General features: G+C 36.9%; 65 protein-coding genes, 1 riboswitch and 1 other annotated feature (2 of these 67 running past the window's edge). Of the genes, 11 read left to right on the top strand and 54 right to left on the bottom strand.

Translation table 11 applies throughout. The features are described 5' to 3' along the window. From HCH28_RS01175 to HCH28_RS01130, 10 genes are all read right to left on the bottom strand, one after another. Positions 1-67 carry the start of a hypothetical protein gene (locus tag HCH28_RS01175; RefSeq protein ID WP_221679261.1) on the bottom strand. Its footprint begins 137 nt before the window's first position, so the window shows 67 of its 204 coding nt (coding positions 1-67); it begins with the start codon at positions 65-67; its stop codon lies beyond the left edge, outside the window. A 269-nt stretch (positions 68-336) separates the two neighbouring features. Continuing rightward, positions 337-858, bottom strand: a complete 522-nt coding sequence (locus HCH28_RS01170) for a hypothetical protein (protein WP_221679260.1) — start codon at positions 856-858, stop codon at positions 337-339. 52 nt (positions 859-910) lie between these two features. Beyond that, positions 911-1,105 (bottom strand): hypothetical protein, encoded by a 195-nt coding sequence (locus tag HCH28_RS01165; protein WP_221679259.1) that lies wholly within the window; start codon positions 1,103-1,105, stop codon positions 911-913. 55 nt (positions 1,106-1,160) lie between these two features. Continuing rightward, complete coding sequence (locus tag HCH28_RS01160) at positions 1,161-1,370, bottom strand: hypothetical protein (RefSeq protein ID WP_221679258.1); 210 nt, start codon at positions 1,368-1,370, stop codon at positions 1,161-1,163. A gap of 2 nt (positions 1,371-1,372) precedes the next feature. Beyond that, the gene (locus tag HCH28_RS01155) at positions 1,373-2,227 is read right to left on the bottom strand and encodes a DUF3102 domain-containing protein (protein ID WP_221679257.1); all 855 of its coding nucleotides are present in this window, start codon (positions 2,225-2,227) and stop codon (positions 1,373-1,375) included. Beyond that, positions 2,224-3,789 carry a PcfJ domain-containing protein gene (locus tag HCH28_RS01150; RefSeq protein ID WP_221679256.1) on the bottom strand — a complete coding sequence of 522 codons (1,566 nt, stop codon included), beginning with the start codon at positions 3,787-3,789 and terminating at the stop codon, positions 2,224-2,226. Before HCH28_RS01150 ends, HCH28_RS01155 begins: the two co-directional genes overlap by 4 nt. Further along, a complete protein-coding gene (locus HCH28_RS01145; RefSeq protein ID WP_221679255.1) occupies positions 3,776-4,267 on the bottom strand; it encodes a hypothetical protein in 492 nt (163 codons plus the stop codon). The genes HCH28_RS01150 and HCH28_RS01145 overlap by 14 nt, the downstream gene beginning before the upstream one ends. Further along, the gene (locus HCH28_RS01140) at positions 4,260-5,174 is read right to left on the bottom strand and encodes a rolling circle replication-associated protein (RefSeq protein WP_221679254.1); all 915 of its coding nucleotides are present in this window, start codon (positions 5,172-5,174) and stop codon (positions 4,260-4,262) included. The genes HCH28_RS01145 and HCH28_RS01140 overlap by 8 nt, the downstream gene beginning before the upstream one ends. Positions 5,175-5,458: 284 nt before the next feature. Further along, positions 5,459-5,818: a hypothetical protein gene (locus HCH28_RS01135; protein WP_221679253.1), complete on the bottom strand. Its 360-nt coding sequence runs from the start codon at positions 5,816-5,818 to the stop codon at positions 5,459-5,461. Positions 5,819-5,857: 39 nt separating this feature from the next. Next, positions 5,858-6,187, bottom strand: coding sequence for a DUF771 domain-containing protein (locus HCH28_RS01130; protein ID WP_221679251.1), 330 nt, complete (start codon positions 6,185-6,187; stop codon positions 5,858-5,860). Positions 6,188-6,324: 137 nt separating this feature from the next. On the opposite strand from HCH28_RS01130, the gene HCH28_RS01125 reads away from it, so the two are divergent. Next, on the top strand, positions 6,325-6,753 hold the full coding sequence (locus HCH28_RS01125; RefSeq protein WP_221679250.1) for a hypothetical protein: 429 nt from the start codon (positions 6,325-6,327) through the stop codon (positions 6,751-6,753). 19 nt (positions 6,754-6,772) lie between these two features. On the opposite strand, the gene HCH28_RS01120 is transcribed toward HCH28_RS01125, so the two are convergent. Together HCH28_RS01120 and HCH28_RS01115 are read right to left on the bottom strand one after the other, a co-directional pair. Further along, positions 6,773-7,000, bottom strand: a complete 228-nt coding sequence (locus tag HCH28_RS01120) for a hypothetical protein (RefSeq protein WP_221679249.1) — start codon at positions 6,998-7,000, stop codon at positions 6,773-6,775. 111 nt (positions 7,001-7,111) lie between these two features. Further along, positions 7,112-7,327, bottom strand: coding sequence for an XRE family transcriptional regulator (locus HCH28_RS01115; RefSeq protein WP_221679248.1), 216 nt, complete (start codon positions 7,325-7,327; stop codon positions 7,112-7,114). A 185-nt stretch (positions 7,328-7,512) separates the two neighbouring features. On the opposite strand from HCH28_RS01115, the gene HCH28_RS01110 reads away from it, so the two are divergent. From HCH28_RS01110 to trpB, 4 genes are all read left to right on the top strand, one after another. Beyond that, positions 7,513-8,145: a LexA family protein gene (locus HCH28_RS01110; protein WP_221679247.1), complete on the top strand. Its 633-nt coding sequence runs from the start codon at positions 7,513-7,515 to the stop codon at positions 8,143-8,145. 84 nt (positions 8,146-8,229) lie between these two features. Beyond that, complete coding sequence (locus HCH28_RS01105; protein WP_221679246.1) at positions 8,230-9,336, top strand: site-specific integrase; 1,107 nt, start codon at positions 8,230-8,232, stop codon at positions 9,334-9,336. Positions 9,337-9,400: 64 nt separating this feature from the next. Next, positions 9,401-9,445, top strand: a riboswitch (PreQ1 riboswitch). Positions 9,446-9,451: 6 nt separating this feature from the next. Then, positions 9,452-9,934, top strand: a complete 483-nt coding sequence (locus tag HCH28_RS01100) for a QueT transporter family protein (protein WP_048393417.1) — start codon at positions 9,452-9,454, stop codon at positions 9,932-9,934. 68 nt (positions 9,935-10,002) lie between these two features. Next, positions 10,003-10,202: a binding site (T-box leader), on the top strand. Between the two features lie 58 nt (positions 10,203-10,260). Then, positions 10,261-11,424, top strand: a complete 1,164-nt coding sequence (gene trpB / locus HCH28_RS01095) for a tryptophan synthase subunit beta (protein WP_221679245.1) — start codon at positions 10,261-10,263, stop codon at positions 11,422-11,424. A 43-nt stretch (positions 11,425-11,467) separates the two neighbouring features. On the opposite strand, the gene HCH28_RS01090 is transcribed toward trpB, so the two are convergent. From HCH28_RS01090 to HCH28_RS01080, 3 genes are all read right to left on the bottom strand, one after another. Further along, complete coding sequence (locus HCH28_RS01090) at positions 11,468-13,087, bottom strand: long-chain fatty acid--CoA ligase (RefSeq protein ID WP_221679244.1); 1,620 nt, start codon at positions 13,085-13,087, stop codon at positions 11,468-11,470. Between the two features lie 190 nt (positions 13,088-13,277). Then, entirely contained in the window at positions 13,278-14,231 is a 954-nt protein-coding gene (locus tag HCH28_RS01085) for an L-threonine 3-dehydrogenase (protein WP_004225462.1), read from the bottom strand. 351 nt (positions 14,232-14,582) lie between these two features. Next, positions 14,583-16,253, bottom strand: coding sequence for a methyl-accepting chemotaxis protein (locus HCH28_RS01080; RefSeq protein ID WP_221679242.1), 1,671 nt, complete (start codon positions 16,251-16,253; stop codon positions 14,583-14,585). 243 nt (positions 16,254-16,496) lie between these two features. Between HCH28_RS01080 and HCH28_RS01075 the strand changes: the two genes are divergently transcribed. Further along, a complete protein-coding gene (locus HCH28_RS01075; RefSeq protein WP_255600385.1) occupies positions 16,497-17,663 on the top strand; it encodes an FtsW/RodA/SpoVE family cell cycle protein in 1,167 nt (388 codons plus the stop codon). A gap of 58 nt (positions 17,664-17,721) precedes the next feature. Here HCH28_RS01075 and HCH28_RS01070 read toward each other — a convergent pair whose 3' ends face one another. The 14 genes from HCH28_RS01070 to HCH28_RS01005 form a co-directional block, all read right to left on the bottom strand. Next, a complete protein-coding gene (locus HCH28_RS01070) occupies positions 17,722-18,702 on the bottom strand; it encodes an N-acetylglucosamine kinase (RefSeq protein WP_221679238.1) in 981 nt (326 codons plus the stop codon). Positions 18,703-18,714: 12 nt separating this feature from the next. After that, entirely contained in the window at positions 18,715-19,716 is a 1,002-nt protein-coding gene (locus HCH28_RS01065) for an asparaginase (protein ID WP_221679236.1), read from the bottom strand. A gap of 18 nt (positions 19,717-19,734) precedes the next feature. Continuing rightward, on the bottom strand, positions 19,735-20,886 hold the full coding sequence (locus HCH28_RS01060; RefSeq protein WP_221679234.1) for an ROK family transcriptional regulator: 1,152 nt from the start codon (positions 20,884-20,886) through the stop codon (positions 19,735-19,737). A 14-nt stretch (positions 20,887-20,900) separates the two neighbouring features. After that, complete coding sequence (locus HCH28_RS01055; protein ID WP_221679232.1) at positions 20,901-21,782, bottom strand: sugar phosphate isomerase/epimerase family protein; 882 nt, start codon at positions 21,780-21,782, stop codon at positions 20,901-20,903. Position 21,783: 1 nt separating this feature from the next. After that, on the bottom strand, positions 21,784-22,842 hold the full coding sequence (locus HCH28_RS01050; RefSeq protein ID WP_004225482.1) for a Gfo/Idh/MocA family protein: 1,059 nt from the start codon (positions 22,840-22,842) through the stop codon (positions 21,784-21,786). Positions 22,843-22,855: 13 nt separating this feature from the next. Next, positions 22,856-23,734, bottom strand: a complete 879-nt coding sequence (locus HCH28_RS01045) for a sugar phosphate isomerase/epimerase family protein (protein ID WP_221679230.1) — start codon at positions 23,732-23,734, stop codon at positions 22,856-22,858. 18 nt (positions 23,735-23,752) lie between these two features. Beyond that, positions 23,753-24,718, bottom strand: a complete 966-nt coding sequence (locus HCH28_RS01040) for an ABC transporter ATP-binding protein (RefSeq protein ID WP_221679228.1) — start codon at positions 24,716-24,718, stop codon at positions 23,753-23,755. Beyond that, positions 24,711-25,703 carry an ABC transporter ATP-binding protein gene (locus tag HCH28_RS01035; RefSeq protein ID WP_221679226.1) on the bottom strand — a complete coding sequence of 331 codons (993 nt, stop codon included), beginning with the start codon at positions 25,701-25,703 and terminating at the stop codon, positions 24,711-24,713. The genes HCH28_RS01040 and HCH28_RS01035 overlap by 8 nt, the downstream gene beginning before the upstream one ends. Before the next feature lie 11 nt (positions 25,704-25,714). Further along, positions 25,715-26,611: an ABC transporter permease gene (locus HCH28_RS01030; RefSeq protein WP_221679224.1), complete on the bottom strand. Its 897-nt coding sequence runs from the start codon at positions 26,609-26,611 to the stop codon at positions 25,715-25,717. A 13-nt stretch (positions 26,612-26,624) separates the two neighbouring features. Beyond that, complete coding sequence (nikB, locus tag HCH28_RS01025; RefSeq protein WP_221679222.1) at positions 26,625-27,548, bottom strand: nickel ABC transporter permease; 924 nt, start codon at positions 27,546-27,548, stop codon at positions 26,625-26,627. A 66-nt stretch (positions 27,549-27,614) separates the two neighbouring features. After that, positions 27,615-29,198: a glutathione ABC transporter substrate-binding protein gene (locus HCH28_RS01020; RefSeq protein WP_221679220.1), complete on the bottom strand. Its 1,584-nt coding sequence runs from the start codon at positions 29,196-29,198 to the stop codon at positions 27,615-27,617. A gap of 482 nt (positions 29,199-29,680) precedes the next feature. Next, positions 29,681-31,033: an aspartate aminotransferase family protein gene (locus HCH28_RS01015; protein WP_221679218.1), complete on the bottom strand. Its 1,353-nt coding sequence runs from the start codon at positions 31,031-31,033 to the stop codon at positions 29,681-29,683. A gap of 24 nt (positions 31,034-31,057) precedes the next feature. Continuing rightward, positions 31,058-32,587 (bottom strand): CoA-acylating methylmalonate-semialdehyde dehydrogenase, encoded by a 1,530-nt coding sequence (locus HCH28_RS01010; protein ID WP_221679216.1) that lies wholly within the window; start codon positions 32,585-32,587, stop codon positions 31,058-31,060. Positions 32,588-32,609: 22 nt separating this feature from the next. Further along, positions 32,610-34,022, bottom strand: a complete 1,413-nt coding sequence (locus HCH28_RS01005) for an amino acid permease (protein ID WP_221679214.1) — start codon at positions 34,020-34,022, stop codon at positions 32,610-32,612. 233 nt (positions 34,023-34,255) lie between these two features. On the opposite strand from HCH28_RS01005, the gene HCH28_RS01000 reads away from it, so the two are divergent. After that, positions 34,256-35,824, top strand: a complete 1,569-nt coding sequence (locus tag HCH28_RS01000; RefSeq protein ID WP_221679212.1) for a PucR family transcriptional regulator — start codon at positions 34,256-34,258, stop codon at positions 35,822-35,824. Positions 35,825-35,877: 53 nt separating this feature from the next. Here HCH28_RS01000 and HCH28_RS00995 read toward each other — a convergent pair whose 3' ends face one another. The 6 genes from HCH28_RS00995 to HCH28_RS00970 all read right to left on the bottom strand — a co-directional run bounded on the left by HCH28_RS00995 (position 35,878) and on the right by HCH28_RS00970 (position 40,748). Next, positions 35,878-36,672 (bottom strand): carbon-nitrogen family hydrolase, encoded by a 795-nt coding sequence (locus HCH28_RS00995; protein ID WP_221679210.1) that lies wholly within the window; start codon positions 36,670-36,672, stop codon positions 35,878-35,880. 448 nt (positions 36,673-37,120) lie between these two features. Next, positions 37,121-37,654, bottom strand: coding sequence for a hypothetical protein (locus tag HCH28_RS00990; RefSeq protein ID WP_221679208.1), 534 nt, complete (start codon positions 37,652-37,654; stop codon positions 37,121-37,123). Further along, positions 37,655-38,191, bottom strand: coding sequence for a replication-relaxation family protein (locus HCH28_RS00985; protein ID WP_255600373.1), 537 nt, complete (start codon positions 38,189-38,191; stop codon positions 37,655-37,657). A gap of 4 nt (positions 38,192-38,195) precedes the next feature. Beyond that, positions 38,196-39,494: an FtsK/SpoIIIE domain-containing protein gene (locus HCH28_RS00980; RefSeq protein ID WP_370635275.1), complete on the bottom strand. Its 1,299-nt coding sequence runs from the start codon at positions 39,492-39,494 to the stop codon at positions 38,196-38,198. Positions 39,495-39,678: 184 nt separating this feature from the next. Continuing rightward, complete coding sequence (locus HCH28_RS00975) at positions 39,679-39,843, bottom strand: hypothetical protein (RefSeq protein ID WP_221679205.1); 165 nt, start codon at positions 39,841-39,843, stop codon at positions 39,679-39,681. A gap of 14 nt (positions 39,844-39,857) precedes the next feature. After that, positions 39,858-40,748 (bottom strand): helix-turn-helix domain-containing protein, encoded by an 891-nt coding sequence (locus HCH28_RS00970; RefSeq protein ID WP_221679203.1) that lies wholly within the window; start codon positions 40,746-40,748, stop codon positions 39,858-39,860. Positions 40,749-40,921: 173 nt separating this feature from the next. Here HCH28_RS00970 and HCH28_RS00965 point away from each other — a divergent pair, with 173 nt between their 5' ends. The 4 genes from HCH28_RS00965 to HCH28_RS00950 all read left to right on the top strand — a co-directional run bounded on the left by HCH28_RS00965 (position 40,922) and on the right by HCH28_RS00950 (position 42,710). Beyond that, complete coding sequence (locus HCH28_RS00965) at positions 40,922-41,119, top strand: helix-turn-helix domain-containing protein (RefSeq protein WP_112117285.1); 198 nt, start codon at positions 40,922-40,924, stop codon at positions 41,117-41,119. 86 nt (positions 41,120-41,205) lie between these two features. Next, positions 41,206-41,973 (top strand): hypothetical protein, encoded by a 768-nt coding sequence (locus HCH28_RS00960; protein ID WP_221679202.1) that lies wholly within the window; start codon positions 41,206-41,208, stop codon positions 41,971-41,973. Positions 41,974-42,101: 128 nt separating this feature from the next. Further along, positions 42,102-42,242, top strand: a complete 141-nt coding sequence (locus HCH28_RS00955) for a hypothetical protein (RefSeq protein WP_221679201.1) — start codon at positions 42,102-42,104, stop codon at positions 42,240-42,242. Positions 42,243-42,458: 216 nt separating this feature from the next. Beyond that, the gene (locus HCH28_RS00950; RefSeq protein ID WP_221679199.1) at positions 42,459-42,710 is read left to right on the top strand and encodes a helix-turn-helix transcriptional regulator; all 252 of its coding nucleotides are present in this window, start codon (positions 42,459-42,461) and stop codon (positions 42,708-42,710) included. 38 nt (positions 42,711-42,748) lie between these two features. Here HCH28_RS00950 and HCH28_RS00945 read toward each other — a convergent pair whose 3' ends face one another. The 19 genes from HCH28_RS00945 to HCH28_RS00855 form a co-directional block, all read right to left on the bottom strand. Then, positions 42,749-43,090 (bottom strand): DUF31 family protein, encoded by a 342-nt coding sequence (locus HCH28_RS00945; protein WP_221679198.1) that lies wholly within the window; start codon positions 43,088-43,090, stop codon positions 42,749-42,751. Then, positions 43,087-43,308, bottom strand: coding sequence for a transcriptional regulator (locus HCH28_RS00940; RefSeq protein ID WP_221679197.1), 222 nt, complete (start codon positions 43,306-43,308; stop codon positions 43,087-43,089). The genes HCH28_RS00945 and HCH28_RS00940 overlap by 4 nt, the downstream gene beginning before the upstream one ends. Positions 43,309-43,430: 122 nt before the next feature. Next, positions 43,431-44,129 (bottom strand): peptidoglycan recognition protein family protein, encoded by a 699-nt coding sequence (locus HCH28_RS00935; protein ID WP_221679195.1) that lies wholly within the window; start codon positions 44,127-44,129, stop codon positions 43,431-43,433. Beyond that, positions 44,129-44,386, bottom strand: coding sequence for a phage holin (locus HCH28_RS00930; protein WP_221679193.1), 258 nt, complete (start codon positions 44,384-44,386; stop codon positions 44,129-44,131). Before HCH28_RS00930 ends, HCH28_RS00935 begins: the two co-directional genes overlap by 1 nt. Next, positions 44,376-44,675, bottom strand: coding sequence for a hypothetical protein (locus tag HCH28_RS00925; RefSeq protein WP_221679191.1), 300 nt, complete (start codon positions 44,673-44,675; stop codon positions 44,376-44,378). The genes HCH28_RS00930 and HCH28_RS00925 overlap by 11 nt, the downstream gene beginning before the upstream one ends. Positions 44,676-44,929: 254 nt before the next feature. Then, a complete protein-coding gene (locus HCH28_RS00920) occupies positions 44,930-45,091 on the bottom strand; it encodes a hypothetical protein (protein ID WP_221679190.1) in 162 nt (53 codons plus the stop codon). Between the two features lies 1 nt (position 45,092). After that, on the bottom strand, positions 45,093-45,392 hold the full coding sequence (locus HCH28_RS00915; RefSeq protein WP_221679189.1) for a hypothetical protein: 300 nt from the start codon (positions 45,390-45,392) through the stop codon (positions 45,093-45,095). Positions 45,393-45,394: 2 nt separating this feature from the next. Beyond that, positions 45,395-46,738 (bottom strand): hypothetical protein, encoded by a 1,344-nt coding sequence (locus tag HCH28_RS00910; protein WP_221679188.1) that lies wholly within the window; start codon positions 46,736-46,738, stop codon positions 45,395-45,397. Beyond that, a complete protein-coding gene (locus HCH28_RS00905; protein ID WP_221679187.1) occupies positions 46,735-47,631 on the bottom strand; it encodes a hypothetical protein in 897 nt (298 codons plus the stop codon). The genes HCH28_RS00910 and HCH28_RS00905 overlap by 4 nt, the downstream gene beginning before the upstream one ends. Then, positions 47,632-48,729, bottom strand: a complete 1,098-nt coding sequence (locus HCH28_RS00900; RefSeq protein WP_221679186.1) for a siphovirus ReqiPepy6 Gp37-like family protein — start codon at positions 48,727-48,729, stop codon at positions 47,632-47,634. It lies immediately after the preceding gene. Between the two features lie 2 nt (positions 48,730-48,731). Next, complete coding sequence (locus HCH28_RS00895) at positions 48,732-49,610, bottom strand: phage tail domain-containing protein (protein ID WP_221679185.1); 879 nt, start codon at positions 49,608-49,610, stop codon at positions 48,732-48,734. A 15-nt stretch (positions 49,611-49,625) separates the two neighbouring features. Next, positions 49,626-54,599: a phage tail tape measure protein gene (locus HCH28_RS00890; RefSeq protein ID WP_221679184.1), complete on the bottom strand. Its 4,974-nt coding sequence runs from the start codon at positions 54,597-54,599 to the stop codon at positions 49,626-49,628. A gap of 203 nt (positions 54,600-54,802) precedes the next feature. Then, positions 54,803-55,114: a phage tail assembly chaperone G gene (gene gpG, locus HCH28_RS00885; protein WP_221679182.1), complete on the bottom strand. Its 312-nt coding sequence runs from the start codon at positions 55,112-55,114 to the stop codon at positions 54,803-54,805. Positions 55,115-55,187: 73 nt separating this feature from the next. After that, positions 55,188-55,772: a major tail protein gene (locus tag HCH28_RS00880; RefSeq protein WP_221679180.1), complete on the bottom strand. Its 585-nt coding sequence runs from the start codon at positions 55,770-55,772 to the stop codon at positions 55,188-55,190. A 19-nt stretch (positions 55,773-55,791) separates the two neighbouring features. Further along, entirely contained in the window at positions 55,792-56,136 is a 345-nt protein-coding gene (locus HCH28_RS00875; RefSeq protein ID WP_221679178.1) for a hypothetical protein, read from the bottom strand. After that, entirely contained in the window at positions 56,133-56,537 is a 405-nt protein-coding gene (locus HCH28_RS00870; RefSeq protein WP_221679176.1) for an HK97-gp10 family putative phage morphogenesis protein, read from the bottom strand. Before HCH28_RS00870 ends, HCH28_RS00875 begins: the two co-directional genes overlap by 4 nt. Further along, positions 56,538-56,873, bottom strand: coding sequence for a phage head closure protein (locus HCH28_RS00865; protein WP_221679175.1), 336 nt, complete (start codon positions 56,871-56,873; stop codon positions 56,538-56,540). Next, positions 56,851-57,183: a head-tail connector protein gene (locus tag HCH28_RS00860; protein ID WP_221679174.1), complete on the bottom strand. Its 333-nt coding sequence runs from the start codon at positions 57,181-57,183 to the stop codon at positions 56,851-56,853. The genes HCH28_RS00865 and HCH28_RS00860 overlap by 23 nt, the downstream gene beginning before the upstream one ends. Continuing rightward, positions 57,183-57,293, bottom strand: partial view of a hypothetical protein gene (locus HCH28_RS00855; RefSeq protein ID WP_221679173.1) — the final stretch only. Its footprint extends 123 nt past the window's final position; the window shows 111 of its 234 coding nt (coding positions 124-234); its start codon lies off the right edge, out of view; the stop codon is at positions 57,183-57,185. Before HCH28_RS00855 ends, HCH28_RS00860 begins: the two co-directional genes overlap by 1 nt.

The raw sequence follows: 57,293 nt of genomic DNA, 5'->3' as shown, positions 1-57,293 counted from the left end.
AAATATACTCTTTTACTACTTTCATAAAATTCGTTAGTTCATATTTATCCATCTCATTTACTATCATTCTCTGTCCCTCCCATCAAAAAAATAATATATTGAGCATAGCATAAACAGAACAAACATTCTGTTTTTGTTGAAAATAAAAAGTCACACCTCATTAGTGTGACTCTAGTGTTGACGTTCCAGCAAACGTCTATTATGTTGTTTGCCTGTTTAAGAAACAGGACTTCACGTGTGAGTTGGAAGACTCTTGATGTAAAGTAAATCCAATTACTCTACATTTACACTATATAATATTTACAAAGCATTTAAAACGACATCTTTACGACACAGTTATAACTGTAACCGCAATCCATCTGTGCCGAAAAAAAGGACTGACATCGCATGAACTGCCTCTTTCAGATCCCGTTGAGCAGTACGTTCATGTACATTATGCAGTTTTGCTATTTCTGCGTAAGTCTTTCTTTCATCGTTTATATAAAAGTGTAAAAGTGTTTCATATCTTCGCACCGCTTCTGTACCCAAGTGTTTACAGTCCATTTTGTATACCCTAATCATATTGTCGATAAATCTCATCATTGCAAGCGTACGAGCTTCGCTTCTTTTTATAGATTCTAATGTAAGATATTCTTTATCAGGTGAAATTATTTCTTCTTGCTCCTCACCCTCTAAATCCATGTTTTCTTTCATTTCATCGCAATACACTTTTAAGTGACGGTAATTCTTCAACAATATTCTTGTGTTAAAAAGTCGTCTATCCAATCTTTTAGTTTTTTCTTCTTGTTGAAGCTCGTTGAATTTGGCTATAGCAACTTCTGCTATAGCAGCTATTTGTTCTTGTGCGATGCTACTCATCGGCACACCTCCAATTATTATTTATCCTTCTAACATTCTTTTTAGTAATTACTCAATGATGATAAATATGCACCTTTGTAATTGGCACAGGTGAAAATACTATAATAGCCATTAATATTCCAGTAAAAATAAACATTGTTGCTATTACTGATCTTGGGGGCATATAAACCTTAAATACAATTAATAGTCCAAGCATAATCCAATACATAATAAATAATATTTGTAACAAAAATATCACTGTCTGCATTTTTCACCTCTCTTTTCATGTTTGCTTCTGTACAATGTATTTAACCAGTCCTCAACTACGTTAGATACGTATCCCTCTCAATTGTTCTTGTTTTCCGCTTCGAAACGTTTTTAGGTTGACCATATTTCTCTTTTACTTCCTCTCGAGTCATACCGTGTTCAATTCGGCAGTGAGCTGCAGTAATGACGATGCCTATATGCTTACAACCTTCCACAGGACACTTAATATATTCACCTTGAGCAGCACTCCAATATAGTCCCGACATTACTACACCCCTCCCTCCAAAGTCGCACGCATTTTATCCATTAACTTATGGACAGCATTTGTATACTTGGTCTTCGTACCTTCGTCAACAATCTCTTCAAGGACCACCAATGTCGAATTAAATTCATCCACTAATGACTCGAAACGCAATTTGAATTTTATCTCAGCAGGATCCGTTGACTCATTCACTTTGCTACGAAGTTGATCTAGCTCTTTTTGCACATCATCTGGAATAACCTCAACAGTGGTCGCTTCTATTGGTTTGGCTTTTAAGCTCTCTTCTAATTTTTTCGCCCTAGACTCAGCAACAGCCAACTCTTGCGTTAACCTATTAATCTCTTTTTCCGAAACCTCATTCTGAACAGATTGTTCTTGAGCAGTTTCTAACTGCTGTTTAAGATCCTGAATATCCTTTTCTAATAAACTCTTTTCTTTTGTGGCATCCGCTTCACGCTTGGCCATTTCCTTTTCAAGTTTCTGTTTCTCCTTAACAATCTTTTGAAGCTCTCGAGTAGACATTTCATCTACATCGTTTTCTTGCAAAAACGCCTCTCGATTTTCCGCCTCTATGCCCAATAAAGCCACTGCTTTTGAATAACTCAAATTCCCAAACGCTTGGGAATTTGAACTATACTCTACATGGATTTGCATTAAGTTATTTGCTGTTGATTGACTGTACTCTACATTCTCCTTCAGCCATTTTCCCCACTCACCGTGAGGTAATTGCTCTTTTGCCTCAATAAGTCTTTTTCCTATTTCGGATGAAGCCTGTAACATCATTGTTTGTGTTTGAAATTTAATCGCATTGATTTCAGCTGCAATAACATCTGTAGACCTCTCTGTAATTAATTGCGTCATACTGCTTTCCTCGCTTTCTTAGTCAGTTTTTGTTTTTTAAATGTATCTATGAAAGCCTGCACATCTTTTGTAGATGGTTTATTATTTCGACCTCGCACTTGGGCGACTTCGCTCCCCCTCAATTCCACCGTATAAAATGGAACGGACGGTGCATCTTTTTTTCGTACAAACAACAAAGTACATTCTCCTTTGCTGTAACGATCCGCATAAGTTCCTACACAGTGTTTTAACTTTTTACCTTCATCCACAATTTCTTTAAATGTCTCAGGCGGCCTGATTATCAAACCATTCGACTCAAATACAAAGTGCTTTAAGGCCTCATAACGTTTTTGGATTTTTAAATTAGCAATCTCATCATTTTTTATTTTGATTAATTTAATCGTCTTTTCATGAGCTTTTTTCAAATTCTTGGGATACAAAATAACTTCATCATCCAAATTCAACTCAAGCTTCATACAATCGTTGATATAATCAGACCAGGTAACTAAAACCTGCGAAGGCAACATGTAATGTTTACTACTTAGTTCAAATTGCTTTTGTGCATAATTGAAAATACGATGAATTGTGCAATACCTTTTTATCTTTTTAAACTGGCTAAAGTATGCATGCACATTAAACGTGTTACACCCTTTTACAATTTTTTCGTATGACATTTTCGACTTCTCTTTTCTCGCTTGCTGCCACATCCACAAACCTATCGCAAAATCAGGAGCATGCATGACATGAATACCTGTTGCATCCGTCCGCTTCATCATTAAATAGTCCTGTTTAGATATTTTGAAAAAATCATGTAGCTTAAAAGCTTTCCAGTTAATTGTTCTATGAAGTGAGTTGCCATGAATTTTTGCTTCTACAACATTTTTAAAACCATTCTTGCTCAAAATCTCGATATTCGGCATCTCAGAAAATAAAGCAAGATATTTCAATAAAGTGTAGTGACTATATTTCTCCCAACCCGAATACTCGAATGGTGTACCTGGTATTGCATCTATTAAGCTTTGAATAGAAACCTTAACTAGTAGGCTGCTAGTGTTATAGTTATATATAGAACCACGCTTTTCTAACTTGTCATTGTGCCATGTATAAACTTCATACATTTCACTTTTCCCTAACTCAAATGTATAAAGAGCCATTCTTTTACATACTGTCTTAACATCTTTGTAAGCCCCACTATAATTTCTACTGCAATACACCCAACTTGCCACAATTGCTTTTGGATTTACTAAGGACTTTTCAAACCACAAAAAATACGCTGAATCCGTTAAATATTTACGGCCTAACCAATCCTTTTTGTAAGTACATTTCGAATCACACTTAGGACAAGTAGCCGAAGCATTTTGCTTCACAGCCTCTTCTACATAAAATGATGCGTGGCAATGCGTACAGTATCCCTTTTTCATCTTCCCACTGGATACAAAAATGTACTTACTCCCTTTGAGCGCTTCATTCGTTGCATAATCAATCATTTTTTCATCAATCATCGGAAAGTGATTCCATACTTGTTGTTCTTCTGCTTTAGTTAAACTCGCCACTTTAATACACCCCAAATCACAGGAATTCATCTAGCGAAGCTTCAAAACGCGGTGTGGCTCCACTCGATAGAACTGTTGGCTTAGTCGGTTTAGATACATCCATTTGACTATCTGATGATAAAATCTTATTCGGCTTGGCACCTGTCTTTTTAATACCAAAATATTTCAACACAATATCAAATCCTTGATCACTAGTTAGAACTGCGCAATTATCCTTCTTTACTTTTTCAGCTTCTTTGCGCATTTCTTTCATACTTCCGATGATCGTTTTACCTTCAGCCATGATTTTTTCTGCAGCTGATGGGTTGTCCTTTAAAAAATCCAACAGGAAATTACCTATTGCCGAAATGTAAGGATGCACCCCTTCCATTCTGAGTTCTGTCATTAATTTTGCTGTCGCTTGTTCTACCATCTTTAAAGCCTCCTGTTCTTTCGCTTGGTATTCCGCTTCAAAAATATTCATTTGCCCTTCTTGTATCATTTCAATGTGATGGTCCATCTTATCCATCCCTATCGCCTCCACGATTTGTATTTCTTTTGACAAAATTGTCAATACGCTTCATACGCACGTACAAATAAGCTCCTGAAACAAAATCAGAAAACTTCACTTGCATGTCTTTGAATTGATAATCCTTGTACCACTTTTCAAAAATTTCATGTGCCGATACTTCATCCTTAGCGATCTTCTCTGCACGTCTACGAGTTAGCTTTGTATCCGCCACTGTAACTGTTGGTTGCTTTAAATTGCGAGAAGGTGTATAACGCTTCATCGTTTTGCTACCTTTTTCTTTTGTGATATAACGAGCCATTCCCTCAAAGCCAAAATCATCACTTTGCAGTCGTCTTGATTGAGTACGTCCTCCACAATTCCACAACTTTTCAGCAACATCACGATTTGGAAAATTTGTAACCATATGATGGTGAGCTCTCACTTTACTGCCGTCCTTTGTATGCTCTGTCACATAGATATACTTCAACTCAAAATCCTTGTACTGCTCCTGTTTTTTAAGCCAATTTTTCATTCGTCTGATAAGATTTGTCATATCCTTTTTGGCCTGCTCAAAATCTACTGGCATTTTCCCTTGTGGGTAAGTGTACGTAAGCCAAATATCCACATAGTTTCTGAAATTTGCGTTAATAAGTCGTGTAACATGTTTCTTAGTGTTTTTATCATTCAGATTCTTTTGTGCTTGGCTACTCTCACTTTTCTTTTTACGTAAACCCTGTGGTACTTCCCAAAAAGGGTAGGCTTCAACTTCCAATATTTCTCCACTCTTAATCGTTTTCACACGATACCCAGCTAAAGAATTGGCACGTAAACTCTCAATATGTTCTTCTCTACTATCCTTTTTCTCTATCGCAAACGAATCCTCATATGCTGCTAATACATGCTTAATGTTGCGTTTTCTCTTCATGAAACTCTCTCCCCATGCTGTTAATAATCTATTATCCTTGTCATTTTCAGGGCATCGTCGTAAACCTAATATCTATTACAAGGACGCTAATTGACTAATTACCATGAGGGTTGCTATACTAGCGTTAAGGTATTTGGCAATAGTCAAATAAAGCCGTACCTCTCATAAGTACGGCAAAGGTTGTAAGGTTTCTAACTATGTCCAGTAGTTAGTAATTGAGATCAAATTTTCAAGATTTACATGCTGTTTAATCGCTCCAACGATTAAGCAGTTTTTTTATGCCCTCAACAGCTAGGGTTGACATCATATCTCACCACTTTTACTGATTTTCCCTGCTTACATAAATGACTAGCAATCTCGAATAATTTGTTACGACGCTGTTCTTTTAAATAACCTTCAAGCGAATTTATATAATCGACTCTATCTGTCAGAACGTCTATCCGTTCCTTCACTAAATCGAAATCTCCTTCGCGAAAATGTAAATTAATAGCCGTTATGATGTCTCTGCAACAAGCACTTTCTTTCGAATACTCCATTTCTAATGCATTTAATCCTCCCACACTTATCACTTTTCTATTAGCAAAATCTACGAATACTAGATTTTTTAAAGCTTGTCCGTATGCTGTTTTCAATTGCTCTAACATCACTGTTCCTCCAATACAAATTTTTATTCTCACCATATCTCACTTGCCCTCATAACCAAAAATCGAGCTATAATTTTCATCTATAAAGTTTGCCATCTTCATTGCATGAAACGACCACTTTTCCCCTATTCCTTTTGGATAATAAACAAATCCACCGTTTTCGGTATCAAGTATTTCTCTAAACTTTGAAGGGAAAAGGACATTATCTTTAATCCAGTCACGCTTTTTCTTAATACGGCTTTCTAAATCCTGCATAGTCCAGCAAATACCACTTAAACTCTCCTGTTTAAGTTCTTCTAGTTCCACTTTTTTTACCATCACATAACCTTCTGGAACTGGAATTGTTAAATTGACTTGAAGTTGTTGCATCTATCTTCACCTCACTTTCATTTCGATTAACGTTGCTACGGTCTTATCAGCTATAAGGATTTATATACCGTCATCGGCTCGGTATCACAGCGCATTACTTATTTGGTATAATTCACCTAGAAAGGTAGGTGATACATATGGATAAAAATTATGAATTTAGTTACAAGAAAAAGTACTTAAGTACTTTGATTCTCGATGGTTTTATCTCGGCAATGCACAGCCACAAAACCCTTTTTAAAACTCTTTATACAGAAAACAGTACGCATGGAATGGCTATTGCTCTGGCATACCTTACAGAGGCTCACAATTACTATGTGAATGCTCAAACATTACTAATAGATAATGTTGAATTGCTAGGTGAACGTAACGAATTTGATGAATTATTCCACCGTTTTTCTGTTTACAACAAAGAATTCTTAACAAATGCCCGTACAGACCACAGTCATCAATGGTCAGATATTGAATTTAGAGATTTTGTTGAATCCTTTAAACCTGTTGCTGAATTACTTAACATTGATGAAGATTCATTTTGGATCAATAAAGCTTTATCCTCTGATAAGGAATAATAAATTTACCTGTTCAGTTTTACTGAGCAGGTATTTTAATATTAGAAATAAAGTACTCAATTTCATGCTTCACCCTGTCAGCAATTACTTCTGGCACTTTATTTTCACGAATAAGTCGAAGCGTTGCCCTACGCAAATCATTTGTTGTTTTACCAACATTCAACTGAATTAAATCATCCACAATACGCAACACTTTAGTTTGAATAAGTTCATCTAATTTCTTTTGTTTAGCAAAATATTCTTGCACACCCCTCACCTCACTTTCATTTTGATTTACGTTGCTACCGTCACATCAGCTATAAGGACTTATATACCGTCATCGGCTCGGTATCACAGCGCTCCACTTATAAAGTCGCATTTATGCGACATAATCACCAAAAAAAATTACCATTGCTTCTACCTTAGAAAGAGATAACCGTTTGCAGATGAGGTTCACTTCTTTAACTGTAAATGTTTCACCCCGATTACGCATCTTTCTATAAAATGTACTTTTGTTCATTCCAATAGCTAAGGACATCATTTCAATATTCATTCCGTTTTCAATAATTTTTCTCTTCAATTCATTAACATTCATCTATTATCCTCCTTCCCTAAGAAAGATGTCGCATATATGCGATTAATCATATCTTAATTGGTAAAATTCTCTTTGTCAATCATTTTTCGCACATATGCAATATAATTATCTAACAGAATACTAAAAGTTGCATATATGCGAAAAAATATTTAGAATAATAGATACAGATGGGAGGTGAAAATACCATGAACATGGGAGACAAAATTAAATCTAGGCGGAAACAGTTAAAAATCACTGCTGATCAACTAGGGGATATGATAGGGAAAAACCGAGCCACCATATATAGATACGAAAAAAACGAAATAGAAGATATGCCTTATACCATAGTAACTAAACTAAGTAAGGCATTAAATCTCTCCCCCTCATATCTAATGGGTTGGGATGAAAAAGAGGCCTTCCAAGCTGTTTCTGAATACGATTATATCCCTACACCAGTTTCAGCAGGAGAACCAATCACCATTGATGGAATTTCTGAGAAAGACACCATCACAATTCCAGACGAATTACTAGGTAGATATGCAGGAGATAATGAAATATTTATCATGCGAGTTAACGGAGACTCTATGAATAAAGTTATTCCTCATAAATCTCTTATAGCTGTAAAACCAATCAACATCGCAGATCTAGATAATAACGACATCATTGTTTATAGCAACGGTTATAGTTTCTCAGTTAAGAGATTTTATAGAGATGGTGAACGATTAATTTTCAGACCCGAATCATATGATACTAGCTTTACAGATTACATAGTTAGTGAAGCATATGACGATCTACGTCTACATGGTAAAGTAGTAACTTACATTGTGAACCTTGATTAATTATTAGCGCTAAAAATTAATTAAACAAAAAGAGCAGGCTCATTCGTCTAGCTCTTTTCTTATATCACTGGAAGGAGAATGTGTATGGCGAGTTTCACAAAACGCGGAAAGACTTGGCAGTATATTGTCAGCCGTATGGTCAATGGTGAATCAAAACCTATACGCAAGGGCGGTTTCAAAACGAAGAAAGAGGCACAGATCGCAGCTGCTGAGGTCGAGTCTAAATTAAATAAGGGTTTTAATCCTGTTACGAAATTAGAGCCGATTGATGAGTATTTTGAACAGTGGGTATCTATTTACAAATCTAATACTGCACCACCTACAAAAGTACATTACAAAAATACATTGAAGATAATTAAAAAGCACTTTTCTAATACCCCTTTACAGCATATCAAAAAGAGTAATTATCAATCTTTTCTCAATGAGTATGGAAAGACCAAATCTAAAGAAACGGTTAAAAAAATCAATGCTCATATTAGGGCCTGTGTACGAGAAGCTGTTGATGAGGGTATAATTCCTTCAGATTTTACTCGCAATGCAACAATTTCTGGCCAAGACTCCAAAAAGAGTGATGAAAAGCATATTAACTACACTGAAAGTAAGTTGTTATCTAGTTATCTAATTGCATCACTAAAAGAAGATAACAGGCCTGTGTATTATATTATTTTGCTGGCTTTGAAATCAGGGATGCGCTTTGCCGAAATAATCGCACTCACTAGAAATGATTTTAATTTCAAAGATAATACAATCAATATTAACAAGACATGGGGATATACAAATTCCTATGATGAAGGTATTAAAAAGACAAAAACGGAAAGTTCAAACCGCATTATTAAAATGGACAAAGTAACGATGCGTCTGTTCAATCATTTTTTTGAAGTTACTCCAGAAAACATTCATAAATTGGTGTTTTATAATCCCGCTTCTAAATACAAAGTTTTCAGCAATACAGGTGTTAATAAAGCATTGAAAAAAATACTACGTGATTTAAAGATAGAAGAAATTTCAATTCATGGTTTACGTCATTCTCACGCTAGTATTTTATTCTATAAAGGAATTTCAGTTCAGTATATTTCTGAAAGACTTGGACATGCAGATGTAGATACAACAATTCGAATTTACACACACCTCATCAAAGAGCTTCGTGAAGAAGATGAAAATAATACAGTAAATATTTTAGCTGCATTATGATTTTACACATTATTTACACATAGGTATTTACAAAGCCGTATGAATATTGATATGATTGCTCTTGCTCTACGTGGTTCGTAACCATCCCACGAAAAAAAACTAAGGAGAAATGAATATGAAGATAAAATTTTTAGCAGCAAGTGGTATCATTGCGGCTCTCTATATAGCTGTAACCATGCTTGTTGCACCATTTGGTTTTACAGAGGTTCAGTTCCGAGTATCTGAGATGTTTAACCATTTAGTGGCCTTTAATCCACGCTTTGCCGTAGGGATTATTATTGGAGTATTGATCTCTAATCTCTTTTCACCACTTGGCATTTACGATTTAGTGTTTGGTGTAGGTCATTCAATGATTACACTCGGCCTGTTTATTTTAATCTGTAAATTTGTCAAAAATATTTGGGCACGTTTAATTATTAATACATTGCTCTTTACATGTACTATGTTTATCATTGCCTTTGAGCTGAACTTGGCTTTAGAGTTGCCATTTTTCTGGACTTGGCTAACAGTCGCGGCGGGTGAATTTGTTGTATTAGCTGTAGGTGCACCGATTATGTATGTATTAAACAAACGCCTTCACTTTAAAAATTTGATTTAACTGACGGATCTTTTTAGATTCGTCTTTTTTCTTGACACTATTTTGAAAATACTCTACAATTCTTTCTAATAAATGCAAGGAAGAAGAGTAGTAGCAAGCATTGTTACTTTAAGAGAGCTGGTGGTTGGTGCAAACCAGTAGTACAGACTTGTGAATGGACTTCAGAGCAGCCTTATCAAATGTAAGGCCGATTCGCTCCCCGTTACCGGAGCAGGAAAGCGCGCAAAAATTGCGAATGAAGGTGGCACCACGGTTACTCGTCCTTTTTATGAGGGATTGGAGTGGCTTTTTTTTTGGAAAAATTAGCATAGAGGAGTCGAGTTAAGATGAGTACAGTAGTAGAAAAAAAGGGATATTTCGGTGAATTTGGTGGAAGCTTTGTTCCAAAGGAGCTTCAAAATGTTTTAAATAGACTAGATGAGAATTTTCAAAAGTATAAAGAGGATGATGATTTTAAGCAAGAATTAGATTACTATTTCCGTGAATATGTCGGGCGTAAATCCCCTCTTTATTTTGCAGAAAATTTAACACAGCAATTAGGTGGCGCAAAAATCTATTTAAAACGTGAAGACCTTAACCATACAGGCTCACATAAAATCAATAATGTATTAGGACAAATTTTACTAGCTAAACGTATGGGAGCAAATCGCGTGATTGCCGAAACAGGTGCAGGACAACATGGAGTAGCAACAGCTACAGCGTGTGCCATGTTTGGAATGGATTGCACGATTTATATGGGCTTGGAAGATACAAAACGTCAGGCATTGAACGTATTTCGCATGGAACTTCTCGGAGCGAAAGTTGTTGCTGTCGATAAAGGGCAAGGCCGCTTAAAGGATGCTGTAGATGAAGCATTCGCTGACTTAGTAGAAAACTATGAAACAACCTTCTATTTATTAGGCTCAGCAGTTGGACCACACCCCTTCCCATCAATGGTTAAACATTTTCAATCAGTGATTAGCCGTGAAAGTCGTGAACAGATTTTAAAAAAGGAAGGAAAGCTGCCAACAGCTGTTCTTGCCTGCGTAGGAGGCGGTAGTAATGCTATTGGGGCATTTGCTGACTATATTGCAGACGAGGATGTTCGTCTTATTGGAATAGAGCCAGACAAAGCTGCTACCTTAAACGAAGGAACACCAGGAGAGCTACACGGCTTCAAATGTTTAGTACTTCAGGACGCAGAAGGTAACCCACTCCCTACCTATTCAATAGCAGCTGGTTTAGATTATCCAGGTGCAGGGCCTGAGCATAGCCATTTGAAAACAATCGGTCGTGCTGAGTATGTGACCGTGACAAATGAAGAAGTTTTAGATGCCTTCCAAGTACTTTCTAAGGTCGAAGGTATTATTCCTGCTCTTGAAAGCTCACATGCAGTCGCACATGCTCTAAAATTAGCACCAACTTTATCACCTGAGGAAAGCATTATTATTAATATATCAGGTCGTGGCGATAAAGACGTTGAACAAGTCTTCCACATGTTAACTAAATAACTCAAAAAAGAGCGACTTCCGTTTATAGAAGTCGCTCTTTTACCTATACCAATGATTTAGGATAAATTTCTGCTACATTATCTCGCAGCTTCGCTTTCAGGAATTTTCCGACAGATGTCTTTGGAATTTCTTCTAGAAAGACGACTGCATCTGGTACCCACCACTTGGCAAATTGATTTTCTAAAAAAGCAAGAAGCTCTGGTTCAGTTACTGATTGTCCCTCTTTCAATACAACACAAGCTAATGGACGCTCCTGCCATTTTGCATGGGGCATGGCAATGACAGCCGCTTCTAAAACGGCATCATGCGTCATCAGTGCATTTTCCAAATCAACAGAGGAAATCCACTCCCCACCTGATTTAATAAGATCCTTCGTACGGTCTGTTATTTTAATAAAGCCATCTGCTGTTCGTACAGCAATATCACCAGTATATAACCAACCATCTCGATAGGCATCTGCTGTTCGCTCATCACGATAGTATTCGTTGGAAATCCATGGGCCTTTTAAACGTAATTCCCCCATTGTTTCGCCATCCCAAGGTACCTCACCCGCCTCATTAATAATACTAGATTCGATACCTGCCATTGTCATCCCTTGCATCGCTCGAGCTTCAATACGTTTTTCAATCGGCCAATCTTCCATCCATGACATATAGTTGGACAATGCCACGATTGGTGTAGTTTCCGTCATGCCGTAGACAACAATATAAGGAATACCATACTTTTCTTCAAATGTCCGAATGAGTCGAGTTGGTGAAGCCGATCCACCACAGCATATCGCTCTTAAAGAGCTAATATCTCGCTCTTTCTTTTCCTGCTCCTGTAAGGCGCCTATCCAAATGGTTGGTACACCAGCAGTTAATGTAACTTTTTCTTGCTCGATTAAATCCATTATTAATGCTGAAGTAAATTGCGGACCTGGTAGAACTTGTGTAGCACCCACATTGACACTAGCAAAAGGTAAGCCCCATGCATTTGCATGAAACATGGGTACAATCGGCATCACCACATCCCTTTCCGCAATCCCCATAGAGTCAGACATACTCAGCATGATACTGTGTAAAACTAAACCCCGATGGGAATAGACAACCCCCTTTGGATTCCCTGTCGTAGCACTTGTATAGCACATACCAGCAGGTGCTTCTTCGTCAATATCCTCTGGAAATTGAAAATTTTCATCAGCCGAAGCTAATATGTCCTCATAGGATAAAACATTTTGTAGTGTAGTCTTCGGCAAAGCTGGTTCATCCGTCATAATGATATAGTGTTTCACTGTCTTAAGTTTTGGCGCAATATTTTCAATGATCGGCAATAAATCTACATCGACCATTAAAATCTCATCTTCTGCATGATTAATAATATAGATTAAGTGTTCTTCTGATAACCGAATATTTACCATGTGCAAGATTGCCCCTGAGCAAGGCACAGCAAAATAAGCTTCTAAATGCCGATGCTGATTCCACGCAAAGGAGCCGACTTTTGTTCCTCTTGTCATCCCTAGCTTTGTAAGGGCATCTGCTAAACGACGCGTTCTTTTTGCCCACTCCCCATATGTTAAACGATGTATTTTGTGTGGGCTTGTCCGTGAAATAATTGATTTTCTTGCAAAATAGCTCTCTGCTCGCTTGAAAAAACTAGTTAAAACTAATGGTGCTTGCATCATAAAACCCATCATCCCTTCATTTGTGAATTTCCCCTTGTGAAATTGTTATAGCATTAATTAAACTGAATACTATTAATATTCCGAATATTATTATATTTTAATTTCATAATTTAATCTATATATTCCAATAATTTTCTTTTATATATAAAAAAAACGGATGAAGTTTAGATCTTCACCCGTTGCCCATCTTTTATGAAATGGCTTTTTTATGCAGTTTGATTTTCAATTTTTCTAACATATCTACTGTCATTTTAGCTAAATCATATTCTGCTTTGAAGCCCCACTCTTTTTGAGCCGCTTCAATATTTAAAGAGTTTGGCCAGCTATCTGCAATGGCCTGACGAACTGGATCTACCTGATAGCTCATTGTGAAATTTGGTAAGTGTTTCTTGATTTCAGCCGCGATTTGCGAAGGTTCGAAGCTCATGGCTGTAATATTAAAAGCATTGCGATGAACAAGCTTACTACCGTCTGCTTCCATTAAATCCACAATAGCTTGTAAGGCATCTGGCATGTACATCATATCCATAAATGTACCTTCCTGAATATACGATGTATATTTGCCTTGTTCGATGGCTTCATAGAAAATTTCTACTGCATAATCTGTTGTACCACCACCTGGAGGTGTTACATAAGAAATTAGCCCTGGGAAGCGTACGCCACGTGTATCAACACCAAAACGATTGAAGTAATAATCGCATAATAACTCACCCGCTACCTTATTTACCCCATACATAGTTGTTGGTCTTTGCAAAGTATCCTGTGGTGTATCTTCCTTAGGTGTAGACGGACCAAACGCACCAATTGAGCTTGGCGTGAAAAATTGCATATTTAACTCACGTGAAACCTCCAACGCATTCATTAATCCACCCATATTTAAATTCCAAGCTAACAATGGATTTCTTTCTGCTGTAGCTGATAATAATGCTGCTAAATGCATCATTGTATCTGCACCGAAGTCCTTTGCTAAATCATGCATTCTTTGTCCATCTGTCACGTCCAATATTTCAAATGGGCCCTTAGTATGTTCAAGCTTTCTAATGTCTGTAGCAAGTATATTGTCCTCTCCATAAATACCACGAAGTTTTTCTACAAGCTCAGAACCAATTTGACCAAGTGCTCCAGTAACAATAATCTTTTTCATTTCCCAAAACCTCCACATGTGAACAATTGTACTTTCCGAAAGTACAAAAATACATTAATAAACATTGATTTAATAACACTTTCAATGGAATTCATTATAATGTGTTCGTTTTGAAAATACAACAATTATATTAATAATATTCCTTACAAAGAACATACAATCCCTTATTAACAGTATATGAGAACATGAAAAATATTGTGCTACAAAAATATATAAAACACATTTGTACATCTCAAAAACACAAAAAATTTATACTTTCATAAGCTAGTTTTGTAACCATGCAAAAAAAGAATCTTCTTTGCTATTTTTTGCAAAGAAGACCCTTTTCGAATATTATTCTTTAATATTAAATTATATCGAAAAACGTTTGACAGCTATTTGCAAAACTTTTGATACTTTGCGCAATTCCTTTATATAATTATGGAACTGTTGCTGAGCTGTTAATTGATCAGCTGTTAACGTAGCAACATGCTTAGTAGACACGGCATTCGTATCGGATAAGGCTGTCAGCATACCTGCATCCTCACTTACCTTCTTCGTGTGATTGGCAATCTCTTGAACCGTAGCAGATACTTCCATCATATAAGGCTTAATAGTATGTACTTTTTCTAAAATTTGATCAAAACTTGATGCAGTTTGTCCTGTAACAGCTACACCTTTTTCAGTCGCCACTAAAACGCCTTCCATCATTTGTACCGCATAACTCGAATCTAAATGGATGTTCTGTACAATGGATGTAATCGTTTGTGTCGATTGAACAGTTTGCTCTGCAAGCTTACGAACCTCATTAGCCACTACTGCAAAACCTTTACCATGCTCTCCTGCTCTTGCGGCTTCAATTGACGCATTTAAAGCCAGTAAATTAGTTTGTGCTGTTATTCTTTCTATTACTTCAATCATTTGATCGATCGATGCAGCCCGCTCTACTAAATTAAAGATAGCTGTATTAGATTTTTCAACCGCCTGCTTAATAGCTTGCATTTGCGTTAAATTAGCCTGCACAATTTCAGTTCCACTTTCTGCATCTCTGGCCGTTTTTTGCGCAAAACTTTCTACAACCTGAACCTTTTCTAAAATAACCTGTACATCATTTAAAACCTCCTCTAAGGAAGCCGTATTCGAAGCTAATTTACTAGAAGAAGCAGACGTTGACTCTGAGATAGATTGTACATCCTTCGCTATTTTTAATGTCGTTGTTGATGATTGCTCAGAGGAGTTCTGCAATTTCCCTGTCATTTCTTCTACTTCATAGGCACTGTCTGTCACAGTATGGAGTAGTCGTTTCACCTCTGTTACCATTTGATTGTATGACAGTACTACTTCACCAAGCTCATCATGAGCTACATAACTTGCATTGGCAGTGAAATCACCTTGTTCTGCACGTTTTAATAATGACTTTAGTTGACGGGTTGGTACATTGACTGCCTTCGTTGCGATAAAACCGATAAGGATAACAAGCAAGACAACCGCTAAGCATACACCACCTAGTAACCAGTAGCCGAATTGTACATCTTTCAGATAAGCATGCTGTTGGTCTTTTGCTCGTTGAACCAAATAATTTTGCGTGTCTTCTAATAATGCATGACTCTCCTGACTAATTGGTAAAAATGTTTGCACATAAAACTGATCTAGCTCACCATGGTTCAATTGCTTAAAGTTCTCGATGGCTTCTTCCTGCTTCTTAAGCAATGACTTATACTTCTTAATTTGATGACTCATCTTTTTATCAATTTCTTGGCTATCTAGATGCTCTAAAGGCTGCGCCATATTTTGTAAAATGGCTGTCATTTCTTTATCGTTGCCTTTCGAATCTACTATTAAATCTAATCGACGCTGTGATTCTTCTAGCTCATTTAGCCATCCAATTGGGACAAGTCCCTGTGTATAACTCTCACTTGCATGCCACGACATTTTCCTTAAATAATCTACACTGAATATACCTAGCAATACATTCGATAATACACAAACAATCATGAGTACAAGTAACTTGTCCTTCACCTTAATGAAACGGAAAAAATGCATGATCCCTGGCTCCTCCTCCAACTCTTACCAATAATGATAGTATAGAGATATAAAGCCAGTGTTATATTTTTGTAAATTTTAATCGAAACATTAAGAATTTATACCCATCATTTAGTTTTATCTAGGTAATTTAACTCGCTAAATTAGCCGGATGATTGCTTCTTATTCATACTATTTTCAGAAAAACATCCGCAACCTTCCATACATTGTCAGCGTTCATAATAGAGAATGGAGGTGTTACATTTGACGCAATTCAAGAAGTTAGATTGGAGTTTAGTAATAAGTCTTCTTTTACTCGGCGCTATTAGTTGCCTTTTTGTCCAATCTAGTAGTGTAAATTTTGAACAGTATTCAAGCTCCTTTATTATCAAACAGTTTTTATTTTATATCATCGGATTAACCATCATGCTTGGAATATCTTTGCTTGATATTGAACAGTTGAAGATGATTGGATGGCCATTTTACTTCCTAATAGTTGCTTTAACGGCTGGTCTTATTGTTGCACCTGAAAGCATTGCTCGAACGATCAATCAGGCAAAATCCTGGTATCAAATCCCGTTTTTAGGCTCCCTCCAACCATCGGAATTTTTAAAATTCGCTTTTTTAATAGTTGTGAGTAAGGTCATTATTGCTCATCAAGAGAAAAATGTCCGCCCCTCTTATCTAGCAGATTTTTGGTTACTTATAAAAATCGGGCTAATTGTCATTCCTCCTACGCTACTTGTTTATAGACAACCCGATACAGGTATGGTCATGTTGTATATGGCAATGATTTTACCGATGATTTTCTTTTCAGGTATTCATAGAAAGCTTCTTGTTGTATTTACGGCCGTTCCTCTAGTTATCGTCAGTACGATGGTAGTGCTCTATGTCAGATTTAATGAATTTTTTACAGAGAAGGTTTTGGGCGCTCTATCAGGACATCAGATTTCTAGAATTTATGGATGGCTTCAGCCTTATGAATATACAGATTCTTCTTTTCAAGTACGCCAGGGCTTTATGGCTATCGGATCAGGAGAATTTGTGGGCAAGGGCTATCTACATAATAATGTCTATGTACCAGAAAAACATACCGATTTTATATTCTCTGCTATTGCAGAAGAGTTAGGTTTTATTGGAGGAGCATTTGTAATAGCGCTACTATTTTTTGTTATCTATCGTATTGTCGTTATCACAGTAGTAGCGCGAGACCCCTTTATGACTTTAATGGGGGCAGGTATTTCAAGCTTACTAGCCTTTCAAATTACTCAAAATATCGGTATGACCATTGGGCTTTTACCTGTCACAGGTGTCACCCTACCCTTTTTAAGCTATGGCGGAAGTTCATTATTATCCAATTTTATGCTTATCGGAATCGTCATGATTATTCATAATTCATATAAGGGGTATATGTTTAAAGTAGGAGACTAACAAAATACAAGTAGAGATATAGTACATACTATTCTCTACTTGCTAAGTTAAGGTGGGATTAATTCGTTAAAAACTTCTTCATACTTGCATCATATTGATCGATAAATAACTTTGCTTCATTATATGGTAAATTTAAAGCAGCTAAAGCGGCACCACCTACTGGTAAGCTATAAGCACCCACGAAGTCATACTGATTACTATTCTTTTTATCAATAGCGATTAATTTTTTAGTAAATAGCTCCAATTCATTAAAAACTCCACCAGCCAGCACTACTTTGACTTGCTTATCTGCAAACGGGTTTTTTTTGTAACAAGCATCTATACTTTGATAAAAAACATGGCACACTTGATCAATAATTGTATTGGCTTCTCCATCACCACGTTTAGCGCATTCAATTGCAACCTTACTTAAAGGAGATATGGTATCCCGCGGATGTCCTTCACCATATACCACTTCAATTATCTCTGGAACGGAATGTAATCGAAAATATTCTAATACCGCTGTTGTTAGAAGCGTTTCAGGACCTCTTTTATCGAATGCTTTAAATACCGCTTTTAATGTGCGTATGCCAATATCATAGCCACTGCCCTCATCATCAAAAATATAACCCCATCCTGCTGTGCGCTCAATTCTTCCAGATGCATCTATACTGAGTGTAATCGCACCCGTACCAGAAATTTGTACAATGCCTGGCTGCCCCAAGGTCCCCGCATACAGCGCGTTCATTCCATCATTCGATAGTGATAGTTGACAGTCTTTCGGTAAAAGCGAGGTTAATAATGCATAGGTAATTTTCTCATTATTATTTTCTGTTACACCAGACAGGCCCGCATGGCACTTTGTAATGTGTTGAAATTCCTGAGGCTGTTGTCTTTTTAAATCATTTATTAATTCTGTTATCGTCTCTGTAAAATGCTCAAAGCTCATGGACGTGGGATTACTTTTGCCTGTTTCTGCTAGCGCCATAATTTGCCCATGACATGTTGAGATTGTTGCAATCGTTTTCGTTCCACCACCGTCTATTGCCAAAACATGCAAGTGCCTTCACCTCTAGACAATTTTAATTGTAGATACAATTTCTCCTACCTCTACCCCTGCATCATTACGCACAAATGTAGGAGACAATGCTTTAATACGCTCAATTGTTTCTTGATTTTTATACTGAATTTGTTCCAATACAGAAGCAATTACATTCGGCCATGGACTTTCTGAGCCATTCATTATTTTCAAGGCAAAACTTACTCCTTCATCTCTAAGAGCAAAACAGTATACACCCTGTGCTCCGCCCTTTGCCACAATATTAGGGTCCTTTAATAATGCCGTACAAATAAAGTTTTGTGCTGCAATGATATGATTCTCATGATTCATCACTGACGTAAGCTTGATTACTGCTTCACGAATTAGTTGATCATCAATTAATTCTGGTCGTGCTAACTTTAAATAGGCAATGGCCATGTTTTTTAACGGAATCGCAAAGACGGGCGCACCACAGCCATCAATCCCTGTACGAATTCTCTCTATCTCATATTCACTTAAATAAGCAATATATTTTTTTATCATCTGTTGCAGTGGATGTTCGGGATGACAATATTGCTTGACATCATAGCCATTTGCTAGACATGCAGTTAAAAATCCTAAATGCTTACCAGCGCAATTATGAAAGAGTTTCCTCTTTTCAAATCCCTGTTGAATATACTGTGTTTTAGGTTCCTCATTTAATGGATAGGATGCTGCACAAATTAATTCATTTTCATGAATTGGGAGTTTTTCCAGCAGAGAAACTAATGCCTCTTGATGGTAAACTTCGCCTCTTTGTGAAGCCAGAAATAGTGCGCTTTCTTTTGAAGTAATTTCGTACTTTTCTATAAAATCAGTCAGAAAAATAGGAATGGCTTGAAATGGTTTTGCTGCAGAACGAAAATATACAGGCTTATAATCTTGACCTACTGAGACGAATTCTTCCTTCGCTAGATTCACAGCACTCATTTGACCATAATGCACATTTTCCATTAATCCTGAACGATACTCCTTTAAAAATTCTGAGTAAGCCACGAATCAACCAACCTTTCTTTAAACAGACAGCAACTGCTTTTGTGCTTGTAATGCCGCTCCTTTAACAACCCCTTCTTTTAATTGATTGGAAAACTGCAAATCAAAGTAGGGTTGTAATTCCTTCCATATATACTGTTTACACTTATCACTAAGCAGTTTTTGAAATGTCACATTGTGCTCAATAATTTCTCCACTGACAATGACAGCCTCTGGCTCGTATAAGCAAACTAGATTATTGATGGCAATAGCTAGAAAAGTAGCTACATCGTGCTGAATATCGATCGCCCATTGCTCGCCTTGATCAACACAATGCAAAATCTCTTCTATTGATTGAATATTAAGATTTTTTGGTGTTCTTTTTAACAGCGTAACTTCAGAAACATACATGGATAGGCACCCTCTTTTACCACAGTGACACATCTCACCAAATGGATTAATTGTTATATGGCTTATCTCTCCAGCTTTATTTTGAATGCCACGATACACTTCTCCATTTAATAATATAGATGCTCCTATTCCTGTTCCAATTCCGACTAAAATACAATTTGAATACAGTGGTGTGTAGATATCTCCAATTTCAGCAATGATTTGCATTTTTAATTCATTATCTACGATGACTTCACAACCAAAAATACCATTTAAATCTTCTCTTATATGGCAGTTTTCCCACTTCAATTGCTCAGAGGAAACGATTATCCCTTCCTCGTTATTGATTACTCCTGGAACGCCTATCCCAATGCCTAGTAATTTATCCGAAGCAATCTGATATTCTGTCATGATATTATCTATAGACTGTTTCAGTAGGTGTAGAGCTTCCTCATATTGGTGTCTAATGCTACATTTGACTTCCTGAAAGGCAATAAGCTTCCCTAAGAAATCTAATATACCTATTCGAATAGTAAAACAGTCAATTTCTATCCCAATCGTATATAAAGCATCTTCTCGCATATGAATTAACGTAGGACGTCTACCAATGGCTGTTTCTTCCGATACCCCTTCAAGAATAAAGCCTTCCGCTTCTAGCTCCTGCACAATACGAGTAATGGTCGTAGGGCTCATTTTTGTATATTTTGATAATTGAATTCTTGAAATTGGCGCCATCTGCCTTATTGCGTCAAGCACAATATATTTATTTTGTCTTCGCATTTGTACTTGATCTTGCTTTTTCAAATTAGATTCAACCCCTATTTAAACTTTTCTATGAATTGTACAGCTTCTTTGATGTCTTTTTCGGGATTTGATCTCACTTCTCGTTCAATAGTTAAATAGCCATTGTATCCGATTTCTTGTAAAGCTGAAAAATAAAGCTCGAAATTGACATCTCCATGACCTAATGGAAGTTCTCTGAAAAACTCTCCATTTTCCACCATTTCTTCTATTTTATCATGAGACGTTCCAGAATCGTATCCTAAGTACCCGTACACATCTTTAGGATTCGTTGACTGTAGTTGAATACCATCCTTTACATGTGTATGTACAATATACTTCTTTAATAGTTTGACTCCAGCTACAGGATCATCTTTTGTTACCATCACCATATTGGCAGGATCAAAATTAACCGATACACCATTCGTTGATAGCTTATCTAAAAACCCTTTTAATGTTTTACTCGTTTCTGGTCCTGTTTCAATCGCAAAGTAAGCGTCTAATGATGTAGCATATTGTCCTAATTCTTCACAAGCTTCCAGCATTGTTTGATAGATTGGGTCATTTTCATCTTCAGGAATAATGCCAATATGGGTTGTAACAATGGATGTTCCTAGGTCCTTGGCTAATTGCAGTATGTCTTTCGATTTCTTTATTTTCCAGGCATTTTCTGCTTTATCTTGGAAGCCATGTCCTCCTAAATCTCCACATAATGCAGAGATTTCTAGACCTAACCCTAAGATATACGCCTTCAATTCTGCTCTCTGTTCAGCACTTAGGTTATCGGGGTCCAATTCTCCTGAAACGGCATACATTTGTACCCCCTGTGCACCAACTTCTTTCGCCTTTAACAAACCTTCAACAATAGGTAAACGAAAGCTGTCTACTATCACACCGATTTTATTATCCAATTTCACCATTTTAATAAACAACCTCCTTTCCTTCAGTTGCAGAAATATAAATACCTTCTAAGATTTTCATAATTTCTACCCCATCTTCCACAGGTGCAACTGATTCATAATGATGAAGGCAACAATCAACAAATGAATTGATTTCATTTTGAAAGGCAGTCGCAAAATCAAATGTTAGATCGTTAATTTGAGGATGAATATTTAAAATCGTATTATGCTCTTCACTTACAATTTTTAATTCAGGCTCTAGCTCTGCTCCACCGTTCGTGCCATATAGCTTAATACTTATTTCTTCTTTTATAGCATGTAGTGTATAGGAAACGTCTACCATTAGCGAAGCCCCATTCTCAAATGTAATGAGGGCATTTGCTAAGTCTTCTACTGTGTTTTTAGTAGCATCATAGTCTGCAGCCTTGTAAAAGGATAAATTTTCAATATGATTTCGATTTCCTAATTGATTGTAAGTATGACCTGTTATACGCTTCACCTTTGGTCTACCCATTAAATACCAACATATATCAATTACATGTACCCCTAGATCAATTAAAGGTCCGCCACCAGACTTATCAATTTCTGCAAACCAGCCTCCTGGATTCCCTAATCTTCTTAGGCAGGAAGCTTTGGCATAATAAATATCGCCCAATTTGTTATCGTCAATGAAGCTTTTCAGTACTTTGGTATTTGTTGCAAACCGTCTTACATAGCCCACTTGAAATACTTTCTGATGCTTTTCTGCAACCTTTTGGATATTTAGAGCCTCTGCATAAGTCATAGATAGCGGCTTTTCTATTAGAACATGTAAGTCATTTTCCAAAGCAAGAATCGCCAATTCTGCATGCGTATTATTCCATGTACAAATACTGACAGCATCCACATTTTTATCTGCGAATAGCTCTTCTTTCGTAGAAAAAACATGCGTTGCTCCAAATTGGGCTGCTTTCGCTTTGCCTCGTTCAATAGAAGCATCATACACGCCATATAATTCAACGAATGGATTATTCGTATAGGAACCTAAGTGAAAATCTGAAATAGAACCTGTGCCAATGACACAAACTTTTAATTTGTTCATGTACTTTCCCCCTTTAGAGCTTGCATTCGTCCCATAAACGACGTACATTATCCATTCCTATTTTTGAACCAACTTGACAATCTTCCATTCCTTCAAACTCAATAGTAAGATAACCATCATATCCACTGCCTTTTACGAGCTTAATAATTTCTCGAATATTTATATCGCCATGTCCGACAATAGCACCTCTGATGTAGTTGTTATGAACTGTACGGAACCACTCGCCCTCACCTGGATTTTCATAATAAGGACGAATATAAAAATCTTTAAAATGTACCGTAGCAGCATAAGGAATGTTTTTCATAACACCAATGAGAGGTTCTTCATCAATACATAAAAAATTACCGATATCTAAAGTTGTTTTAAAGTTGTCTCTGTTTACCGCATGAATTAATTGTTGTACACGATCACTTGTTTGAACATTAAAGCCATGATTTTCAATCGTTGTCGTAATATTAAATTGTTTCGCGTAATCTGCAATTAGCTGACAGCCTCTAACCATTTCTTCAAAGTGCTCGTTGTAATAATGAATGGATGTTTGCTCCTTTGGTAAGGTAAAAAGAGTAACGTCATGGCGCATAATCTGAATACCCATATGATGTACTACATCAATATGTTTCTTTAAACGTTCAACTTCTTCTAAAAAAGCTTCTTCTGTATCCTGAATAAAGTTAGCTGGTAAAGAATAGGCGGATAACTCTAATCCTAGCTCTGCTGCTTTATCTTTAATTTCAGTTGCAAGTTCATAGTTATCTACAACCGTAAATTCGTAGGGCACTAATTCTACATGCTGACCACCGTTGTCTGCTACCCATTGTAAAACATCCAGAACATCCATCTCTCCCTGTCTCATTTTTTTAACCATGCTGTATGTGCTTAACCCTATTTTCATTTATAAACATCCTCTCCATTAGTTAACAAAGTGACATGCAACACTTTGCTCTTCGTTAATTTTCTTCATTTCTGGTATAGCTTGCTTACATATATCTGATGCAAAGGGGCACCTTGTGTGGAAGGTACAACCACTTGGCGGATTTTTAGGATTTGGAATATCACCAGTTAAAACGATCTTCTTTTTTCGTAACGTTGGGTCTGCAATTGGTACGGAAGCAATAAGCGCTTGTGTATATGGATGCTTTGGTTCATTAAATATGGTTTCTTTACGCCCAATTTCTACAATGGATCCTAAATACATAACCCCAATATAATGGCTAATATGCTCTACAACACTTAAATCGTGAGAAATAAAGAGATACGATATTTTATATTCTTGCTGTAATTGCTTTAATAGATTCAATATTTGCGATTGTATAGATACATCCAACGCAGACACAGGCTCATCAGCAATAATTAATTTTGGCTTTGTTATTAAAGCACGTGCAATACCTAAACGCTGTCTTTGTCCACCACTGAACTCATGTGCATAGCGATCGGCATGTTCAGCATTTAATCCAACGACTTCAAGCATTTCAAGCACTAGTTTTTCACGCTCTGCTTTCGAAAGTTTTGTATGAATTTCTAAAGGTTCCCCAACAAGCTCCTTGACCTTCATTCTTGGATTCAATGAGGCATAGGGGTCCTGAAAAATCATTTGAACAGTTTGCCTTAAGTGCCTTAATTCAGATGGCTTTGCAGTAGTTACTTCTTTCCCATCCACAACGATACTTCCATTCGTTGGTGCTATTAATCTAGTAATTAATCTGCCTGTAGTAGATTTCCCACAACCACTTTCTCCTACTAGACTGAATGTCGTACCTTCCTCTATTTCAAAGGAAACATCTATAACCGCGTTAACATATTGCTTTTTTTGAAATAACCCTCCGGCTATTTGAAAGCTCTTTTTTAAATTCTCCACTTTTAATATACTGTTAGGCATTTACTTCCACATCCTTTTTCACATATAGCCAGCAGCTACATTGGCGTGTAGCTGAAATTTTTACTGTCGGTGGACTCTCCTGATGGCATATAGACATCGCTTGATTACAACGTGGAGCAAATTTACAACCATTCGGCATATTTTGTGGGGATGGTACTTGACCATTGATAGAATCTAATACTTCTTTGTTATCACCAATTTTCGGTACAGATGCAATTAAACCTTTTGTATAGGGATGCTTGGGGCTAGCAAATAATTCAAAGACATCTGCTTCCTCTACAACCTGCCCTGCATACATTACCACTACCCTATCGCACATTTCCGCAACAACACCTAAATCATGTGTAATTAATAAAATAGCTGTCTCATTTTCTTCTTTTAGCTTTTTCATTAATTCTAAAATTTGAGCTTGTATCGTGACATCAAGCGCAGTGGTTGGTTCGTCAGCAATAAGTAAATTAGGGTGGCAGGCCATAGCCATTGCAATCATTACACGCTGGCGCATTCCTCCTGAGAGCTGATGTGGATATTCATAAATGATTTCCTCGGCCCTTCCTATGCCCACGCTTTTTAACATTTGGATTGCATGATGCTTACTTTCGTTCTTCGGCAGTTTCAAATGCATCTCAATTGCTTCCATTAACTGCTTGCCTATTTTTAAGACAGGATTTAAAGAAGTCATGGGCTCTTGAAAAATCATGGCCATTTGCTTGCCACGAATCTTCCGAATTTCTGATTCGGACATTTTCGTCAAGTCATGCCCATTAAAATGTATAGAGCCATTGACGATTTTGCCTGTAGTACCGTGAAATAATTGCATGATGGATAACGATGTTAAGCTTTTTCCACTGCCCGATTCTCCCACTAAGCCTAATATCTCTCCTTTACCGATGGAAAAATTGACACCTCTTAAAATCTTGATTTCCTTATTATCACGCGTAAAGGACGTTTCTAAGTCACTTACTCGCAATACATGTTCTGGCATAGGCATTCTCCTTAATTATTCTTTATTTTTGGATCTAACACATCTCGTAATCCATCACCTATTAAGTTAAATGCTAGTACGGTTAAAAATATGGCAATGCCTGGCATGATGACTACGTGCGAAGATGTTCCTAAATAGTCACGCCCACTACTTAGCATTACTCCCCACTCAGGCATTTCAGGGCTTGCACCTAAGCCTAAAAAGCTTAAACCAGAAGCTGCTAAAATGGCTGTCCCTATACGCATTGTGACAAAAATGATTAACTCACTAATCGTTTCAGGGAAAATATGTTTCCACAGCACTCTAACATGCGAAGCCCCCATTGATTGTGCTGCCTCTACGTAGACATTCTCCTTCGCATTCAATGTAGCACCTCTGACTAAACGGGCAAAAGATGGCACACTAAAGATCATCACAGCAATGATGACATTATTAATACCAGGGCCCAATAAGGCTACAATGGCAATCGCTAATAATAAATCAGGGAATGAAAACAACACATCACAGCTGCGCATGATGATTTTGTCAATCCACCCACCAAAGTAACCGCTAATTAAACCTAAAATAGTTCCTAGTATTAAGCCTAAAAATACGGCACTAAAACTCACCATTAAGGATATCTTTGCGCCTACTATTAAACGACTAAATATATCTCGACCATACTCGTCCGTTCCTGCCAAATGACTTGCACTTGGTCCCTCTAATAAAGCATCATAATTCGGTTCAAAAGGATCGTAAGGTGCGATATAAGGACCAATAATGGCGACTACAATTAACAATCCTATAAAGATACTTGCTACCAAAGCAGCCTTTTGTTTTTTAAAAGACTTCCAAAATTCTTTAAGAGGAGAGTATTTTCTTTGTGTATTTTGCACTTGGCTATTTTGCATAGTAGTTGGTGAAGTCATTTTGTTCCCTCCCTTAAGAATTCAATTGGATTTTTGGATTTAACACGGTATAAAGCACATCAACAATTAAATTGACTAAAATAAATTCAAATGCAAATAACAGCAAGGCAGACTGAATGACGGGATAATCTCGAAAGGCAATCGAATCAATTAAAAGTCGTCCCATTCCTGGAAAACTAAAGACTGTCTCCACTACCACCGATCCTCCTAAGAGAAATCCGAATTGCAGACCTGCTACTGTTACCACAGAAATCAAGGAATTTCTTAAAGCATGGGTCACAATAACGGAGTGTTCTTTCAATCCTTTTGCTCTCCCTGTTCTTATAAAATCTGCTTGTAACGTTTCTAGCATGGAAGAACGAGTAAATCGAGCAATCATTGACATAATGCCAGCCCCTAAGGTCAAGGAGGGCAAAATATAACTAGTAAAGCCATCTAATCCACCTGTCGGAAATAGCCCTAGCTGCACTGAAAATAATTGAATCAATAATAAGCCCAACCAAAATCCTGGAATTGAGATGCCAGAAACAGCCGTTACCATACCAAAATAATCAGGCCATTTGTTTTTATTGATGGCAGAAAGAACACCAATCACCAAACCCATTAATGTAGCCCAAAACATGGAAAGGAAAGTAAGATGAAGAGAAGGCATAAACCTTGTTTTAAACATATCTATGACAGGTAGTCCGGTTGTTAAGGATGTTCCAAGCTCACCCGTCACAAGATTTTTCATATAATCCATGTATTGTTTAAGAATGGGTTTATCTAAACCTAACTCATGGCGTACATTTTCAACATCTTCTAGCGTGGCATCCTTACCAGCTACTAATCGTGCAGGGTCACCTGGTATGAAATGAATAAATAAGAATGTTAATATGGAAATGACAATTAATATCGGTATCATTTCAACAGTTCTTCTTGCTATATACTTCCACATGTTGCCTTCCTCCTTTCTATTTTTGTAGAAAAGGAATTGACGAGTATCAATTCCTTTTACTGTTCATTACTCCACTTTGGCATTCTTCACATCAAGTCCACCTGTAGGGTTTACTAGCACACCGCTTACATTTGAACGTACACCATATACAACCTCATCTACCCCTAAGAAAATCCAAGGTGTATCTTGATAAACGATTTCCTGTAATTTTTCATATAGTTCAGCTTGGCGATCTACATCTGAAATGGAATTAGCTTCATCCATTAATTGATCTGCCTCCGTATTATGATAATAAGCTGTATTTGCACCATTCGGTGGGAATGATACGCTATGGAAAAGAGGCTTTGTTGCATTCGTTATATCCGAAGCATACGCTGACCAACTCACATACCACATTTGTAATTTCGCATCATCTGGTGTTTGTGCACCATAGATTTCGTCTGATAAAGTTCCTTCTTCCATTGATTTAATTTCTACTTTTACACCGATTTGACCTAACTGTTGTTGAATAAACTGCATACCCTTCATCGTATCTGAGTTTGTGTTCCCCCAGATTTCAATATCGAAGCCATCTGGATAGCCTGCCTCAGCCAATAATTCTTTTGCCTTTTCAATATTGTGTTCATACATTTTTTGCTGCTTATAATAAACGGTTTTAGAAGGAATAATGGAGTCTAATGGTAAACCCAGCCCTGCATTCACCACTTTTAAATAAGCATCCTTGTCCACCGCATAGTTAAAGGCTTGTCGAACTTTAATATCATCCAAAGGCTTTTTATAGGTATTTAATGAAACATAATGTGCAATTGTAGAAGGAACCTTATTCACCTCTACATCTTTACTATTAGAAAGCTCATCAATATTTTGTGCTGGCACTGGATAGATAACCTGAGCATCACCTGCTTTTAGCATCGCTACGCGCGACCCATTTTCTGGCACTGGTTTATAGGTGATTTTAGCAACACGTTCTCCACCATCCCAATAGCCATCAAAGTTTTCAATTGTTAAATGGTCTCCTTGTACCCATTCAACAAATTTATATGGTCCTGTACCAACAGGTTTTTTAGGTATATCTGCTGAATTTTCTTTAATCATTTTTGGACTAATCATTTTGGCAACGCCGAATCGCGTAATCATTGGTCCATAAGGTTCTTTTAAAGTAACTTTAATTTCATAGTCACCTAGAATTTCAACATTGCTGATTAAGCTAAAACCACGAGAATATAAACGTAAGCTTTCATCATTCATGATCCGTTCAATGTTGACCTTTACAGCTTCAGCATTAAACTGTTCCCCGTCATGGAAAGTAACCCCTTCTTTAAGTTTGAACGTATAGACTAGAGCGTCTTCACTAATTGAATAGTCATCTGCTAGAACCTTAATAATTTGACCATCTGCATTAAAGCCTAACAATCCTTCTAGCATTGTCTCCTGAACAGAACTCGAATTCGTATCCCCTGTGTTATGCGGATCCATTGAAATAAAGTTTTCATTTACAGCGATAACAAGTTCATTTTTTGAACTAGCTGTACTTGAATCTGTAGTAGACTTGTCCCCAATATTTGATGCGTTAGAATTGTCTTTCTCTGCGCATGCCGCTAAAAGCAACGTACATAGAATTACAAAAACCAATTTTTTAACATAATTCATCTCATCTACTCCCTTTGTAAAAATATATAAAAATATTTCTTATAACTTAAATTAAGAAATATAATTACCAAAAAGCATTTATTTTCTCCACTGATGAAAATAATTAAGCAAAAAATAAACTATATTTTCTTACGATTAGACAATTCAATTCAGGAAAAATTTATCCCTCAACTATCACAATTGCTTTTAATCAGAAAGTATAGTTCAACATACAAGATGTATTTATTCCACTGCTGAAAATAAGTGATTAAAAAAATATTCCCTCTTAGGACATTTTTATTATCAGAAAATTAATTATTTTTTAACAACTATAAACTATGAAATCTAATATTTCCACTATTTTTTTGATAAATTTCAGAATTTTATAATTATTTTTATTGAACTATAATAATTATTCCTAGAATTTTTGTTGCCCCAAAGGCCAATAATAAAAGTTCTAAAAGCCCTTATTACGCGGCTTTTAGAACCTACATGAATAGTTGCTATAGCGTATTTATACTATTCACAACCACATTTAGTATGCGGTCAAGATCTTCTTGTGCAATATTAAGTGGTGGTGATAACGTTAAGACGTTATTAAACCCTGCTACAGTGGCTCCATTTTTCCCAATGATGACCCCTTGCCCTTTACATGCTGCAATGACAGCATTCACTTTCTCCACAGATAAAGGTTCTTTCGAAACTTTATCTACCACTAATTCAATTCCAATCAATAAGCCTTTGCCTCGTACATCTCCTACATTTGGGTGATGCTGTAATTCTTGTTGCAGTGTTTTTAGTGTTGCTGCACCAATTTCCTTGGAACGGTCAAATAATGCCTCTTGTTCAAGAATCTCAATATTTTTTAATGCGACTGCACATGCCACCGGCGAGCCACCGAATGTATTAACATGGCGGAAATAGCCGTATGCATCTGATCCAGTAAACGCCTCATATATTTCACGCTTTACCGCTGTAGCTGATAATGGTAAATAGGCACTTGTAATTCCTTTAGCCATTGTAATAATATCAGGCTTTACACCATAATTCATAAATCCAAATGGCTTCCCTGTACGACCAAAGCCACAAATAACCTCATCTACAATCATTAAAGCGCCGTGTTTTTTACATACTTCTTCAATACCTTTTAAATAGTTTTCTGGAGGCATAATGACACCTCCACCTGTAATAATAGGCTCTAAGATCATCGCTGCAATGGTGTCGCTCAGCTCCCATGTCATCGTTTTGTCTACAGCCTTTACACTCGCTAAATCTAATGACGCAATTGTATCACTTTCATGCTCGCGATATTGATCAGGTGGTGCAACATGGATAAAGCCAGGTGATAGAGGCTCATATTTATATTTACGCTCCGCCTGCCCTGTTGCCGCTAATGCACCGAATGAATTCCCATGATAAGCACGGTAGCGAGAGACAATTTTATAGCGCGAGCTTTGTCCTTTTTGCTGGTGGTATTGTCGCGCTATTTTAAAAGCTGTTTCATTCGCCTCTGAACCACTGTTAGAGAAGAAAATAACATAATCTCCACCAAGCATTTCATTAAGTTTTTCGGCTAGTTCGACTGCTGGCAAATGTCCCTGAGATAAAGGTGCATAAGCATTTTTCATCATTTGTTCATGTGCTGCATCCGCTAATTCTTTACGACCATAGCCAACATTGACACACCATAGCCCAGCCATCGCATCAATATATTCCGCACCATCTGTATCAGTAATTCTTGCGCCATCAGATTTCTCTACTACATACGTGGCTTGTGGATTATAGGGTTTCATCGAATGCCATACATATTGCTCATCCTTTGCTAATACATCGCTTTTAAGATTGATCTGCGTCATCGCCAAACACCCCTCATTATTATTTTAGTTTTTCGCATCGTTATTACTTGGAAACGCAAAGGAGCTTGCTGTATCCTCTGTCTCATCGGGCCAACGTTCAGAAATCGTTTTTGCCTTTGTAAAGAACCTCGCCTGATCTGGACCAAACATATGCCCTTCACCAAACTTAGAGCGTTTCCACCCACCAAAGTTATGATAGCCAACTGGGATTGGGATGGGCACATTTACCCCTACCATGCCCACCTCTATTTCTTCTTGGAATTTACGCGCCGCCGCGCCACTGCTTGTAAACATTGTGACACCATTGCCAAGCTCATGACCATTTATTAAATCAATAGCCTCTTGTAGTGAATCAACCCCTACTACAATACGTGCTGGACCAAAGACCTCCTCTTTGAAGATCGTCATTTCTGGTGTGACATGATTAAGTAAAGTGGGACCAAGATAAAAACCATTTGACGTTTCACATACTTTTGGATTTCTTCCGTCGATGACAATATTGGCTCCTTCACTTATGGCCCCATCGATATAACGTATAATCGTTTCCTTTGATTGTTTAGTGATGACAGGACCAAAATCGACGCCTTGCTCTGTATAAGGCCCTACTTTTAGTTGGGAAATTTTATTTTTCAATATTTCTGTAAATCGTTGCTCTGTATCCTTCCCTACAACGAGTGCACCAGAAATAGCCATGCAACGCTGAGATGCTGCGCCATATGCTGCTCCTAAAAAGGCATTTGCTGTCTGTTCTAAATTGGCATCTGGCATAACAATCATGAAATTCTTCCCACCACCAAATGCAGCGACACGTTTATTGTGCTTTGTCCCAGTTTGATAGATATATTCAGCAACAGGCGTTGAGCCAACAAATGAAATTGCTTGAATCTCTTTGTTTTCTAATAGTTCATCGACTGCCTCTTTATCTCCATTCACCACTGTCCAAATACCGTCTGGTAGTCCTGCCTCTTTCCATAATTGGCTCAAATATAATGCTGAAATAGGTACACGTTCAGATGGCTTTAGAATAACAGCATTTCCTACCGCAACAGCCATACTTGTAATAGCCAGTGGTACCATAACAGGAAAATTAAATGGTGCTATGGTTGCTACTACACCAAGTGGCGATTTGGCAGAAAAAGCATTAATATTTCCACCTACATTGACGGAATACTCTCCTTTTAGCATTTGTGGGGCACTGATCGCCATATCCACAGATTCAATCCCACGAACAATTTCACCTTTTGCATCTTCCTTAGTTTTTCCACTTTCTTGGCAAATCAAATTGATAAGTTCTTCCTGTCTTTCTACTAACAGCTGACGGAAACGATGTAGCACTTCTACCCGCTTCCCAATTGATGTTTTTTTCCATGCTGGAAAGGCTTCCTTAGCAAGCTGAATAGCATGCTTTACCTCGGCTCTTGAAGCAAGGGGCACTCTTGCAATAACCTCACCTGTTGATGGATTATATACTTCAGAGAATCTGTTACTTGTACCTGCTACCTCTTCTCCTTTGATAAAATGTGTTAGCGTTTTCATTTCTTGTTGAACTGTCATACTGGACCACTCCTTTTTCGTCTTATTGTTCAAAATCAAACTCGTCTTTTGTGAAAAGGGAACTTGATTCATCGGCTTGTTTGATCACCTTTTTCTTTTGAGTCAGCATATAGAAAATCATCACAATGGCCACAATAACGCATGTAAATAATATTTGTGAGCGCATAGACTCTATAAAGAACATCGCAATGAGTAATGCTGTTGTTGCTACTATTGTTAAATATGTTAAATATGGAAATAGCCACATTTTCACCTTTAATAGCTCTGGATTTTCTTGCTCAATCTTCCGGCGCATTCTTAACTGTGAAAAGGCAATGATTAAATAAAGGATCAACGTAATAGCACTACAAGAACTTAATAAAAACATAAATACTTTATCTGGGGACACATAGTTCATAATGACCGCAATATATGAGAAAAATGTTGCGGCAAGTATGGCATTGACAGGTGCACCATTTTTGTTTAATTTTAAAAATGCCCTTGGTGCTTCTCCTTTTTCTGCTAAAGAAAATACCATTCTTGATGTAGCATAAAGTGCTGAATTTAGGCATGATAATACAGCAGTTAAAACAACAAAATTCATAATTTGTGCGGCTGCAGGAATACCAATATAATCAAGTACAGCTACATAAGGACTTGTTAAAATATCTGAGGAATGCCAAGGCAATAGCGTCACTACAACTGCAATAGAGCCTACATAGAAAATTAAAATACGCCAAGTAATAGAATTGGTAGCTTTTGTGACAGCGGCTAACGGTTCATCCGATTCACCAGCAGCAATCGCAACGATTTCTGTCCCCATAAATGAAAAAATAACTATAACGACACCCATTAGAACAGCGCCAAAACCATTTGGTAAAAAACCACCCTGCTCAACTAAGTTGGTCATACCAACAGCATTAAAGTTTGGAGCAATACCAAAGATAATAAAGGCACCAAGACCTAGAAAAACGACTATACTTGCAACCTTAATAAGAGAGAACCAATACTCAAACTCACCAAAAGCTTTGACAGAAAGAACATTTGTTAATGTAAGTGCTACAGTTAATAACAGACTTAATAGCCATAAAGGAATCCCATCATACCAATATTGAATAATGGCAGCTGCTGCTGTTGCCTCTAAAGCAATGGCAATCACCCAGAAAAACCAGTACAACCATCCAATCATAAAACCTGCCCACGGACCAATGGCTTCATGTGCATAGTGAGCAAACGATCCACTCGTTGGATTGACTGCCGCCATCTCACCTAGCATACGCATAACTAATACAACGATAATTCCTGCAAATATATACGATAAAATTGCCCCTGGACCAGCTAGGTTAATGACCGAGCCACTCCCCATAAATAGTCCAGCACCGATTACACCGGCAATCGCAATCATCGTCATATGCCGCTTCTTTAATCCTCTTTGTAAATGCGTTTGTTGCCCCATATCTGTCACCTCTTTTAGTAGATTGCTTGATCGCTTACAAAAATCTTACATCTTTCATAACGTTGAAGTAATAGACAAACTGTAAAATTCTATACTTTTGTTTTATACATAATGTAAAATAGACTAAATATTCTTAAAATAATTTTTAAACGATTTTATGAGTAAATTTATAGCACTAAGCAGAAATTATTGAATATCAATCACAGAGATGCATGTCAAAAGGAGGGGCAAAAATGAGCTCATTTCAACTAAAAGTACTAGACGTTTTACAGAATAAATATTTTCAAAATGCAGAGGTAGTTGCAGGTCATGAGGGACTAACAAGGAGCGTTAAATGGGTACATGTACTAGAAATCATACATGTTGATAATTTTTTAGTTGGTGAAGAGTTAGTATTAACTACAGGGCTTAGTCTTCAACATAGTATTGAGGACTTTGTATCCTTTATAGAAGCCATCATTCAAAAAAATTGTGCTGCACTTTGTATTGAATATGGCACCTCTATTCAAACAGTACCTGAAGCGATTTTAACGCTTGCCAACCGCCACCAGTTTCCTATTATTGTTTTCCATGAAGCAGTTCCTTTCGTTCGTATTACACAGGATTTACATAGCCAAATTATCAATCAGCAATATCTATTGATTTCTTCACTAGAAGCTTACTCACAAACATTGAACAAAAATGCACTATTGGGACAAAACACGGATGATATTTTACAAAATATGTATAATGAATTGAAAATACAAATTATGTTTTCCATTAAGGGAAGAGAGCCTATCTTTTTCCCCAATATGGCTCATAAAAAGCGGCAGCAATTCCTAACATTGAATATATCGACTCAGCAATTTAAACATGAGCCTATTTTTCTATTTGATCAACATTATGCTGATTTATCAATTTATCGAGAAGATGGGCTTTTCTCCGAATTTGAATTATTAATATTAGATCGCACGGCAACAGCGTTGGCACAGCTTTTAATGCGAGAGTTTTATATTGAGGAAAAAAAGAATATTGAGGATGCTTCGATTTTAGCTGATTGGATTGATCAAAAACTGTCTAAGGAGGAAATTTATAAATTTATCGTTACACATTATGCTAACTATACACAATCTAGTGGCACTGTCTTTATTTTGGCTTCTCCTAATACATTGACAAAGGCACAGGAGGATGTTGTCTATAGTAAGCTTTATTACCGTAATCTGTTTGAGCAACATGGCTTTATTCCATTTTTATTTGAAAGAAAAAGCTATGTTATTTTTATTTTACTGCATACAAAAGATAGTAAAGCCATTCGTGATATGTTGAACAACATGTTTTCCTCCTTGGCCAAAACTGAATTTTATAAAAAGCAGCAAGCACAAGGTTATCAGATAGCTATTGGGAAGGTTGTTTGTGATGTAGATGAAATTCCTAAAAGCTATCAAACTGCACAAGAAACCTTATATATTTGTCGAAAAGTACAAACGTCCTCGTTCTTTTACGATGATCTGCATTTATATCATTTAATCTATAAATTACAAATGCAAGTGGATTTACAGGAAGTGATTTACGACTATTTACAGCCAGTTATTGAATACGATAAAAAATATAATAGTAAGCTTCTCGAAACATTGCAGGTGTATTTACAAACAAATGGCTCTAAACAGCAAACAGCGAATCAATTGTTTATTGTTCGTCAAACACTCTATCACCGCTTAAAAAAGCTTGAAAGTTTACTAGGTAAAAATTTTATGAATGGGCATAACCGCATTACACTTGAATTTATGCTACTAGCCAATTCATTGATCGAGGATAAGAGCTAGAAAAAAGTTGGCACGCTCAAAAGGCTATCTACCTTCCTAAGCGTGCCCCTTAATTACCCTTTCACAACTACATCCTGATACAGTTCAGGTCTGCGATCATCGTAAACAGGGATTCTTCCACGTACTTCATCGACAATAGAAAAGTCTACATCGATCACCGCTATTTCCTCGTCCTCAGCACCAACCCAAAGTACTTCTCCCCAAGGCTGAATAATCATGGATTGCCCATTAAAATTTTCTACCTTTTTTGAAATACGATTAACGGCTATGACAAAGCATTGATTTTCAATTGCCCGAGCCTGTAGCAATGTTTTCCAATGGTCAATCCTTGGAGTTGGCCACTGCGCTGGTACAAATAATACCTTTGCTCCTTGTAATGCATGGGCTCGTAACCATTCTGGGAAGCGAATATCATAGCAAATAACACCAGCAGCTTCAATGTCACCTAGAGCAAAACGATTCATTTCATTCCCTGCCTCTAAGTAAAGATGCTCGTCCATTAAACGGAAAAGATGTGCCTTGCTGTATTCCCCAACAAGTTCTCCATTACGATCAAAGGTATACATTGTATTATAAAATTTGTCGCCTTTCTTTGTTGAAACAGAGCCCCCTACAATATGTACATCAAGTTCCTTAGCAAGTTTAGCCAAAAAGGCCTTTGTCCGCTCACCATTGATATCTGCTAGCTCAGACAGTTTTTCCAAAGCATAGCCTGTGTTCCACATTTCAGGTAACACAATAATTTCTGCCCCTTGTTTTGCAGCTTCACGAATCTTCTCCTCAGCACGCGCAAAATTTTCTTCAGCTTTGCCAAAGCCAACATTTAATTGAATACATCCGATTTTCATATCCATTCCTCCTCTAGACAATTAACAGAAAAAGTAATACCTTTTAAATCACTTAGTTAATGATGTCTTTAATACTCTCGAAGTGTATGGTTTACTACATTTTCGTTTTATTATTTTCTATTATACTATATCTGAAATCACTGTTATTTATATTTATCCAGTCAATTGGTCGCTTTTTAGTCGCTCGAAGTCGCTTGTTTTTATGAATAAGAAATTAAGACCACCCATTTTGGAGTGGTCTTTTGTATTTTATAATCTGATAACACTCTAACTTGGTGACCCTGTTAAAAAGAAATACATAGCTAATAAGACCAACCAAATTAGTACTATAAAAATAACTAAACGTTTCATATTTTATCCTCCTGTTGAATCTTTCTTCCATTAATCTATATTGTAATTTAATAATACCTCACAGTACTTTCAATTGGATTAATTTTTCCATTTAAATTCAAACAGCCTTACCAATCGTTCTAAGTATCTCTAAAAATAACGGAGACATTTGAATTAATACATAACCTAATCCAGCATTCATAATTGTATTCCAAGCACGCTCACTATTCCCTAACATAAAGAAGAAACAACCACCTACCATAATGACGCTGGCTATCGGAAAACTAATTGCTACTAAAATTTGTACAACTGGATCTAAAGCAGTTGCGAGTATCTCTAGTGATTTATCAGCAATGATTCCAGTTTGTTGAGGAAAAGCATTAACAGGTATTGAGGAAGGTATTTGTGCTACGACTGGTTCCAATATTGGTTGTTGAATTGGAGCAGCTACAGGCATAACTGTGGAGGAATAAGTGTCATTGAATTTATTGAACATAAATAATCCTGTTCCTATTGCAACTGTGGAAGGTATAGCTGCAGCTATTGCTACATGTTTTAAAGTTGCATACTTTTCATCCCCTTCGAATCGCTCACTATAATCTGTATACTCACTAGTTGGTACTACCTCTGTTTTAATACGTTTTTTAAACATCTATATTCCTCCTTTAATTTCATTAATTGTATACACCTTGCACTTTAGCCCTCCACAGGATGCTTCTAACTGCTGCCTACGCAACTCTGTTGTGGTCAACCATACAAGTGTTGGGTAATAGCCTAATTGCTTTACAACGCTTGGCATGAGCTCCTTGTAGCGTTTAATTTTCTCCCTGTTTTCCTTCATCGTTTGAAGGTTATCGACCTCTAAAAAATGTTGAAACCCATTCCTTGAAAACATGCCGTCCACAATGATACTGGTAGTACCATCCGATATTTTAACTTCGTTCTTCCAATCCCTTGGACACTTATAAAATAGCCAGAACTCATTACGCATGATGGTATGTTGTACATGGCCGCCTTTCTTACGTACCTTTTCACAATCAACATATAGACGACCTGAATTGTTGAGGAAATAAACTGTTTCGTAACCATCCCGAATGGATGATAGATAACTGGATAAATTGTGGAGGACCCTATTCGTATTACGTTTCTTTCCAAGGTTAAAGTATCGACTAAGTTGATCACGCGTCATAAAATCAAACTTCTTCAAAAGTAACAGTATCTGTTCGTCTCGGTTGGATAACTGTTTCTTCAACGCGCTCCCCTTTCTTATCGATTATGTGTGGTTGAATAGCATCGTGGATAATTTGTGGTGTGATCAGTGGTGTTTGAAGTATTTCCCTTTTATCTGCTGTTTGGTAAATAGCACGGCCTTTTATTTGAGGTAACGACTCTGCCCCTTCTGCATCCAGTACGACTCTTGAAGCCACTCCTGACTGTACTCTAAAGCACAACTTTGCATCAGCATTTTGTTTAATCTGTCTAGGGATGACGTCCCCAGTTGGATATTGTGTAGCTACAACTAGCCTAAAACCTAGCCCTGCTCCAAGCCTCGCTATTTGGCTCATGATTGTTTGGCATTCCAGTTTTAAACGTTTCTCTTCCTTAGTAACTGCCTCGGCTGCATTAAGCTCCCCTACTTCATCAATGACAACAAAGTAACGTTCCTTTATGCCTGCCTCTTGTACGTTCTTCTTTCCTTTACACTTTAATTCACGTTGTATAACGCGCATCTTGTCATAGGCTTGTTGCAATGTGTGGAGGGCCTCATACGGCTCGTAAGCAATGGAAATCGTCTGTTTAATATTTTCATAGTCGCATAATTCCACTCCACCTTTTAGATCGATTAAATAGAAGTTTACTGACGATGGTTCACTGTGAACTAGCGACGTAATCATTGAATTTATTAAGTTACTCTTTCCATACCTTGTGGCACCACCTAGAACGATATGCGGCACAATTTCAAAGTCATGATACTTAAACTCATTGCGCGCTCTAGTAACACCTACAGGCACACTCCAACCTTTACCTGGTGTGAATGGAACTTCCTTTGCTAACGGCTTATCATACACTCTAATAATCAATAATCCATCATAGGATAATTCAATTTCCTTTTGCTCTGTAAGCTTTGCCTTCCACAATTGTTGAAGCTGCAGAAGAAGGTCTTTATTGAGATCCAGTTGTCGTAAATCATTAAAGGTAATATTCTTTCTACGGTTATTCAGACCATCTTCAAATACCTTTAGCTTTGCTTCATAATCAGCGAATGAACGACCAAGAGGAATCCTGTACTTATATTCCCATCCCCATTCATGCTGTTTCTTCTTCACCAATTGAGTTGTCAAAGTATCCTTGCCATCTTTCACATTTAATCCAGACAACGACATAATGCGCTGGATCTTCCCTGAATCATTTGAGGACACTCCCTTACTTTTGGAGAAAGCTTTTAATGCAATTCCACCCATTAATGAGGTTGTTAAAATTTCAAATAGCACACTTTCATCCTTTCTTTAATTTCATCAGCGTCACGGTTCTCTTACGTAGTAAGAGTTGCTTGTATCGAGCATTTCAAAAAGGCTTATTAAACCATTGATACAACAGCATTTCATATATGCCCACATCAATACTCGCATGGCATTCAATCAGGCATGGTATTAGGTATACAAAAGGGCATAAAAATCACCGAACAATATACACCCTCCTACGAGGTTCAATGTACATCTTTTTATCAACAGGCTTATTAACATTTGTGGATGGCTTCTTGAATTGCATTTCTTCATATTGACCCAGTAAATCATAAATAGTAATTTGCCCTTGCTGCTGCATGTACTCAAAGTGTGTCATTGATATATCCCCCTTTACCACAACAACCAGTTATCGATTGTTGGTCTATTATTTGTATTTGATTGTGGAAGGCCATCACGTTCTGTTAACCAATTATAGAAAGGCACTGGACGCTCTCTATCTGTTGTTTCTTCTATAGATGATGATTTATTAGGCTTAACTTTCAGACGTCCTACAGCCTTGTTAAATGCCCCTACAAACACAGCTCTTAATGTACTAGTAATAGTTAATGTACCGTTCGCAATATCACGGATAATGTTAACTAAAACATCCTTAGCGTTCACGAAATCATGTACATCGTTCATTTTTGTAGCTAAGATACATTTGTGTAATTGTTCTTTAAGTTCGTCTATTAATGGCAGCGAGTGCATGAAATCGTAAAGCATCACTTGGTACTCGTTCATGTATTCCTTACAAGCTTCTTTTTCAGCGTGTGCTGATTCATATACTTCTTGTAAATTGCTTGTTTTAAAAGAAGAAAGATAAAAAGAACTAGATGGTTGGTTTTCAAATTGTGGAGGACAAACCGCGTCATTACTAGCTTCTTCGGCTGTCTCTCGTTGGGACACGCTCGATGGGACATAAGGTAATATTCGATAAATACTAGCCCCTTTAATGCCGTTTAATTTAGTGCTTGGTACTTTTTCGATGATGCCTAACTCTGCTAATTTCTTCATCGATCGATAAACTGTTTTTGTACTTATCTCCAAAGATGCAGCAATGGTACTCGCTTTTAAATGGCATACTCCTGTATGTTCTAAGCTGTGTGATGCGAGTTTAAATACGATTGCTCTTTCTGATTCTGTTAAGTCGTAATAGTGAACCGCCATATGGTCCTCCACACTCTTATCCATATCTGCTACTGAATTGAATGTTATGTATTGTGCTAAGTATTCGAATGCCATTTGTGTTTCACCTCTTTTTTATACCAATATTCGTATATACGTTTATTTAGATACATCATATTATACGCTTATTCGTATAGTCAATACCTTTAGGAAAATTTTATTCGATATTGCGTATAAACGTATATTCTGATATATTTTGAATAAGAGATTATAACGAAGGGTGGTTTACTATGCGGATAAAACTAAAAGAAGTAATGGAAGAACGAGGACTTACACAATCTAAACTGGCTGAAATGACAGGGATACGACAAGCTGCTATCAGTGAAATTGTTAACAATCGTAGAGATACAATCAACAAAGCGCATTTAGAAACCATTTGTAAGACACTAGAAATAAAAAGCTTTGATGAAATATTGGAATGGGATTAACAGATAACTAAATAAGGTTGTCTGTTTTTTGTGTACTTTCTTTGTGTAATTTCCTAAAATGGAAATATAGAGGGAGGTCGTTTTAGATGGCAGATACGATTGCTGGGATTGCTGGGTTAGTCTCCATTGCATTATTTGTATTTATTGTTGTAGCAATTGTTAGTTTTAAACAAAAAAATAAACCTAAAGGAATGAAGTTCTTAAAATTAGGAGGTATATCATTTGCAATAGTTGCTGTTTTATCAATACCTTATAATTTCTTAGAAAAGCCAACAGATTCAACTCAGACAGATAAAGAAGATAACAAAATAAGTACATCAGTTGATGCATCAGAAGAAAAGAAAGATGAAAACAAATCTGAAGAAATTGAACATGAACAGGAGATTAATACTACAAGTGAAACTCAAGTTAACGTTCAAACAACTGCTCAAAAACCAGCCAATACAGATAAACCTAAGAATGAAACAACTTCAAGCAAAATTGCAAACATGACTGAAGGTGAACTCAATGCTGAAGAATATCCTGCAAAAGCTGGAGCAATGCTTTATGATAAAACCGAATCGAAATTTAAAGGTATGGAGTATTATTTCAAAGGTGAAGTAGTTGGTGTTAAGTCATTAGAAGGTTTATTCGGTAACATGGAAAATGCACTTTTAATTAAGAATGATCAAGGTTATGTACTCCCTGTTTTCCCTCCTTATGAAATTGATGTGAACGTAGGAGATGCTGTAGAAGCTTCAGGACCATTATCAGGTGATGGCTATGCTGCATCTGACTTAGGAGTCAGTAATGTGGTTGGAATGACAGGAGCAATGAATGCTACGCAAGTTAGTGTAAATGGACAAATACAATAAATTAGCCACTCAAAAAAGTGGCTTTTTTTATGAAAATTTTTAGCATAATAGGAAAATAAATCAACAATATCTATTTACTCAAGTATGCAGATATGCTATAATAAGAGTATAGAAAGGAGGTAATAAAAATGGAACTTGAAAGAGTAGTAGCAATAACAGCATTCGTCAACTTAGCAATTGCAATCGTTAACTTTCAAACAGCAAAGTTAAACAACAAGAAAGCAAAAGCACTTGATGAAAAAGAAAAAGACACCACTTCAAAGAAGTAGCGTCCAAAAGAAAATTTAAAAACGAAGGTTAAGGCTAGCACCCTTAGCCTTCACACTAAATATAAATGATTTGCAGTTGTTATACAATCAAAATGAAAAGAAGAGGTGATTTTCATGACGACTATTACTTTAATTCTTACAGTTGCAGCATTAATAATAATTGGCGCAACAGTTCTTACAATGAGAAAAAAATAAAAAACTAGGTGGTCTCATCCAATGTCAAACAACTACTCTTTCAACAGTAAAGAAGAATTCATTAAATTAGTTCAATCAGAAATCCTAACATCATCAGAAGTATTGGAGGAATTGCAAATTTCTAGGCAGTCATTAAATTCACTTGTAAAACGAGGAAAGCTAACTCCTATCAAAGAGTTACCGCGGGATCGAATGTTTTTACGTGAAGATGTGGAAGCGAGAAAAGAAGCAGCGAAAGAATTACATGCTAAATACAGACCGTATGATGAATAAAAAAATGACCAGGTACTCACTTTCAAATGAGCGCCTGGTTATTTATTTTGATGACTTATAAGTAATTCTTCTACTTGAGTTTTGAGTGCTTGATTAGCGTATCTCATCACTTCATCATTTCCAACGGTGGTTACTGTTAAATCGCTAAAATACTCACTCACCTTTTCCCACTTCACAATTTTAATTTTGTCCTTTGCCAGCACTCTTTTAAGGTTGTAATAATCATTGGTGATTGCTTTTAATAGCTGTTCAAGAATCGGCATATACACTTTACCCATTTTGAGATTTTCGATTACAGCGAAATCACGTTGTAAGGATTGAACTGCCATATCATGTACAACTAATTTATGCAGCATTCTTCGTTGTTCGGGGTTCATCATACGACTTCACGTTCCTTGTGGATGATTGGAACAACTGCTAAAACACTATCAATCATGAATGTACGCTTGGCTTGCCTTGTAAAACAATAAGCTTGAAACGAATCGCCAGCAATTTTAATAATTTTGATACGCCTTTTTGACACTGTGCCGTCTTTAGATATGTACATCATATTTAAAAATTGGTTACGTTGCATTGCTTTAATCAATTGTTCTTTCATCATCCTCACTCCTCAATACAGAACATTCGTTTGTATTATTTTAGAACAAACGTTTGCATTTTATCAAGTGAAATTTGTGGAAATAAAAAAGCCCATTACCAATTTAGGTAACAGGCATTTGATTACATACTACGTTGTGCAATGATAATTTCTAATCCTTTTAAATCTCCGTTTGTCAGTATGCCAGCGTCAAACTTTTCAAGGTGTGATTTATCAATAAGCTTTTTGTCCACCGCTTGTTTTAGGTAGTCGCGTACAGCTGCTTTAAGTGTTTCGTTTGTAAATTGCATTGTATCATCATCCTTTACAATATTATTTGGTGTTGAAGGTTGCATATTTGATTTAACCATTTGTAAAAAACTACTCCACGGAATAGGTGCACTTGTGGAACGCATCTTACTAGGACAATTTTTTCCACTGTAAAAGTTGTGCTGGACTACATCATTGACTGTTAGGTTCTCGTCTTTAAGAATTTTAGCAACAAGTGCTGCTGTATTTTGTACAGTCCTTACATAGTCCCCATCAGCATTCACGCACATCTCAATATGGATTGCTTCGTTGTTCCCCTTTGTACTACCAGCTGCCCAGCATTGATAATCATGTGTAAATGATTGCACTGCCTCTTTGTCATCCACAGTCCAATGCCAGCTTGCTTGGCGACTGTTCCCATTTGCTTGGAGTAGAGCGTGATTGTTTGCTCCACTACCTTTCTTGGTATTGTCAGTTTCATGGATGCATACTTTTTTACGAGTGTTTTTACATCCTCCAGTTACTTTAATAGCCACGGCTGCTGACACTAAATGTTGTCTGATTTGCACCATTATTTATCACCCTTTGGCTTGTCATATTTAAGCGCCTGTGTGCTGTCAGATGTACCAACAGTAGTTGGGTCGATAATAATACCAAGCAAGCCTAAAATGCTTAATACAGTCTCTGAAACGGCTGTGATTTGAGCATTGTAAATCGTAATATCGACATTAAAAATGCCTGCTATTTGATTAGCAAGCACTAGTAGTAATGCGATTAATGACACCCAAAATTGTTTATGTTGTAGACGTACTTTCCAGTTAATTTTCATCCCTTTTTCCCTCCAGAGTATCGATTCTTTTATGAGCAGATTTTACACTTTCATCAATACGCGCAACTTCTTTATCTGTATTGTTCCAACGTTGTTCACTAGCCCTTAGATCTACTGCAATTGAGTTAACTGATTGGTTGATATTATCTAACTTTGTTTCAATTACTGCGCTTTTAAAAGCTTCGCTTTTCACATCTTTATCACGATTTCTATTAAATGTTAAAAAACCAATGAAAGCACCTAATACGGTACAAATTATACCAATTAAGGCTACTGTTTGACTGTCCATGTCAACACCTCACAAATAAAAATAGCACCGCTCAGCACAGTGCATTACTTAGGTCTTGTTGTATAAAAATAGCCCTCCACAATCATCTGTGGAAGGCAACATTTTAATTATTCTTTTTCAGCTAATTTCAATTGACTAAAAGCTGCTGTTAACCAAAAACCGATTGCACTAATAAAGAGTAGTGTTAAAATTGGATGCTCATATACAAGTTGCATTTCCTCACCTCATTTTTGGCATAAAAAATAACGCTAGGCTTATGCCTGCGTTTTCTGTTCATCCATTATTGTAAGTAAACCTGTATATTCTTCGTCTGCCAATTGATTGTTAGCATAGAAGACATTCACTTTATTTAACATAGCTTCATGCTCATATCTCTTACGATCAATTAAATACTTACATAATTCATATACTGACATTTTATATTCCTCCTAGTCCTAATTCTGCTCTTGATACCAAATACTCAGTGTTTAGTAAAATTTGCGCCTGCATTTCTTCTACTGATAATACAGGTGGCTCAGGTTCAATAGGTGGCTCTGGATTCACTTCTGGTTTGGGAAATGGTTCATAGTAGAACGTTCCATCGCTCGCACGTCGTAAGATACCTGACCCTTCTGGTAAAGCTTCGACTTCTATTAAGTTATGTCGATATTGTTCTGGAAGGTCTTCAGGACTATTATAGAAAGTGAAGGTATCTTCATTAGGATATAAATAAAACATCATTATTCCTCCTTAATGTAGTTTATTAAATTATAAACTTGTCTAATGTCTCTGAACCTTTTATTTCCGTTTGATAAAAATATACCGTTGTCGTTAACAATACCAGTCACATTAGGAGTCATACTTGGTGTGGGTACTGACGAACTAGAGCTTGCAGGATTAGCCAGCATATATATCAATCTACTATTAGCGTTACCAGTAGTTTTGTTGATATAACTTTCTATCATTGGTATATACTCCGAAAGACCAATGCGGATGGCTGTCGTCCCATCAGTCCCAGCATAATATATTTTTCCATTATGAAATAAAGGAGAACCCGTTACAGTATTTAGGATAGCATTGTATCGATTTGTAAATGTATCTAGAAGGGTTACAAATATACATGAAAGACCATTCTGTCCGTTTCCATGTATAGTAACCAATATTCTACGACCATCTTCCAATGTATCGAAAAAGTATATAATACAAGCGACTATAGGATTTGGTACTCCTGATGTTATGAAGGAACTAACTTCAGTAAACGTATTTCCATACTTATTAAATTTATACTTACTACGCTTTGCTTGCGTACCCGATGGAGTGGTTATAGTATAAAAAAACTCACCATCACATACTAAACCAGCCGCTGTTTGTCCTTGAGTCCCTCCTGCTGTTAAAGATTGAGCTGCTTCACTTGACCCGTCACCAGTTGGAATTCCATTAGCATCCAAATTCAATCTATATACGTATAACATTGGAGGTGTTGAGGTCGCTATACCGAAACAACCATCGTCAGTTACTCCAACTCCAACAACATTGGAAAAAGTACCATTGTTTTTTAATGTGTGATATTTTTTAAATTCATAGGTGTCTAAATCGATTAAGGCGACTGCCATGTTACTACCTCGAACTAGACGAATCCATAAATTATTATTGTTGTCGACACAATAATCGACCATTGCAGAAGTGTTGTAAATCACTATACCTAATGGTTCTTCTGTTACGAATTTTCCACCTAAGACTTCAAATGTGTTAGCATCGACGATGGCAAACCAAAGTTTTGTAGTGCCTCCATCGGGTTTGACCCCATATGTTAATCTCAAATTATCTTTCAAAAACAACATTGGGAAAGACATACCTTCAATTAACCAGTCTTGATTGCTTGGAACTATCTTAGACTTAAACGATTCTAAAAAAATTTGATTATTTATATTGTTATCCATATTCACTTCAAATGTCTCGTAGTGTTCATCAAATCTTGCCAAATATTTGTTTCCATCAGCACCCATCACCACTCCACTAGTAGCCTCGATCTTTGCTACCTGTTCATAAGTAGGTAAATTCACAATTATATCTTCTGCCATCAATCAACAACCTCCCTCATTACACTGGACATACACTTTAATACTGGATTGTACACCCAACCATGCAAATAAACTTTCCCATCAAATAAAATCTTATGAGGCAGTGATGCATTTTTGTGTTCATCAATTAAATTAAACAAATTCCCGGCTGCATCTTCACTTAACTTGTCCTTGATTGTTGCAAACCAAGTGTCAAAGTCATTCTTCTTACCGTTTAACCACGTATAATAAAGCTGTTCTTCTGCTTGTCGCCACGCCTCAAAGCCTTGTTCCTGAGCATCTATCCAGTTCTCCAAAGCTGTTGTTACATCCGTTTGCCACGCTAAAAACTCGGCTGCTTTGGTAACAGAATAATCATTAAACCATTGTTGGTATTGATTGAAAATGGTTGTGGTATCTACTTGATTTACAACACCATGCATAAGACCACACAAGTTATTATTCAAGCGTGTGTCTGTAATAGCTGCTTGATTGATCGTTAAAGCACCTTTTGCTATATACACATCAGCTAATGCTAACTCATAGGCGTCTGCATCTCGTTTTAATGCAGGAGCGACTGGTGAAGCAGATAAAGTACCTTTCTTGACCTCTACACTCATTTTACGTTGTACGAAATCCAAACGAATAACAATACGATCAATGCGGTTAAGTGTAGTGTCACCTGCTGAAAGTGGCAAAGTATAATTATCATCATTGATTAAGTAATAGCCATTAACCCATGCCTTACCTGGTCTAATTGTTACGTTCATCGAATCACCATTCGCAAAAATTTGTAGGCAATCAGATGGCTTTACAAAAATACCATTGCCAATAAATGTTGCAAAATACTGTGCGAAATCCTCCGCTTTATATCGTCTATCCCCATTAATGGAGTTAAACATCCCGAATTTTATCATTTATTTCACCATCCTTTTTATTGCTTGGGGTAAAGTAGGAACAGACTTACCAACTGATACATAAATTGATTTTCCATCTTGTTGAAAAACCTCATCTGCCTGCATAACACGACTATTCATTAAAATCCCTAGTTCATCATCTTTTATTGTTATTAAGTCCCCCAGAAAGAAATCCTCATTATATTTTGTGTTTTCTTTCGTTACATCAAGTTCAGCTTCAAAACCTATAAACTCGGTATATTCACTTAGTTTCTCTTTACCTTTCGCAAGTAACAATGGATAATATTCTTCAGGTGGTATATCTACCTGTTCGCCATCCACATCTTTTTTATCAGATATTTCTCTTGCGTCTATAAATATTTCACGTCGAGCTAAACCTTTAATTGTTGTACCTATGTTAGCAAGTCTCCTGTCAGGACCTTCGCCAGCTCCACCTATCAATGCTGTAGTCTTTAAATCATTATTTGCATCTTCATAAGTACGTTGAAGTAAGTTCGCTCGGTTTTTAGACAAAATAATACGTGGATGTTCTGATTGATTAATTGTACGATTAACACCCTCATAGAAGTCATAAAACAATTCTCTACCATTAAAAATGCAACGAGCACCTATTTCATGGGTTTCACATAATTTTTCTATACTTTCGTACACTTCTTTATACGTCATTTGATGTTGGACTCTAGCACCGAAATTTTTTGATGGTGCGAGTTTCACTTGTGGGATTTTTCGATTTGTATCACTAGGATTTATCATTGTCTCCATTATCATTTGTCGCATAATCATTTCTGGTGTTGCATCAAAATTATATTGTCGCCATAAAAAACGTCTATCCGTCCATCTGAATAATGAAAAACATTTAACCACTAGCTGCTCAATTCCTGTACTATCATCAAAATTTCGATAATAAATATACATTGCTTCATTATCGTCTTGTCGAAAGATAATGTTATCTTTTTTTAATAACTCTAAGTTTCTAGGTGTAACATCAACGTGTAACTCTGCTTCTGCAAACGGGCCGTACTTTTTCCTCCACAGAAGATATGAAAAGTTACCTATATATCCTAGCCGTTCAAAACTTTCGTTACATACATAAAGCATGGTTACACCCCCACAAATTGAGGCGTGAAGTAAATTGACACCTCTAAATTAGATACAAATTGAGCAGCATCGTAACGAATCAAGTTATCACCTACATCCACACTAAGTTGAATATCCGAATCGTAGGATAGGTAATTGAAATAATTTATTTGCTGTCCATTTCGTTCAAGAATGGCGTATTCATTACCTCTTTGAGTATTAACGGTTACAACATCCCCACCCTGTAGAGTGCCTTCAATTTTTACTATCCTGCCAGTTTCCACAACTTCAATATATGGATCAACTACACTTCCAATGGCTGTAAATTGAATACGTAAAGGTGATGCTGTATCACTATCATTAAAGACATTGACTACATTGTTAGGCTCACGGTAACCCATTTCAATACCGTCTCCATCCGCATCAATTTCAAGTTCAAATTCAAAAGCAGCTACCCACATTGCAATTTCATATTTCTGTTCTTCTGTATACCACCATGGATTAGGGCAAAGAAATGAGATCACAAATTCTGGCCATATATGTTTACTTACAGAAGGAGATTTCTCAACACGGCAATCAATAAAGCGAGTGATGTCACCATTTGTATACTCTAAAGTAAATCGGTATTTTGGATTAAAAAAGCGAATTAACTTTTGCCTATTCATTTCTTTATCTTGTCGTCTTAATTGGCCTTCAACAACAATATTTCTTTCACGGACACTTGAGCCCTTTACGTTTGTACCGTCTTCATTGTAGTTTTTTACGCTATAGAATTCATTTTCTAATGAATCAATCCCATCTGCTGATTGCAAGAAAAAAGGACTAGTCACCGATATTTCAAGTGACTGTCCCTTATTGTTGTGGAAGACTAGTTTTTCATTAAATCCAAATGATGTACGCATGGTTTCACCTCGCTATCAAATTTGTAGCGCCATCTCTTTCCAGCCATTTTTACTTAATCTCGCTGTTTCATAAGGATCAAGTGGTTTTGGACTAGTGACATTTAGGTTAAAGGTATTCTCTGTATTATTTGTTGTGGAGGACGATGTGTTATTTGGCATCGAGTTAACAGTACCATCAGTCACCGTTTTCGCTAACCGTTTAGTAGCTCCAGCAACTTTTCCCACCATTTCATTTATACCTAAAATTAAACCTTCACCTATATTAATACCGTATCCTTTCATTACCCTTGAAGGGCTATGAATATCTAATGCTCCAGTAAAAGCAGATGTTACTATTTCAGCAAGTTCTTGAGCAGCACTCAATAAGTCAGCTTTTTTGGACATCATACCATCAATTAATCCACTAACAGCGAAAACACCGATGTTTGGCATTTCCTCCATCTCAGTTTTTACATTACCCTTTAAAGCAATCATGCTGTTTCGCCACTCAGTTTGATATATACGTAGCTGATCAGCTGTCTTCAATCGCAAATCATTGATTTGTTTTTCGGTATTTTGTTTAAGTCCTGTGAGTTCTGTTTCTGCTTGAGTACGTGCTTGCTCATTCTTTGTCTTCCACAGTTCTGTGTACTCAGCCAACTGTTCTTCAGTCAACGTATTTAATGCTGCTATTTCTGCTCCAGCTTTAGGTCCCATGGCTTGTAATTCTGCTAATAAGCCTTCATTAATACCCTTTGAAGCAAGTTTGGCTATATTTTTCTGCCAATCTTCAAACGCTGTAACTTGCGACTGTAAAGCAGCAATAAGAGCAGACCCTGAAACATCACGTTGCGCCACTTCATCAAATAAACCTGCAAAGGAATAATACGAATCTCTACGCTTCTTAAATTCATCTTCATAAACTTTAGTCAAACGTTCTTCTTCTTTGATGTATTCATCATTCAGTTTTTTAACGTTATCAAGGTAAGTTTTATTAATTGATTCCTCTTCTTTTTGTATACTTTCAGTCACTTTTTTGTACATCTTTTGAATATCGATTTTTTCTTTCGTTCCATCTTTAAACAACTTTAACGACTCTTCTAAAATATGAGCTTCTGTAACTAGTGAAAGTTCATCAGTGGATTTTTTATCATCAATAAACCTTTTAATGACAGTCAATCTTTCACTTGCTGCTTTTTCTTCCTTTTTGACCATATCAGCTGTTGCTTTATCGTTAATCTTTTTCAATTTCTCTTGGGTATCTTGTTCTAACTTAACGAGTTTTGAGTTCGCTGTTTCTTTCAATTGTTGCACTCTTAAAGAATCATTAGCAGTTGCACCTTTTTTTCTTGAACTAATCGTATTGTTGGCTTTTTGTAAATCAACGCCTAACTTCTTTTCAATATCAAGTTTCTTTTTAGCAGCATCAGCTTGGATTTTAGTACGCTTTTTTTCTGCTTCGTCAGCTATTTTAGTAACTTCTGCTTGATTGGCTTTAGTTGCATTAATTATGAGTTGTCCAAGTTCTTTCATGGCATTTTCAACACGTTCTTGAGTAGAATCAATACCGATGGCAAGACCTTCGCCAGTCCATTTACCAACTTCCATCATTACACGTGATGGTGATTTAATACCTAATATTTTTTTGGCCCATTCTGGAATCGATTTGGCTATATCTTCGATTTTCTGTTTAACAGAATCTTTCATATCCCCAATACCTTTTACTAGACCATTTATAATGTCTTTACCGATTTGCTTCAAATTCACGCCTTTTAAAAAAGTAGTGAAGTTATCCATCATCTTCTGTCCTATTTGACCTAATTCATCCCAAGCGCCTTTCCAATCTCCTTGAAGTAATTTTAGGGCGATTGATATAATGCCAAGTATCGTATCCATTGCAGTACCTACAACTAATTTTATTGTTTCCCAAGCCACTTTAACTGTATTAGATATTAATGGCCAAACAATCTCGAAAACTCCTTTGATTAAACCCATAATCATTTTAATGTTAGAAAGTATATTGTCGAAGTATAGCTTTACTATTGTTAAAATAGCTTCTCCATTTTCGTCCCAAAACTCTCTTAATTTATCAAGCTGTTCTTTTACAAATTCAACGACACCACTTAATTTTTCATCAACAACTGATTTAATAAAGTCATAAGCAGTGGAAGTAGCCTCTTTTAAGGCATCCATGACTTTGTTGTAATACTCTTCAATAGTGTCGAATATTTCAGAGTGTTTATTTTTAAATACTTCCCATTTAGAAAGTATTTCGCCAGTTTCCCAGTTTACTTTTTCAACATGTTCGTCAGCTTGTTTTTGTGCTGTTTCTACAATTTTTTGATGTTGTTCTTCTGCCAAAAGAATCGTTTGATCTTTAGCTCTAGTAGCTTCAGCAATCATGCGATCAGCTTGTTCGGCATTAATTTGACCTGTTTCATCACGCATCTGGATGATTTGGGCCATCCTTTGGTTATAAGTTTCTTCCGCCTCTTTGATGACTTCTTCTTTTTGCTTTACAGCATTCTTCACAACTTCAGCAGCTTGTTCAGCAGAAATAATCGATGCATTCTCTTTCATTCGCTCAAGAATGACTTTCTGTTCTAATTCACTTTCAGAAAATGTTCTAACAGCATTTTCTTTCATCATTTGGTTGTAATTATTGATGATTTCATGCTCACGTTCTGTCAGTTCACGTTTTTCATCCAAAGCTTTTTGAACAATTGCATTAACACGTTCATTCATGGCATTCTGTTCTTTTAATTGCCATTCGTTTCGTTTTTGTGTCTCAGCTATAATTTTCTGTTCTTCTTCAGAAGTTAAAGCTGATGAAAACATAAAGAAATCTTGTAAATCAGATAGTTGATCAGCATTTCTTTTCTTCATGCCTTCCACAATCTGCTTATTCATCTGATCAAATTTTGATGTAAGCTCTTTAGCCATTTCTGAAGTAACTTCTGTGGAGGACACATACATACTTGTTACTGACTTCGCTGCACCATCACTAAGATCAAAGAAACCATTTAATGCATTCTTTGTTGATTCTGATACACCTTTTCCGAATCTTTCAACGCTTGGTAATGCATCATTACTCATATGTTTGGCAAATGCTACAGCACCAATTGCTAGGCCACCTAATGCAGCTACAGTGATTCCGATGGGACCAGTAAGTACAGAGAATGCTGGACCTAAAAATCCTAATTTAGCAGTCAACATAGCAACTACACCGCCAGCCTCACCAACAGCTAATGCTACTGTTCCGAATGTTGAAACAATGGCTCCTACACTTGATACGAGAGCCCCTGCAACAAGTATTACTGGACCTATAGCTGCGGCTATACCACCTAAAACTAATATTAGTTTCTGTGTACCTTCGCTAAGGCTTGCGAATTTCTCAATCCAAGGACCAACTACTTCCACAATTGATAAGACAACTGGTATCAATATGTTTCCAAGGGTAATTCCTAAATCGATAACTTTGTTTTTCAAGATAATCAATTGAGATTCAGTCGTTTTATATCGTTGTTCAGCCTCATTTGTTAAAGCTGCATTTTCTTCCCATGCTTTATTTGCGATGTCTATGGAACTTGCAAATAGTTCGTTAGCATTCCCAGCACGTAGTAAGGAGTCACGTAGAAGAATTTCTGTGATGCCCATTTCTTGAAGCATGTTGATGGCTGAATCCCCTGCTTGCTCTGCTGTACCAAGGCCGTTTACAAACGCTCCGATTGCACCGACTGCATCCTTTTCAAATGCCTCTTTGAAGTCCTTACTTGTCATACCAGCAACTTTCGCGAAGTTTTCTAAGTCAACACCAGCATTAACAATGTTCTTCATTTCTTTGTTGGTCATGCCAAGACTGTCTGCCAAGCTTGTAAAATCCATGCTGTTATTGGCTGCGAGCATTTGTAACTCTCGTAACGACATACCTGTTTTTCTAGATAGTTCTTCTGTTTTACCAAGCCCAGTGGATGCAGCAACTTGCATACGGACCATAACACGTGATAAGGCCGAACCACCCATCTCAGCTTGAATACCTACAGATGATAAAGCAGTAGCAAGACCAAGAATGTCAGCTTCAGACATGCCAATTTGAGCCCCTGCACCTGCAAGACGTAAGGCCATGTCAATGATCTCTGACTCAGTTGTAGCGAAGTTATTACCTAGATCAACTACAGTAGAACCTAGTTTGTCAAAGTCTTGTTGTGACATTTTAGTAATGTTTGCGAAACGCGCTAATGCTGTTGCCGCCTCATCAGCAGACATATTTGTAGCTACACCCATATCAGTCATTGTTCGTGTGAAGCCTATAATAGCGTCATTTTTAATACCCAACTGCCCTGCTGCCTCTGCTACCTTTGCGATCTCCGTAGCAGCAGCTGGTATCTCTTTAGACATGTTTCGGATTTCGTCAGAGAAGAATTGGAATTCTGATTCAGTGGCATCTACAGTTTTTCGAACACCTGCAAAAGCTGATTCAAAGTCTACAGCTGCTTTAAACGCTCCAACACCCATTGCTGCTATTGGTGCCGTGACATACATTGATAACTTCTTACCAATGTTCATCATCCCATCCCCAACAGCTGATAATTTATTGCCTACTTCTTGCATCCGTTGGCCAACCTGCGTCCATTGGGAAGACTGGATGCGTAATTGCTCTGTAACCTCTGCTAATTCACGCTCTAAGCGATTGTATTGCGCTTGTGCTTGGTTAACCGCATTAGCCTGTCTTTCAATTTGAGCAGAGGATGCAGTACCACTGGCAACCAATTCATCATACCTACGACGCTGTTCTTGTAGTTTGATTGATGCAGCATCAAATGATCTTGTTAAAACATTTTGCTTTTGAGAAAGTCCTGTTAATGAGTTTTCATATTCAGAGCCTCTCGCTCGAATTGCTTGTAACTCACTACCCATTGCCCTCATATTGCGATTTACCTGTGCTACAGTACCATTAAAATTAGATGCATTTAAACTAAGACTGACTTCTAAACTTCCTATGCTTGCCATATATTCTCACCGCCTTTTTGGCAAAAATAAAAATCATAACCAACTAATTTCGTCAGCTGTGACTTCCTCTATTTCTTCATCATCTTCATTTGATAGTTCAAACCAAAAATGTATATCCATTTCATCAATTTCATGAAGCTTATACCCTGCTTTCAATAAATCACGATAGAACTTTTTGATATTTTGATAGGCTGTTAAGCCACTTACTTTCCCTCATCATCTGTGGAAGACTTAGTTTCTAATCCACCAATATTAAGTACACTATTAAATACACGCATGATTTCATTTTGTAATAGTCCTGCTTCTAAGCCATCCCATACGTCATCCACAGTGAATTGATTATCAAAGACATTTACTACAAATCCGATCATTTCATCAAAAGTTTCCGTTGAAACTTCAGTGCCTTCTTCACGCATTTTTTCATTCATTTTGAGTGCGTTTCGGAAAACACGCGCCTTCACAAAGTCATTTGTAAATGTTTTATCTTGTCCATCAATTCGTAATGTGATTTGCATATTTCATCCATCCTTTTCGTTAGTCACTTTGATTTAATTTAAAAGAAAAGAAGCCCTATAAAAGGACTTCTGTTTAAGGTGTCGGTACTGTCGGTTCGGTAGGTTTTGTTACAGTGGAGAAGAACGTTTCAGGAGTAGCTGTTACACCCGAATCACGCGTATCTACTGTATGTTTGATGATGCCATCAATTAAAGGTAAAGCTTCACCAGCGAATGGGTAAACTTTGTAGTTCGTTTCACCTTTTTTACGTGTAGCATTTGATTCTTCACCTGGTTTTAATTTTGCTTTGTAGAACCAGACAAGTTTAGATCCTGATTCAAAGCCAATTGCAATTGCTTTTGGTGTATCATTTGCATTTGTAATGATACCACCCTCCGCTGACTTCTTATGTCCATACCAATCAACAAGTACTTCAGTTGGTAAATCTGCTGTTTCCCCAGCGATTGTGATAGAGTCCATTTGCGCTTCTTGGTCCACTACTCGATCTCCTGCATCTAAAAATGCTTCTGAGAAATTAGGAGTAAGTGTTAAAGAGATTGGCATCGTTAATGTTTTAACATCGCCCCAAGTTTCTGCCTGCTCATCTGTCATTAGCGCATAATGAATACGTTTCAAACTAATTTTTTGTGGTTTTTCATTTACCGTTGTAGCTGCCATTTTCATGACCTCCTAATGTTTAATATTCATCAAAAAAGACGAATCGCAACACTTTGTTAAAGTGAGAATCGCCTTCTTGTTTTGGTGCATCATATTCAAATGTTCTTTCATAACCAGCCGATTCCATCAATTGCTTGATGTCCTCCACAAGCTGATAGTAATCGGATTTCGACCAGACGTTGACTTGAATAAGTCGTTCAGTCTCATATTCCCGATCAGATGCCTCTAAAGCTGGCTTGGCATTAATTTCTATGAAAGTAATGTATTGATTCGGTATAGTTGCTCCAGTTGGTACACTGTTGAAAAATACATCTAATTTTAGTGGGGACAAAGTACTTGTGATATGTTCAGAAATATCTATCATAGATTTAATGCCTTTCTGATTTCATCACTCATTACATCGACTGCCCTATCTTTACTTCTTTCAAGTCCTCGCGTAAAGAATGGATTAGGTGCAGTAGAGCCCCATGTAACTTTTTGTCGCACTCCATTTTTAAGTGCATATTTACTGCCTGCTGAACGTCCAAACTCAACTAAATGAGAATGATAAGCACCACCAGTATGAACTTTAGCTTCTCCATCTTTAGCACGTTGTGCCTTGATATTTTTCTTTAACGTACCATCATCTACAGGCGCTTCTTCAATAACAGCCTCTTTTACAACTTTAGCAGCCGCGTTAAGTGCTCTATTTTCATCCGCCTCTTCTAGAGGTAGGTTCGTAAGATTCTGTAGCAAAGCTTCCAATCCTTGCATTTCTAAGTGCATCTACATCACCTCTTTTAAAAAGATTGTGAGCCACTGATTATCACCATTATCGTTGATTGGTGGTGCATCCATTTCGTATGTTTTGCCAGCAATTTCAACACGCATGTTTTCTGTAATGTCCTTACGATAACGAATACCAATAACACATTTCCCTTGCCATTGCGTAGCATCAGAACTAAATAACTTATAACCTTTTGCAGTCTTCAATTCCACCCATACGGTTTCGTGTTTAGTCCATTCTTCACTTGGCCATCCGTTGATAGTTGTACCTGGTGGATTTAAGAAAGTAGCTCGCTTGTTCATACGGCCTGCGTTATTGTTGTTGCGATAGTTCATCAGGATCCACCCACTTTATCTGTAAAATTATTGACTGTAAGCCGTATGGAATGGGTTGCTGTGCTGTTTTAATTGTGGAAGGCGTAATAGCTATACGATTCTCATAAAAGTGCGTAGCAAGCGTCATAATAGCCAAACGATGCAAGGCGAACACCTCTTTGCCCTCCACAGTTAAATAATAATCTTCTGGCTGTTTCACTCCTGCATTCTCCAAATAAAAAATGGATGATTGTAGAATAGTAGAAAGGGAACGATCTTCGTCATTCCCATCAATTCGCAAATATTCTTTTAGCTCATCCAGTAATTGCATCAAGCATCACTCTTTCCATCTGTGGAAGGCTGTTTAGGCGCTTGCTTTGTAGTAGCTTTTTTAGGCTCTTCTACGGCTTTTAAGAAAGCTACTCCATATACTTCATGGAC

It is taken from the genome of Lysinibacillus sp. K60 (genome assembly GCF_019731275.1).
Taxonomy (GTDB): domain Bacteria; phylum Bacillota; class Bacilli; order Bacillales_A; family Planococcaceae; genus Lysinibacillus; species Lysinibacillus capsici.
The sequence above is the reverse complement of the archived record's forward strand: the minus strand, read 5'-3'. Positions and strand labels throughout refer to the sequence as shown.

Bases quoted from the DNA above. Each gene is read 5' to 3' on its own strand.
- HCH28_RS01170 (WP_221679260.1), bottom strand. From the start codon at position 858: ATGAGTAGCATCGCACAAGAACAAATAGCTGCTATAGCAGAAGTTGCT.
- HCH28_RS01165 (WP_221679259.1), bottom strand. From the start codon at position 1,105: ATGCAGACAGTGATATTTTTGTTACAAATATTATTTATTATGTATTGG.
- HCH28_RS01160 (WP_221679258.1), bottom strand. From the start codon at position 1,370: ATGTCGGGACTATATTGGAGTGCTGCTCAAGGTGAATATATTAAGTGT.
- HCH28_RS01155 (WP_221679257.1), bottom strand. From the start codon at position 2,227: ATGACGCAATTAATTACAGAGAGGTCTACAGATGTTATTGCAGCTGAA.
- HCH28_RS01150 (WP_221679256.1), bottom strand. From the start codon at position 3,789: ATGAATTCCTGTGATTTGGGGTGTATTAAAGTGGCGAGTTTAACTAAA.
- HCH28_RS01145 (WP_221679255.1), bottom strand. From the start codon at position 4,267: ATGGATAAGATGGACCATCACATTGAAATGATACAAGAAGGGCAAATG.
- HCH28_RS01140 (WP_221679254.1), bottom strand. From the start codon at position 5,174: ATGAAGAGAAAACGCAACATTAAGCATGTATTAGCAGCATATGAGGAT.
- HCH28_RS01135 (WP_221679253.1), bottom strand. From the start codon at position 5,818: ATGTTAGAGCAATTGAAAACAGCATACGGACAAGCTTTAAAAAATCTA.
- HCH28_RS01130 (WP_221679251.1), bottom strand. From the start codon at position 6,187: ATGCAACAACTTCAAGTCAATTTAACAATTCCAGTTCCAGAAGGTTAT.
- HCH28_RS01125 (WP_221679250.1), top strand. From the start codon at position 6,325: ATGGATAAAAATTATGAATTTAGTTACAAGAAAAAGTACTTAAGTACT.
- HCH28_RS01115 (WP_221679248.1), bottom strand. From the start codon at position 7,327: ATGAATGTTAATGAATTGAAGAGAAAAATTATTGAAAACGGAATGAAT.
- HCH28_RS01110 (WP_221679247.1), top strand. From the start codon at position 7,513: ATGAACATGGGAGACAAAATTAAATCTAGGCGGAAACAGTTAAAAATC.
- HCH28_RS01105 (WP_221679246.1), top strand. From the start codon at position 8,230: ATGGCGAGTTTCACAAAACGCGGAAAGACTTGGCAGTATATTGTCAGC.
- HCH28_RS01100 (WP_048393417.1), top strand. From the start codon at position 9,452: ATGAAGATAAAATTTTTAGCAGCAAGTGGTATCATTGCGGCTCTCTAT.
- trpB (WP_221679245.1), top strand. From the start codon at position 10,261: ATGAGTACAGTAGTAGAAAAAAAGGGATATTTCGGTGAATTTGGTGGA.
- HCH28_RS01090 (WP_221679244.1), bottom strand. From the start codon at position 13,087: ATGATGCAAGCACCATTAGTTTTAACTAGTTTTTTCAAGCGAGCAGAG.
- HCH28_RS01085 (WP_004225462.1), bottom strand. From the start codon at position 14,231: ATGAAAAAGATTATTGTTACTGGAGCACTTGGTCAAATTGGTTCTGAG.
- HCH28_RS01080 (WP_221679242.1), bottom strand. From the start codon at position 16,253: ATGCATTTTTTCCGTTTCATTAAGGTGAAGGACAAGTTACTTGTACTC.
- HCH28_RS01055 (WP_221679232.1), bottom strand. From the start codon at position 21,782: ATGGTGAAATTGGATAATAAAATCGGTGTGATAGTAGACAGCTTTCGT.
- HCH28_RS01050 (WP_004225482.1), bottom strand. From the start codon at position 22,842: ATGAACAAATTAAAAGTTTGTGTCATTGGCACAGGTTCTATTTCAGAT.
- HCH28_RS01045 (WP_221679230.1), bottom strand. From the start codon at position 23,734: ATGAAAATAGGGTTAAGCACATACAGCATGGTTAAAAAAATGAGACAG.
- HCH28_RS01040 (WP_221679228.1), bottom strand. From the start codon at position 24,718: ATGCCTAACAGTATATTAAAAGTGGAGAATTTAAAAAAGAGCTTTCAA.
- HCH28_RS01035 (WP_221679226.1), bottom strand. From the start codon at position 25,703: ATGCCAGAACATGTATTGCGAGTAAGTGACTTAGAAACGTCCTTTACG.
- HCH28_RS01030 (WP_221679224.1), bottom strand. From the start codon at position 26,611: ATGACTTCACCAACTACTATGCAAAATAGCCAAGTGCAAAATACACAA.
- nikB (WP_221679222.1), bottom strand. From the start codon at position 27,548: ATGTGGAAGTATATAGCAAGAAGAACTGTTGAAATGATACCGATATTA.
- HCH28_RS01020 (WP_221679220.1), bottom strand. From the start codon at position 29,198: ATGAATTATGTTAAAAAATTGGTTTTTGTAATTCTATGTACGTTGCTT.
- HCH28_RS01015 (WP_221679218.1), bottom strand. From the start codon at position 31,033: ATGACGCAGATCAATCTTAAAAGCGATGTATTAGCAAAGGATGAGCAA.
- HCH28_RS01010 (WP_221679216.1), bottom strand. From the start codon at position 32,587: ATGACAGTTCAACAAGAAATGAAAACGCTAACACATTTTATCAAAGGA.
- HCH28_RS01005 (WP_221679214.1), bottom strand. From the start codon at position 34,022: ATGGGGCAACAAACGCATTTACAAAGAGGATTAAAGAAGCGGCATATG.
- HCH28_RS01000 (WP_221679212.1), top strand. From the start codon at position 34,256: ATGAGCTCATTTCAACTAAAAGTACTAGACGTTTTACAGAATAAATAT.
- HCH28_RS00995 (WP_221679210.1), bottom strand. From the start codon at position 36,672: ATGAAAATCGGATGTATTCAATTAAATGTTGGCTTTGGCAAAGCTGAA.
- HCH28_RS00990 (WP_221679208.1), bottom strand. From the start codon at position 37,654: ATGTTTAAAAAACGTATTAAAACAGAGGTAGTACCAACTAGTGAGTAT.
- HCH28_RS00985 (WP_255600373.1), bottom strand. From the start codon at position 38,191: ATGACGCGTGATCAACTTAGTCGATACTTTAACCTTGGAAAGAAACGT.
- HCH28_RS00975 (WP_221679205.1), bottom strand. From the start codon at position 39,843: ATGACACACTTTGAGTACATGCAGCAGCAAGGGCAAATTACTATTTAT.
- HCH28_RS00970 (WP_221679203.1), bottom strand. From the start codon at position 40,748: ATGGCATTCGAATACTTAGCACAATACATAACATTCAATTCAGTAGCA.
- HCH28_RS00965 (WP_112117285.1), top strand. From the start codon at position 40,922: ATGCGGATAAAACTAAAAGAAGTAATGGAAGAACGAGGACTTACACAA.
- HCH28_RS00960 (WP_221679202.1), top strand. From the start codon at position 41,206: ATGGCAGATACGATTGCTGGGATTGCTGGGTTAGTCTCCATTGCATTA.
- HCH28_RS00955 (WP_221679201.1), top strand. From the start codon at position 42,102: ATGGAACTTGAAAGAGTAGTAGCAATAACAGCATTCGTCAACTTAGCA.
- HCH28_RS00950 (WP_221679199.1), top strand. From the start codon at position 42,459: ATGTCAAACAACTACTCTTTCAACAGTAAAGAAGAATTCATTAAATTA.
- HCH28_RS00945 (WP_221679198.1), bottom strand. From the start codon at position 43,090: ATGATGAACCCCGAACAACGAAGAATGCTGCATAAATTAGTTGTACAT.
- HCH28_RS00940 (WP_221679197.1), bottom strand. From the start codon at position 43,308: ATGAAAGAACAATTGATTAAAGCAATGCAACGTAACCAATTTTTAAAT.
- HCH28_RS00935 (WP_221679195.1), bottom strand. From the start codon at position 44,129: ATGGTGCAAATCAGACAACATTTAGTGTCAGCAGCCGTGGCTATTAAA.
- HCH28_RS00930 (WP_221679193.1), bottom strand. From the start codon at position 44,386: ATGAAAATTAACTGGAAAGTACGTCTACAACATAAACAATTTTGGGTG.
- HCH28_RS00925 (WP_221679191.1), bottom strand. From the start codon at position 44,675: ATGGACAGTCAAACAGTAGCCTTAATTGGTATAATTTGTACCGTATTA.
- HCH28_RS00920 (WP_221679190.1), bottom strand. From the start codon at position 45,091: ATGTCAGTATATGAATTATGTAAGTATTTAATTGATCGTAAGAGATAT.
- HCH28_RS00915 (WP_221679189.1), bottom strand. From the start codon at position 45,392: ATGTTTTATTTATATCCTAATGAAGATACCTTCACTTTCTATAATAGT.
- HCH28_RS00905 (WP_221679187.1), bottom strand. From the start codon at position 47,631: ATGATAAAATTCGGGATGTTTAACTCCATTAATGGGGATAGACGATAT.
- HCH28_RS00900 (WP_221679186.1), bottom strand. From the start codon at position 48,729: ATGCTTTATGTATGTAACGAAAGTTTTGAACGGCTAGGATATATAGGT.
- HCH28_RS00895 (WP_221679185.1), bottom strand. From the start codon at position 49,610: ATGCGTACATCATTTGGATTTAATGAAAAACTAGTCTTCCACAACAAT.
- HCH28_RS00890 (WP_221679184.1), bottom strand. From the start codon at position 54,599: ATGGCAAGCATAGGAAGTTTAGAAGTCAGTCTTAGTTTAAATGCATCT.
- gpG (WP_221679182.1), bottom strand. From the start codon at position 55,114: ATGCAAATCACATTACGAATTGATGGACAAGATAAAACATTTACAAAT.
- HCH28_RS00880 (WP_221679180.1), bottom strand. From the start codon at position 55,772: ATGGCAGCTACAACGGTAAATGAAAAACCACAAAAAATTAGTTTGAAA.
- HCH28_RS00875 (WP_221679178.1), bottom strand. From the start codon at position 56,136: ATGATAGATATTTCTGAACATATCACAAGTACTTTGTCCCCACTAAAA.
- HCH28_RS00870 (WP_221679176.1), bottom strand. From the start codon at position 56,537: ATGCACTTAGAAATGCAAGGATTGGAAGCTTTGCTACAGAATCTTACG.
- HCH28_RS00865 (WP_221679175.1), bottom strand. From the start codon at position 56,873: ATGAACTATCGCAACAACAATAACGCAGGCCGTATGAACAAGCGAGCT.
- HCH28_RS00860 (WP_221679174.1), bottom strand. From the start codon at position 57,183: ATGCAATTACTGGATGAGCTAAAAGAATATTTGCGAATTGATGGGAAT.